The organism is Eikenella corrodens (assembly GCF_900187105.1).
Taxonomy (GTDB): domain Bacteria; phylum Pseudomonadota; class Gammaproteobacteria; order Burkholderiales; family Neisseriaceae; genus Eikenella; species Eikenella corrodens.
Genome location: NZ_LT906482.1, coordinates 167,505 through 221,158, shown reverse-complemented (window position 1 = coordinate 221,158; position 53,654 = coordinate 167,505). Strand labels below are relative to the sequence as shown.

Below are 53,654 nucleotides of genomic sequence, written 5' to 3'. Positions count from 1 at the left end.
CCGTGCTCAACCGCCACGCCGGCATCGCCTGCTTCGACCAAGACGTGTTCATCAACGCCGTGGGCGGCGTGAAAATCAGCGAACCGGCAGCGGATTTGGCGGTGATTCTGGCGATGGTATCCAGCTTTCGCAACAAACCGCTGCCCGAAAAAATGGTCGCCTTCGGCGAAGTTGGCCTGAGCGGCGAAGTGCGCCCCGTGGCACGCGGGCAGGAACGGCTGAAAGAGGCGGAAAAACTCGGCTTCAAACGCGCCATCGTGCCCAAAGCCAACCTGCCGCGCAGCAGGAAAGAATTTCCCAGCCTGGAAATCTTCGGCGTGGAACGGCTGGATGAGGCGGTGAGATTGTGCAGGGATTTGGTAGATTAGGTTTCAGGTAGCCTGTGAGTGGATAAAGGCTACCTGAAAGCGCAGCTTCCATGCAGTGAAAACGAATACAGTAAACTTCTGCGCAACTAAAAACAGCCAGGCGAATTTGCCATGAACCAATCATCCGTCATTGAAAAGCTGCATCGCGTGTACACCGATTTCCTGGCCTGGAAAAGCGCCGAGTTTGGCAAACAACCCGAGCAGGAAATCGGCGGTGAATGGGAATGTAATTATGCCGCCATGCCTGAAGTGTGGGCGGCGTGTTTTGATTTTGCGCAGCAAATCCCTGCGCACGAATGGCAGCCCGAACAGGCCTGGCAGCTGCTTTATCTTACCGCGCGCGACAACGAAAGCGAATACATCGCCGGAATGCTGCCCGAGCCAGCCTTACTGCGGCTGTGCGAAACCTATCGGCAGCAGCCTGAGTATGATGCGGGCTGGCAGCTGGCCGTGCAGCTCCCGCGCCTCTCCAACCAAGCCGTTGCATGGCAATGGGCGGAATTTTTCTGCAACGACCCCGACGAATACACTTGCCGCCGCGCCCTGATGGTATCTGGCAGCATGCATGCGCCGCACACCGAACGCTATGCCGAACACTTTTGGCAGCGCGGCATCTACCGTGACGTTGCCGGCTGGGATGCGGATGAATACCAGAAAATTGCCGTGTTGCAGGCCTTGGCTGCTATGGGCTCGCCTTTGCTGCCGCAATATTTAAGCCTGGCTAGGCAAGATGGGCGGCGGTATTTGGTGCAGCAGGCGCAGGCTTTGGGCGGCTAGGCCGTTTTCAGTTTCATAGAAATACACAGTATTTTCCAGCAAGCGTAAGCTGAGTTGCCAAACCCAGCAAAACCATTGAATTTCTGATGCTGCCTGAACCGACCATTAGAAAAGGCTACCTGAAACTTTTCAGGTAGCCTTTTATTCAATCACTACTTACAGCGGTTTAGTCTTCGCCGGCAAATGCCAACAGCAGGCGCAGGAGGCCGGTGAAGATGTTGTAAATGGCAACAAACAGCGTCAACGCGGCGCTGATGTGGCTGTCTTCACCGCCTTCGATGATCACGCGTACCTGCCACATAATCAGCACGGAGCTCACGATCACAAACAGGGCGGATACGGTGAGTGAGAGCGCGGGAATGCTCAGGAAGAGGTTGGCTATCATAGCGATAAAGGCCACCACAAAGCCCACGGTAACGAAGCGGGCAATGCTGTTGGTTTGGAAGGTAGGCGATTTGGCCATAGCTGCCATGCTCAGGAACACGGCGGCAGTCATCACGGCGGCGATGCCAATGAGCTCGATGCCGTTGGAAAGCGCCAGGCTGTAGTTCAAAATCGGGCCGAGCGTGAAGCCCAGGCCGAAAGTGAGCACCATCAGCAGGGCCGCGCCCACATTGCTGTAACGGTTTTTCTCGATCAGGAAGCTCATGCCGTAGAAGAAGGCGAAGAAAATGCCCAGGGCAACCCAATAGTTGCCGGTGAAGCTGAACAGGCTCAGGCCGGTGGCCATGGCGACGAACGCGCCGGCAGCCGCCGGAAGGAACGAGAGCCCGAGCAGGCCGTAGGTTTTACGCAAAATGGTGCTTTGCGCGGAAACGCTGCTGCCCACGTCGGTGTAATCGTAAACATTGCGCGGTTGCATGTGGAAAAACTCCTCTTGATATCAAATAAAAAAGAAACGAATGCGGATTGTAGCAGCAAATACCCCGTTTGCAAAAAATTCAGCCGGCCGCTGCTGCTGCCTGTTTGGGCAGTTAAACAGCAAGATGGGGCAGCAGGGCAGGTTTGCAAGCGTTGCGGCATATATTTGGCTATAATTCAGCACTTTCTATTCTCTGCCGCACACCATGCCTGCTCCCCGCTATGCCGTTCTCGGCAACCCCGTGGCCCACAGCCGCTCGCCTGCCATCCACCAAATGTTTGCCGCCCAAGAAGGTACGGCGATCGAATATGAACGATTACTGGCCGAGCCGGGCTGCTTCGCCCAAGCTGCCGCCGCCTTTTTCGCTGCGGGCGGCATGGGCGCAAACGTAACCGTGCCGTTCAAAACCGATGCCTGTGCCTGGGCAGGCAGCCTGTCCGAACGCGCCCGTGCCGCCGGTGCGGCTAACACATTAATCAAACAAGCTAACGGCCGAATCCATGCCGATAATACCGACGGCCTCGGCTTAGTGGCCGATATTAGCCGCAACTTTCAGGTAGCTCTAGCGGGCAAACGCATCCTCATCATCGGCGCGGGTGGCGCAGCGCGCGGCGTGATTCTGCCCCTGCTCGAATGCCGCCCCGCCAGCCTCACTATTGCCAACCGCACCGCGGCCAAAGCGCAAGAGCTGGCTGCCATTTTCGGCATCCGCGCCGCCGAGTTGGGCGAGCTGCCTGCCGCCGGTTTCGATATCATCATCAACGCCACCTCCGGCAGCCTGAGCGGCCAAGTGCCCGCCATTGCCCCTGCTGTATTCGCCCAATGCGAACTCGCCTACGACATGGCCTACGGCCACGAGCCCACCGCCTTTATGCGCTTCGCCGCCGAATCCGGCGCAGGGCGCAGCGCCGACGGCTTGGGCATGCTGGTGGAACAAGCTGCCGAATCCTACCGCCTCTGGCGCGGTTTTTCCCCAAAAACCGCCCCCGTACTAGCCGCCCTGCGCGCCGGAGCGATTTAGCATAAATCTGCCAAAGGCTACCTGAAATTTTGGCCTCTCAGAAACTCAGCTTCCGGCAGAAACTCCATTTTAACTTCGTTGAAGCCGCTCTTTCAGGTAGCCTAAAAATCCTTTATAATCCGCTCCTTTTTTCCAAACCGCGGTTCGCAACCCTCCCGCGTTACCAAAACTAAGGACTCCCATGCGCAATAAAGAAGAGCTCAGCGGCCTCTCACTGCTGGGCAACACCGGCACGCAATATCCCTCAACCTACGCCCCCAAAATCCTCGAAGCGTTCGACAACAAACACCCCGGCAACGACTATTTCGTCAAATTCGTTTGCCCGGAATTCACCAGCCTGTGCCCACTCACCGGCCAGCCCGATTTTGCCACCATCCTCATCCGCTATATCCCCGACATCAAAATGGTGGAGAGCAAATCGCTCAAACTCTACCTCTTCAGCTTCCGCAACCACGGCGACTTTCACGAAGATTGCATCAACATCATCATGAAAGACCTCATCAAACTGATGAACCCGAAATATATTGAAGTGTTCGGCGAATTCACTCCGCGCGGCGGCATCGCCATCCATCCGTTCGCCAACTATGGCCGCCCCGGTACACCGTTCGAGCAAATGGCGCGCGAGCGGCTGTTTACACACGATATGCAGTAAGCCTGCGGGCTACCGGAAACCCATGCCGATTGCTGAAATTAAAAATCGTGCTACCTCTCTTCCCCCGCTGGATAACGCAGCACTGGCTGCCGAAATTCAGATGCTAAAACAGCACGGCGCGGCATGGCTGGCTTGTATTGCCTTTGTGCAAGCCAACCGCCGCATCAGCCTGAACGAAGCCAAACGGCTCACCCTTTCCCTGCTGGTTTTCAGCAATGAAGACAAAGCCGTTTTTGAACAGGCCTGCCAAATCATGCAGGCAGAGTTTGAGCAGGAAACATAGCAGCCATATTTTTCAGGTAGCCTCTACGCCTATCTCCTAAAATTTATAGAAAACATCATGTCTCATACCCTTCCTACCCACTACGCCGGCCAGCCGCTGCCAGCCGAATACCTCGCCATGATTGCCCAAGTACATGCCATCCAAGTGTATGAAACGCCTGAAGGTAAAAATGTGGATTTCGAACCGCCCAAGCTATTGTGCAAAACAGACCGCAACGGCCTGCCCTACTATGCAGACCTTTCCGACCCCGAGTTCTACTTCAAAGACATCGAAACCCGCAGCGATTGGCCGCAATTATCGCTGGAAGAAATACAGCAGGGCTTTACCATCGGCAGCCACAATGAAGGCCGCTTGTTCCTCCTGCCCAACCAATCCGTTTGGCTGATTTACAGCGATTTGTTCTACCAAAAAATTCCCGACCACTTCAGCCAATGGTTTGCCGGCCTCAGCTTCTCCTTTGAAGCAGGCGGCGAAGATTAGGTTTCTCCAACTAAGGCTACCTGAAACCCTATTTCCAACCCCGCGCGGTTCGCAACCCTCCCGCGCAGATTTTTATCTAAACCAAAACTAAGGACCATTCATGCAAAACTACCGCTTCACCCCCGCCCAACAGCAGCAAGCCCTCCGCTGGCTCGTTTTCTTCCACATCCTGGTGATTGCTGCCAGCAACTATCTCGTGCAGTTCCCCTTCAGCATAACCCTGCCCAACGGCTTCGAAGTACATTCCACCTGGGGCGCGCTCAGTTTCCCCTTCATCTTCCTCGCCACCGATTTAACCGTGCGCATCTTCGGCCAAAGCCTCGCCCGACGCATTATCTTCTTCGTTATGTTCCCCGCCTTGCTCGTTTCCTATGCCTTTTCCGTGCTGTTTCAAGAAGGCGCGTGGACAGGCTGGAGCGCGCTTGCTGTGTTCGTGATGCCCGTGTTCCGCATCGCCCTGGCCAGCTTTGCCGCCTATGCCGTGGGCCAAATCCTCGATATTGTCGTGTTCAACCGCCTGCGCCAGCTGAAATCCTGGTGGATTGCCCCCACCGCCTCCACCTTCGCCGGCAACGCCGTGGATACCGTGCTTTTCTTCTCCATCGCCTTCGCCGGCAGCAGCGATGCCTTTATGGCCGCCAACTGGCCGCACATCGCCTTTGTTGATTACTTGTTCAAACTCGTGATCGGCACACTCTTCTTCCTGCCCGCCTACGGCCTCATCCTCAACATCCTCACCCGCAAGCTCACCACTTTGCACCAGCCCGTTGCCACCGAAGCCGTATCCGCCCAGCCGGAAGCCGCCGGCCAATCCAATTAAACTTTCAGGTAGCCTTTTTTGCTCAAAGGCTACCTGAAACATCAAACCGCAGGCCGGGCATTCATGCCAAACAACTGTCAGGCGAAAATATCGGGCATAAGCCTGCCAGCCGTCGGCTGATGTGTTTGCACCAGCATAAATATTTTCAGGTAGCCTAAGGCTACCTGAAACCATATTCTCTTACACCAATCCTAAAACCCGCCATGCCCCTCCTCACCCACACCCTTGCCAACGGCCACACCATCCAACTCCACCTCAGCCGCCGTGCTAAGAAAAACATCATCCTGCGGGCGCACAGCGAACACAGCCTGCGCCTCAGTATCCCTCCTCAGCTAAGCCTGTCCGAGTTGCGCCGCTGGCTGCAATATAATGAAACTGCCCTGCAGCAAATGCTCCAGCGAAGCCATGCCCCGCCTACTGCCCCCGGCCATCTCTGGCTCTACGGCCAGCCGCACCAACTGCAATCCCACGCCCAAGCCGCCATCCAAATCCAGACTGGCCGCATCCTCCTGCCCGCAGCCGAATGGCCGCAACAGCAAGCCCTCCTGCGCCAACACCTCCAGCCGCTGGCCGAAGCCTACCTCCTCCCCCGCCTCGCCACACACGCCCAGCGCCTGCAACTTATTCCCGAGCACACCGCCCTCAGCCGCGCCAAAACCTTCTGGGGCGTATGCCGCCGCCGCAATATCCGCCTCAACTGGCGGCTCGTCGGCGCGCCCGAATACGTGGCCGACTACGTCTGCGTGCACGAACTCTGCCACCTGTGCCACCCCAACCACAGCCCCGCCTTTTGGGCAGCAGTCGAACAACACACCCCGCATCGAACCGCTGCCACTGCTTGGCTCAAACAGCACGGCCGCGAGTTGTTTCTGCTGGGCTGAACCAGTTTTCAGGTAGCCTGAAGCCCGCAGCCTGCCAGGAACCTGTTACAATCTGCCTCACTAGCAAACACCTACCAAGGACAAACCATGCGAATCCTCCATACCATGCTGCGCGTCGGCAACCTCGACACTTCTCTCGCCTTCTACCAAGAGGTGCTCGGCATGAAACTTCTGCGCCGCAAAGATTACCCCGAAGGCCGTTTCACCCTTGCCTTTGTCGGCTACGGCAGCGAAGACGAAACCGCCGTGCTCGAGCTCACCCACAACTGGGATACCGCAAGCTACGACCTCGGCAACGCCTACGGCCACATCGCCATCGAAGTGGAAGACGCCTATGCTACTTGCGATGCGGTGCGTGCCAAAGGCGGCAAAGTGGTGCGCGAAGCCGGCCCGATGAAACACGGCAACACCGTTATCGCCTTCGTGGAAGACCCGGACGGCTACAAAATCGAATTCATCCAAAAACACGGCCGCGAAGATTAACACCATCGGCAAAAAGGCTACCTGAAAAATTTCAGGTAGCCTTTATTTATGGCAAAACGATAGGGGGGCTTATGCCCGGCCTTCATCCAAGGGCTTGAGCATGATGCAGCGGCGTACGCTGTAATAGGTTTCTCTGCGCGGCCAGGGGAGCTGGGCAAATTGATTTTCTTCTTCAGCGGTGCCATCTTGGTTGTCGATCATAAATTCCACGGTCATCGTTTCGTTGTCCGATTGGGCGTAGAAGAAGCGGATTAAATGATATTGCGCTGTGAGGTTTTGATGGCAGATGACGGCTTGCAGCGTGCTTTCCAGCGCTTCGGGGATGATGTTACCGATGGTTTCCGCATCGCCGCCGTCGGTGTTTTCGCCCAGTTTTTTCGTTGTCCAGTCGCCCAAAATGGCTTGGAAACGGTTGCCGTTGTGGGTGGTCCAGATTTCGTGCGGGCAATGGTTTTCGCTAGGGTTGAACGCATCCAGCAAAACGTGCAGGCTGTTGGTGCAGAAGCTTTGCAGGTTGCGCGAGAGGGCTTCTTCCAGACTCTCGCCGATGTCGCCGCAGCATTCGTAGAGTTCGCGCCCGTCGGGCAGGGTGATACCGACATCGAAACGGCTCACCACCGCGCCGTTGGCGTGTTCGCGCGGAAACGCCCAGGTTTCGAGCTGCACGGGCACAGCGAAATCGGGCAGGATTTTTTCGCCCCGCGTTTGGCAGGTATAGCCGTGGGCTTGCAGGATTTCTGCGAGGGCTTCGTTGAGGTTTAGGGTATCGAGTTCTTGAGGTTCCATGAGTTTGCTCTTGAGGCTACCTGAAAAATATGGTGGTTGATAGGGGCTATGTTGTTATCGATTCTAACAAAGTTTGGTGTAGCCTTAGTGCTGGTTGGTCATTTCGCTAATACAGCGCCGTACGCTGCGTTTGAATGAAACCAAGCGGTGTCCTGGCGTGGCGGAGTAGATGTCATCAACCAAACAGCGGCCGTTTGGGCTGCATTGCAGCACGAATTGCACTTGGGTGGCCGAGAAATCGCCGGGAAACTGCTGGAATACGGCTTCGATTCGGCCGTTGGCCAGTGGCCGGATGTTTAGCGTCCGATTTAGGCTGGCTTGATCCCAATCCTGCCCGGCAATAATCGGGTCGTAATCGATGCAGCCGACTTCGTTCGGTGGTGTATGCTGTTTGTCTTCTTGGTATACAGCCTGTAGATCGGCGGAAAAATGGCGTTCCGGATGTGCATGAATAGTATTGCCGTTTTGATAGGGTACATATAGGCCTTGGATCAAGGCCAGTTTTTGTGGGCGGAAATTGTCTGCTCCGGCTGTTGTGGCGCAGGCAAGCAATAGGGCGGTCAAAATATATTTTTGCATATTGCTTCTCCTAATAATTGTGTTCTGAAACAATGTTTCTTCATTATATCAGTTATATAAAAGGCTACCTGAAACTTTCAGGTAGCCTTTTGCCATACGGAAAAGCTTAATGCCTGAAATGCCGCATGCCCGTTACCACCATGGCGATGCCGTGTTCGTCGGCCGCATCAAAAACTTCCTGATCGCGCATCGAGCCTGCGGGGTGGATGATGGCTTTGATGCCCTGTTCGGCAATCACGTCCACGCCGTCGCGGAACGGGAAGAAGGCATCGGAGGCAGCGCATGCGCCATTTAAGTCCAAACCTGCGTCCTGCGCTTTGCGGGCGGCGATGCGGGTGCTGTCCACGCGGCTCATTTGGCCTGCGCCGATGCCATATGTTTGTCCGCCTTTGCCGAACACGATGGCATTGGATTTGACGTATTTGGCGACGTTCCAAACAAACAGCAAATCGTTCCATTCCTGCTCGGTCGGTTGGCGTTTGGAGACGACTTTCAAATCGGCGCGGCTGATGCGGTGGATGTCGGGCGTTTGTACCAACAGTCCGCCGCCGACGCGTTTGAGTTCAAAGCGGTTCGCACCTGCTTCTAGAGGCACTTCCAATACGCGCACGTTTTTCTTGGCGGCGGCGATTTCGAGGGCTTCGGCGGTGAACTTTGGCGCCATCAGGACTTCCATAAACTGGTTGTCGGTAATCTGTTTGACGGTTTCGCCGTCTACTTCGCGATTGAAGGCGATGATGCCGCCGAACGCGCTGGTGGTGTCGGTGGCGTAGGCGAGTTTGTAGGCGGTCAATGTATCGGCTGCAACGGCGACGCCGCACGGATTGGCGTGTTTCACAATCACGCAGGCGGGTGCGTCGAAGGATTTGACGGCTTCCCAAGCGGCATCGGCATCGGCGATGTTGTTGTAGGACAATTCCTTACCTTGCAGTTGTTTGTAGGCGGCGAGGCTGCCTGCGGCGGGGTACACATCGCGGTAGAACGCGGCGCGTTGGTGCGGATTTTCGCCGTAGCGCATGTCTTGCACTTTAATCCAGCTTTGGTTGAACTGGCTGGGGAATTCGCCGATTTCGGGCGTGCCGCTCAATACGTCGTCTGAAAGTGAAGTCAGGTAGTTGGAAATCATACCGTCGTATTGGGCGGTGTGGCTGAACGCCTTACGCGACAGGTTGAAGCGGGTTTTGTCGCTCAACGCGCCGCCGTTGGCTTCCATTTCGGCGGCGATGGCGGGGAAGTCGGCGGTGTCGGTAACGATGGCGACGTGTTTCCAGTTTTTCGCGGCGGAGCGCACCATGGTCGGGCCGCCGATGTCGATGTTTTCAATCGCGTCTTCCAGCGTGCAGTTTGGCTTGGCGATGGTGGCGGCGAAGGGGTAGAGGTTCACGCACACTAGGTCGATGTTGCCGATGTCGTGCTCTTCCATAGTGGCAACGTGATCAAGCAAATCGCGCCGGCCGAGAATGCCGCCGTGGATTTTTGGATGCAGCGTTTTCACGCGGCCGTCGAGCATTTCGGGGAAGCCGGTGTAGTCGGACACTTCGATGACGGGAACGCCCGCATCGGCAAGCAGCTTGGCCGTGCCGCCGGTGGAGAGGATGGCCACGCCGAGCTTGTCGAGCGTGCGGGCAAATTCGACCGCGCCGGTTTTATCGGAAAGGCTGATGAGGGCGCGTTTGATTTTAGGGAGCATGGGGATTCCTTTGTAGGGTAGATAATGGGAAGGGAAGGGGCTACCTGAAATTTCAGGTAGCCTTATTCATCAACGGTTGTTCTGTATGCGCTGCCCGGCGCGGCGGGCAGCGGGGCTGTTGGGGTAGGTTTGTATCAGCTTGCGCCAGGTAACGCGGGCGATGTCGCGTTGCTGCATGCCCCATTGGCAGCTGCCGACGCTGTAGAGGGCTTCGGCGGCTTTGGGGTTGGCGGCGAAGCGGGTGGCGAAGCGTTGGCCGGTGAGGATGACGGATTCGCAGTTGCGCAGTTTTTCGTGGCTCTGCATCAGCAGGAAGAGGGCGTTTTGCTCGGTGCGGCTCCCGCTGCCGCTGCGTTCGGCGAAGCGCAGCTGCTGCAGGGCTTGGCTGTAGAGGCCGCTGCGATAGAGTTGCAGGGCTTGCTGGTAGGCTTGCTCTTGCGGGTTTTCAGCCGGAGCGGCGGCGGGTTCGGCGCTGCTGTGGCTGGTGCTGCGGCGGGAGGCAGCGCGGGTGTCGAGGAGCTGGGCGAGCTGTTGCTGGCGTTGTTGCAGCTCGCCGATTTGGCTGCGCAGTTCGGCGACTTGCTGTTGCAGTTGGCCGATTTGCTGGTTGTGGGCGTTGAGCTCGGTTTCGATGCGCTGCGGGGGCAGGGGGCTGCCGGCAGGGGTTGGCGATGCTTGGGGCAGGGCGGTGCAGGCAGCGAGGCCGCAGAGGGCGGCGGGGATGATTAGGCGCATGGGGTTTCCTCGGGATGACGTTTGCGCAGCAGGGTGAGGCCGTCGCCCAGGGGTAGGGTGAGGGCGGCTACGCGGGAGTCGGTTTGCAGGGATTGGTTGAAGGCGCGGATGCGCTCGATGGATTCGGGCGCGGGTTCGGCATTTTCTTGATACACGCGGCCGCCGAGCAGGAGATTATCGATGGCGATGAGGCCGCCCGGGCGCAGCAGGGTGAGGCAGCGTTCGTAGTAGTGGGCGGTGGGCGGTTTGTCGGCATCGATCAGGGCGAAATCGTAGCTGCCGCTGCGGCCTTGCCGGATGAGTTGGTCGAGTGTGATGAGGGCGGGCTGGAGGTGGAGCCCGATTTTGTGTTCCACGCCGGCTTCGCGCCAGAAGCGACGCGCGGTGTTGGTGTAGGTGATGTTGATGTCGCAGGCGGTGAGGCGGCCGTGTTCGGGCAGGGCGAGGGCGACGGCGGTGCTGCTGTAGCCGGTGAACACGCCGATTTCGAGGCAGCGTTCGGCGCGGATGAGCTGCACGAGAAAGGCGAGGAGCTGGGCTTGCTCGGCGGCCAGGTGCATTTTGCCCATACGGTGCTGCGCGGTGGTTTGGCGCAGGCGTTGCAACACTTCTGCTTCGCGCGGGTTGATGCTTTTCAGGTAGCCTGCAAGGCCGGGGGGCAGATGGTCGGTGGCTGCGGTCATGGCGCGGCGCGGGATTTAGTAGGAATAGTAGGTGTAGGGTTTTTTGGCGACTTTGCCGGCGGCGAAATCGGCCTGCTCTTCGGGGTTGAGCTCGACATCCCACAACAGGCCGCGGTTTTGGAGGCGGCGTTCTTGCTCTTCTGGGTGTTCTTCGATGTATTTTTGCAGGAACTGGGTGGCGTCGGATTGGTAGTTATACATGGTGTGTTTTCCTGTGGTGCGGGGTAGCGGCGATTATAACGGAAAGCGCTTGGTTTGGCAGCCGTTGCGGCGAAAGGTTATACTGCGCACTTTATCTGAAACACGCGCCTGCGCGCACACCGCAGGCTACCTGAAAAACAAGAAGAGAATACCCCCCTATGCTGACTAGATGGCTGCGCAAAATCCTGCCGGGCAAACCTGAAGCCGCCGCAACATATTCACACAAACAGGTGCTGCCGCAAAACGAACACGGCATCACGCCGGACGGGATCAGCTATGCGGCGGAAAAGGTGGTGTCGCGGTTGCAGCAGGCCGGGTTTGAGGCTTATGTGGTGGGCGGCGCGGTGCGCGATTTGCTCTTGGGCATCGAGCCGAAAGATTTCGATGTGGCCACTAACGCCCGCCCCGAAGAAGTGCGCAAAGTATTCCGCCGCAGCCGCATCATCGGCCGCCGCTTTCAGATTGTGCACGTGATGGTGGGGCCGGAAACGATTGAAGTTACCACCTTCCGCGGCGGCGGCAGCCCCGCGCGGCAAAACGAACACGGCCGCATCATGCAAGACAACAGCTACGGCAGCATGGAGCAAGACGCTGCCCGCCGAGATTTCACCTGCAACGCCCTGTATTACAACCCTGCCCGCGGGGAAATCACCGATTTCCATCACGGCGTGGCCGATATCCGCGCCAAACGCCTGGTGATGATTGGCGACGCCCGCGCACGCTATCAGGAAGACCCGGTGCGCATGCTGCGCGCCGCCCGGCTTTCCGGCAAACTCGGTTTTCAGGTAGCCCCCGATACCGCTGCGCCGATTGCCGAATGCCTGCACCTGTTGCCCAAAGAGCCGCTGGCGCGCCTGTTCGATGAAGTGATGAAACTCTTGTTTTCCGGCGCAGCCATCGACTGCCTCAAACAGATGCAGGCCTTGGGCATGGATGGCCAAAGCGTGCACCCCCTGCTTGCCTGCGCTTTAGAAAGGCTACCTGAAAACCAAGGGCGCGGCATCGTGGTGCTTGCCCTCAACAGCACCGACAGCCGCCTGCGCGCCGACCAAGGCGTATCTGTGGGCTTTGTGCTGGCCGCCGTATTGTGGCCGCAGGTGCGCGAGGCTTGGCAGCGCGCTCAGAGTAGCGGGCTCAGAACCATGCCCGCGCTCAGCGCCGCCGTGGCCGAAACCCGCGCTAATATGGAAAAAGGTTGGGGCGTGCCGCACCGCTTCACCGCCTCGATGCGCGAAATCTGGCAGCTCCAGCCCCAATTTGAGCACCGGCGTGGCGCCCGCCCCTTCCGCCTGCTCGCCCAGCCCCGTTTCCGCGCCGCCTACGATTTCCTGCTGCTGCGCGCCCGCGCCGGCGAAGTGGAGCAGGGTATTGCCGACTGGTGGACAGCGTTCCAAGAAGCCGATGAAGAACAGCGCAAGCAGATGATTCAAGCCGCCGAACAACGCCCCGACAGCGGCGACGCCCCTGCCAAAAAACGCCGCCGCCGGCGCAAGAAGAAAACAGGCGCGGCAGATAAGGGCGCGGCCGAATAGGCGGTATTGGATTGAAGCAGCCGTAGGCCGGATTCCCGAATCCGATACCTTATTCAAAGGCTACCTGAAAATTCCGCCGACTCCGTTTTCAGATAGCCCCAATTCCAATCACTCAATGATTAAAAACGCCAAATGAAGCAAGCCATTATTGCCTTGGGCAGCAACCTCGAACAGCCCGTTTCCCAGCTGCAAAACGCTCTGGCCGCGCTGGCCGCGCATCCGCAAGTGCAGGTGTTGGCTGCTTCCTCGTTTTACCGCACCGCGCCGGTGGGTTATGCCGACCAGCCCGACTTTATCAACGCCGTGGCGCTGCTGGCTACCGATTTGCCCGCTGCCGAACTGCTCGCGCTGCTGCACCAAACCGAAGCCGCCGCCGGCCGCGTGCGCAGCTTCCGCAATGCCCCGCGCACGCTGGATTTGGATTTAATCGACTACGCCGGTCAAACGCTCGACAGCCCCGCCTTGCAGCTGCCGCACCCGCGCGCCCACCAGCGCGGCTTCGTGATGATTCCCCTGGCTGAAATCGCCCCGCAGCACATCCTGCCCGGCCAAACCGCCACCGCTGCCGAGCTGGCCGCTACTCTAGGCAATGAAGGTGTGCAACGTTTAGATGAAACAGAGAGTTAAGTTTTCAGGTAGCCTTTAATAGGCTGCCTGAACCCCCGAAGGCTACCTGAAACATTCCAAGGAGAAATCATGCAGTCAGACTACCGCTACATCGTTGTGGAAGGCCCCATCGGCAGCGGCAAATCCCCGCTCAGCCGCAAGCTGGCCGAGCATTTCGGCTGCACCCTCATCAGCGAGCAGCCCGAGAAAAACCCGTTTTTGGAACAGTTCTACCTCAATGCCGCCAACCACGGCTTAGCCGCCGAACTCTACTTCCTGCTGCGCCGCACCGAAACGCTCAACCTCATCGCCGCCGCCGACGAAATCGGCAACGCCAACCACAGCATGCAGCGCGTGGTGAGCGATTTCCTGCTGGAAAAAGACCAGATTTTTGTGCCCACCATCCTGCGCGAAGACGAGCAGGCGCTGTATTGGCAGCTCAAGCAAAAAATCATGCCCGAAATTCCCGTGCCCGATTTGGTGATTTACCTGCAAACCAGCGCTGGAGCCGCTGAAGCGCAGCTGCGCAGCCGTGGCGACAACCACATCAACCTGTTCCCACCCGGCTACCTGCAGCAGGTGCACGAGGAATACCACCGCTATTTCTACCTCTACGACCGCGCCCCGCTGCTGATTGCCAACACCGAAGAGTTGGATTTTGTGAATAATCCCGACCATTTCCAACTGCTGCTGCACGCCATCGCCAATATGCGCGGCAGCCGGCATTATTTGAACTTGAGCGAACGCTAGGGCAGAGGAGAAAGGCTACCTGAAAAATTTCAGGTAGCCTTTCTTCATCCCATGTATCGGCGGTAGGCCGGGCTACCATTTATATATCTCCCATTTACTTGTTCTAACAAAATTGCGCTGATGTTACCTGCGGGTTTCGTCTATACTTCGCCCTGCATTATCAAAGCTGGTCTTGACTTCGATCCTTGCCGCTTTCACGGTGGCAAACTGTGTTTAACCTAACTGAGGGAACTTTGATGAATCTACATGAATATCAAGCAAAAGAGCTGCTTGCGAGCTATGGTTTGCCGGTTCAGGGCGGGATTTTGGCCGCCAACGGCGAAGAAGCTGCTGCCGCCTACGATAAATTGGGCGGCAAATTTGCTGTGATTAAAGCCCAAGTGCACGCTGGTGGGCGCGGTAAGGCAGGCGGCGTGAAAGTGGTGAAAAGCCGCGATGAGGCCAAACAGGTGGCCGAAAGCCTGATTGGCAAAAATCTGGTGACTTATCAAACCGATGCCAACGGCCAGCCGGTAAACAGCGTGTTGGTGTGTGAAGATATGTATCCGGTGCAAACCGAGCTCTATTTGGGCGCGGTGGTAGACCGTGCCGCGCGCCGCGTGGTGTTTATGGCTTCCACCGAAGGCGGTGTGGAAATTGAAAAAGTGGCCGAGGAAACCCCGGAAAAAATCTTCAAAGTGGTTGTCGACCCGCTGGTGGGCCTGCAGCCCTGCCAAGCCCGCGAAGTGGCCTTCAAGCTGGGCTTGAAAGACAAACAAGTCGGCCAGTTTGTGAAACTGATGACCGGCGCCTACCAAGCCTTCATCGAAAACGATTTCGCCCTGTTTGAAATCAACCCGCTGAGCGTGCGCGAAGACGGCAGCCTGGCCTGCGTGGACGCGAAAGTGGGCATCGACGGCAATGCTTTGTACCGCCTGCCGAAAATCGCCGAGCTGCGCGACAAATCGCAAGAAAACGAGCGCGAGCTGAAAGCTTCCGAATTTGAGCTGAACTATGTGGCGCTGGAAGGCAATATCGGCTGTATGGTGAACGGCGCCGGCCTGGCGATGGCCACCATGGACATCATCAAGCTCAAAGGCGGCCAACCGGCCAACTTCCTCGACGTGGGCGGCGGCGCCACCAAAGAACGCGTGGTGGAAGCTTTCAAGCTGATTTTGGAAGACAAATCCGTGAAAGGCGTGCTGATCAACATTTTCGGCGGTATCGTGCGCTGCGATATGATTGCCGAAGCCATTGTGGCCGCCGTGAAAGAAGTGAACGTAACCGTGCCCGTGGTGGTGCGCCTCGAAGGCAACAACGCTGAATTGGGCGCGAAGATTCTGAACGAATCCGGCCTGAAACTCACTTCCGCCGACGGCCTGAACGACGCCGCCGAGAAAATTGTTGCCGCCGTAAACGCCTAAGGAGAACAGAATGAGCGTATTGATTAATAAAGACACCAAAGTATTGGTACAGGGTTTTACCGGTAAGAACGGTACTTTCCACTCCGAACAAGCGATTGCCTACGGCACCAAAGTGGTGGGCGGCGTTACCCCCGGCAAAGGCGGCCAAACCCATCTGGGCCTGCCCGTGTTCAACACCATGAACGAAGCCGTGCGCGAAACCGGCGCCGATGCCTCCGTGATTTATGTGCCCGCGCCTTTCGTGCTCGATTCCATTGTGGAAGCCGTGGATTCCGGCGTGAAACTGGTGGTGGTGATTACCGAAGGCGTGCCCACGCTGGACATGCTCAAAGCCAAACGTTATCTCGAAACCAACGGCAACGGCACCCGCCTGGTGGGTCCGAACTGCCCCGGCGTGATTACCCCCGGCGAATGCAAAATCGGCATTATGCCCGGCCACATCCACCAGCCCGGCAAAATCGGCATCATCTCCCGTTCCGGCACGCTCACTTATGAAGCCGTGGCGCAAACCACCAAGCTCGGCCTCGGCCAATCCACCTGTATCGGCATCGGCGGCGACCCGATTCCGGGCATGAACCAAATCGACGCGCTGAAATTGTTTGAAGCCGACCCGCAAACCGAAGCCATCATCCTGATTGGCGAAATCGGCGGCACGGCCGAAGAAGAAGCGGCCGAGTTCATCCAGTCGAACGTGTCCAAACCGGTGGTGGGCTACATTGCCGGCGTTACCGCGCCCAAAGGCAAACGCATGGGTCATGCCGGCGCCATCATCTCCGGCGGCAAAGGCACGGCGGAAGAGAAATTCCGCGCCTTCGAAAAAGCCGGCGTGGCCTACACCCGCAGCCCGGCCGAATTGGGCAGCACCATGTTGGAAGTGCTGAAAGCCAAAGGCTTGGCATAATCCGGTTTGATTAGCTGATGAGGCTACCTGAAGATTTTCAGGTAGCCTTTTTTGCCGCAACAGAGGCTACCTGAAAATCTTGTGCAGGCTTAATGTGTGGAAAGCAGCTTGGACGCGAACGCCTGATCTATAGTGAATTAAATTTAAATCAGGACAAGGCGACGAGCCGCAGACAGTACAGATAGTACGGCAAGGCGAGGCAACGCTGTACTGGTTTAAATTTAATTCACTATACTGCTGTGGAGTGGCCGGGCACTATATGCGTTTCATATATCCTATATGCCAAGAAAGGCTACCTGAAAAACGGTTTATCCTGCTTTCAGGTAGCCTTTTAGTCTGCCGCACGGGCAGACTGTTTATTGCCCGCGCAGGAACAGGGAGTCGAGGTCGGCGAGGGTGAGTTTTACCCAGGTGGGGCGGCCGTGGTTGCATTGGTTGCTGCGGGGGGTGTTTTCCATATCGCGCAGCAGGGCGTTCATTTCGGGCAGGGTGAGGCGGCGGCCGGCGCGCACGGAGCCGTGGCAGGCCATGGTGCTGAGGATGCGGTTTTCGCGCTCTTCCACGGTGCGGATGCTGCCGGTGTGGGCGGCTTCTTGCAACATGCTGCGGGCGAGCTCGGGAATATCGGCTTTGCTCAGCATCTGCGGCACGGCGCGTACGGCGATGGTGTGGCTGCCCACGGCGGAGCAGTCGAGGCCGTATTGGCGCAGCAAATCGGCGTATTCGGCCAGGGCGGCCATTTCTTCGTGGCCGGCTTCGAAACTCACGGGAATGAGCAGCTGCTGGCTGTGCAGGCTGCCGTGGCTTTGGCGTTGGGCTTTCATTTTTTCGTAGTTCACGCGCTCGGCGGCAGCGTGCATATCGATTAAGAGTAGGCTGTTTTCGGCTTGAGCGAGGATATAAATGCCGAGCAGCTGGGCGATGGCGAAGCCGAGCGGATGTTCTTCGGCATGGGTTTCAGGTAGCCGGGCGGCTTCTGCGCCGGGGGCGAAGCGGCTTTGCTCGAGGGCGGCAAGCTCGGGGTCTTCGCTGCCGCTGTGTTTGTAGAGCTCGGCATAGGTTTGCCAGGCGGCGCGGCTTTCTTGCAGGGTGAGGCGTTGCTGCTGCGGGGCGCGGGCGGGGCTATAAGCAACGGGGGGGCGGGCGCTGGGGCTACCTGAAAACTCGCCTTGCCCGCTTTCAGGTAGCCTTTGGCTGTGGATGTGTTGCAGCAGACTGCCGGCGTTGCTCACGCTGTCGGTTTGGTCGGCGCGGGTATCGGCCAGCGTTTTGTTCAGGGTGTGGAACACGAGCCGGTGTACGGCTTGGCTGTCGCGGAAGCGGATTTCGGTTTTGGTGGGGTGCACGTTTACGTCCACCATTTCGGGCGGCAGTTCGAGAAACAGCACGAAGGCGGGGGTGATTTGCTGGTGCAGCACGTCGCGGTAGGCCTGTTTGGCGGCGTGCAGCATCACTTTGTCGCGCACGAAGCGGTTGTTTACAAAACAGTATTGCTGGCTGCTGCGGCCTTGGGCGAAGGTGGGTTTGGCAATGAGGCCGTGCAAACGGAGGATGCCGTTGCCGCTGTCGATGGGTAGAGAGGCGGCCTGAAAATCCGCGCCCAGCACGGCGGTGATGCGCTCATTTTGGCTTTGGGCGGGGTATTTGGCGGTGGTTTTGCCGTTGTGAACAAGCTCGAAGGCAATGTGCGGGTTGGCTAGGGCGAGGCGGTCGAACATGGTGGCGCAGTGGGCGTATTCGGTGTTTTCGGATTTGAGGAATTTGCGCCGGGCGGGGGTGTTGAAGAAGAGGTCGGCCACTTCCACGCTGGTGCCTACGGGATGGGCGGCCGCGGCGGTAGGCTCGATTTGCCCGTCGCGGGCGCGCACTTGGCGGGCGGCAGTGCTGCCTTCCTGGCGGCTGGTGAGGGTGAGGCGGGACACGGAGGCGATGCTGGCCAGCCCTTCGCCGCGAAAACCCATGCTGCGCACGTGTTCCAAATCTTGCAGCGAGGCGATTTTGCTGGTGGCGTGGCGGGAGAGGGCGAGCGGGAGGTCGTCGGCGTGGATGCCGCTGCCGTTATCGGCCACGCGGATGAGGCGGATGCCGCCGCCGGCCAGCTCAACCTGGATGCGGGTGGCGCCGGCATCAATACTGTTTTCGATGATTTCTTTGAGCGCGGCAGCGGGGCGTTCCACCACTTCGCCGGCGGCGATTTGGTTCACGAGGTGGTCGGGCAGGGCATGGATACGGGGCATGATGGGTCTCGGGGTTGGGCTACCTGAAAAGGCTGGGTTTATTTTTCAGGTAGCCTTCAACCGTTTTGCAGTTTGGCGATATCGGGCGTGATCACGCGCACATCGGCATTTTGGGCGCGGTGGCGCAGGGAGTGGTCGGCGAGCACGAGGGCGAGCATGGCTTCGGCGATGGGGGCGGCACGCAGGCCGACGCAGGGGTCGTGGCGGCCGTGGGTTTCGAGCATAACGGGCTGGCCGTGGATGTCGATGCTGCGGCGCGGCGTGGCGATGGAACTGGTGGGCTTCACGGCGAAGTCGGCGCGGATGGTTTGGCCGGTGGAAATGCCGCCGAGGATGCCGCCGGCATGGTTGCTGGCGAAGCCTTGCGGCGTGAGCTCGTCGCCGTGTTGGCTGCCACGTTGGCGCACCACGTCGAAGCCGTCTCCGACGGATACGGCTTTCACGGCGTTGATGCCCATCAGGGCGTGGGCGATGTCGGCGTCCAGCCGGTCAAACACGGGTTCGCCGAGGCCGACGGGGACGTGTCGCGCTTCAATATGCAGCTTTGCGCCCACGGAGTCGAGCGATTTGCGCACGGAATCCATATAGGCTTCCAAGTCGGCGATTTGGCTTTGGTTGGCGGCAAAGAAGGGGTTTTGGCCGATAAATTCTTCGCCTTCAAATGCGATTTCGAGTTCGCCCACCTGGCTCACCCAGCAGACGATTTCGGTGCCGAACTGCTCGCGCAGCCATTTTTTGGCCACGGCACCGGCGGCCACGCGGGCGGCGGTTTCGCGGGCGGAGCTTCTGCCGCCGCCGCGATAGTCGCGGATGCCGTATTTGTGCCAATAGGTGTAGTCGGCATGGCCGGGGCGGAATTGTTGGGCAATGTTGCCATAGTCGCGGCTGCGTTGGTCGGTGTTGCGGATGAAGAGGGCGATGGGCGTGCCGGTGGTGCGCCCTTCAAACACGCCGGAGAGGATTTCCACTTGGTCGGCTTCGCGCCGCTGGGTAACGTGGCGGCTGGTGCCGGGGCGGCGGCGGTCGAGGTCGGGCTGGATGTCGGCTTCGGCCAGCGGCAGGCCGGGCGGGCAGCCGTCGATGACGCAGCCGATGCCTGCGCCGTGGCTTTCGCCGAAGGTGGTGATGCGGAAGAGTTGTCCGAAGGAATTGCCGGGCATGATGGTTGAAACAAGAAGATTGGGAAGATGCGGGCGAGTTTAGCACAAAGGCTACCTGAAAATGATTTTTCAGGTAGCCTTCGGCTATTCGGCAGCCTAAGCCTTTTTCACAAATTCAGATTTGAGGTTGAGCGCGGTGCCGTTTACTTTGCAGGCGATGTCGTGGTCACCTTCCTGCAGGCGGATGTTTTTCACTTTGGTGCCTTGTTTGAGCACCAGCGAGCTGCCTTTCACTTTCAGGTCTTTGAGCAGCACCACGCTGTCACCGTTGGCCAGCGGTGTGCCGTAGGCATCAACTACGCTGAGGGCATCGTCTGCTTCGGCGGCGGCATCGGCCTGGGCCGACCATTCGTGGGCGCATTCCGGGCAAACGAGGTTGGCGTCGTCTTCATAGGTGTATTCGGATTGGCATTGCGGGCAGGGCGGGAGGGTAGTCATTCGTTTTCCTTGTGGTTTTGAAAGTTGGGAGGCTACCTGAAAGCTGGCAACGGCTTTCAGGTAGCCTGATGAGGCGGGGGGATTATAACGCGGCCAGCACGGCATCGCCCATGCCGCTGCAAGATACGAGCTGGGTGCCTTGTTCGTAAATATCGCCGGTGCGCAGCCCCTGTTCCAGCACTTTCTGCACGGCGTTTTCCACCTGCGCGGCACGGGCTTCGTCGTTTAGGCTGTAACGCAGCAGCATGGCCAGCGAGAGGATGGTGGCCAGCGGGTTGGCTTTGTTTTGCCCGGCGATGTCGGGCGCGGAGCCGTGCGACGGTTCGTACAGGCCTTTGCCGTTTTCGTCCAGCGAGGCGGAGGGCAGCATGCCGATGGAGCCGGTGAGCATGGAGGCTTCGTCGGAGAGGATGTCGCCGAAGATATTGCCGGTGGCAATCACGTCGAATTGCTTGGGCGCGCGCACGAGCTGCATGGCGGCATTGTCCACATACATGTGGGAGAGTTCGACGTCGGGGTATTGTTTGCCGATTTCTTCAAAGATTTCGCGCCACAGCTCGGTGGTTTCCAGCACGTTGGCTTTGCCCACAGAGCACACTTTTTTGCTGCGTTTTTGCGCGGCGCGGAAGGCAACGTGGGCGATGCGGCGGATTTCGCTTTCACTGTAGCGCATGGTGTTGAAACCTTCGCGCTCGCCGTTTTCCAGTGTGCAGATGCCGCGCGGCTCGCCGAAATAGATGTCGCCGGTCAGTTCGCGCACAATCAGAATGTCCAGCCCGGCCACGATTTCGGGCTTGAGCGTGGAGGCGTTAGCCAGCTCTTTATACAAAATGGCGGGGCGCAGGTTGGCAAACAGGTTCAAATCTTTGCGGATGGCCAAGAGGCCGCGTTCGGGGCGTAGCGGGCGTTCCAGATTGTCGTATTGCGGGCTGCCCACCGCGCCGAGTAGCACGGCATCGGCGGCGCGGCACAGGTTTTGCGTGAACTCGGGATAGGGGCTGCCGAATTGGTCGTAGGCTTCGCCGCCCAATGGGGCGTATTCGTAGGATACGTCCAGGCCTTGTTCGATCAATTTGTCGAGCACGCGCACGGCTTCGCGCACGATTTCGGGGCCGATGCCGTCGCCTTTGAGGATGGCTAGTTTTTTAGTCATGAGGGTAATTCCTTTATAGAAGGTGGATAACTATTTTCAGGTAGCCTTACTTCGGATTGGAGGCTACCTGAAAACCTTAATGGGGCTGAAACAGGCTGATTTCGCCGTTATGGTATTGGTAGAGCAGGGTGGAAATGGTGTAGGGGCCTTCTTCGGCAATCTGTGCGGCGGCAACTTTCAGGGTGGCGATGGCGCGCTCGTCGGAAGGGTTGCACAAAATCAGCACGTTGCGTGCAGGGATAGCTAGCACGGGGTTGGCGGGCAGCACGGGGTCGCTCGGCAGGATTTCGTTTAAGATCAGGATGAGGGAAGCGTCGTAGTCGCTGTCGAGCAGGACTTGGGTGAGGCTGCTTTCTTCTACGTGCTCAATCTGTATTTTGCCCTGCATATATTGGCGCAGGTTGGCGAGGGCGGTGTGGTGTAGGGCGGCATCGTCGGCCAGGCCGGCGGCGACGGCGTCTTCGCGGCTGAGGGAGCGCATGGCTTCGCCGGTGTCGAGCATGTAGAGCAGCACCAAATCGCCGGCAATCGGGCGGTAGATAACGGACTCTTCGGGTTCGGTGCCGGCTACTTGGGTAGCCTGCCGCAGGTGTTCGAGCCAGAGGCCGTTTTTAATCACAGGGAATACCTGCTCGGCACGGGCTTGCGGCCGCTCGGCCATCATTTGCCGCACCACGGCGGTGTTGGCGGCGAGGATGGCATCTAAATCGGCCGGGGCTTGCAGATAGCGGGCGTAGTGGTTGCCCAGATAGAGCCTGCCTTCGCCCACCTGCAACACAGTGTCTTCAAGGCTCTTGCCCCATTCGATTTGCGCATCCACGGCACAATCGCGGCGGATGTGCTCGGCAAAGTGTTGGATAAACTGCCGCCAATCCATTGTTTTCGGCTCGCGGCCGAAGAGTCTGCTGAAGAAAGACATTTTCCGATTCCTTTGTTGTTATGAAATGCTTATCCGAGCGGCCTGAAGGCTACCTGAAAATGGGATGCGCGTTATTTGATTTTATTATAGTGAATTAAATTTAAACCAGTACAGCGTTGTCTCGCCTTGCCGTACTATCTGTACTGTCTGCGGCTCGCCACCTTGTCCTGATTTAAATTTGGGGCTTAGGAAGCAAAATCACTCAATATAGTGATAAGCTTCTGAAATGAATTTAAAAAACAAGTACCAAAAGTTCAGTAAAATTACCGAGCCCAAATTTCGCCAGCTCCTGCGGCTGTTTGCTTTGGATTTGACTGCCTCCGATACCGAAAAACTGACGGGTGTCAGCATCAGAAGTGTCAATAACCTGTACCTGAAATTGCGCCGGCGTTTGGCTGACGAATGCGGGAGGCAGGCACCTTTATACGGCATTGTAGAATTGGACGAATCCTATTTTGGTGCCAAACGCATCAGAGGCAAACGCGGGCGCGGTGCGGGTGGGAAAACCATCGTTTTCGGCATTTTGAAACGCGGGGACAAGGTTTATACCGAGATTGTTCCCGATGCCTCTAAGGCAACGCTGCAAAAGGTCATTAGAGGTCGTGTCGGTATCGAGAGTGTCATCAATACCGACGGTTGGCGCGGTTATCAGGGATTGGTTGACATGGGTTTTGCCAAACATTTCAGGGTACATCATGGTGACAATGAGTTTGTCCGTGGTACGCGGCATATTAACGGTATTGAATCTTTTTGGAGTTACGCCAAGCATCGCTTGGTGCAATTTAACGGGGTGCCGAAACATACGTTTTACCTGCATAAAAGAAACCGAGTTCCGCTTCAATCACAGGCATGATGATTTATATAAAATACTGCTGAGAATGTTGCGGGAAAATCCTTTAAAATAAATTTTGCTTCCTAAGTCCCTAAATTTAATTCACTATATTGTGTCTGATGGCGGAAGCAATAAAGGCTACCTGAAAAACTTACTCAATGCGGCAATCTGCGCTTCGGATTTTAAACACAGCCTTGCGGATGGTTTGCCCGGGCTTGCCCACAAGCGGGGCGTGGCCGTCGTTGGGGAAGAAGAGAGCAAATTCACCTATTTCCAAATCAAACCATGTTTCCGGTGTGCTGCGGAAAAATTCGATGTCGCGCTCTTCGTTATAGCCTTGGCCGTGTTGCAGGCGGCTGCGGTCTATCCAGCCGTAGGTTTCCCTGCCGTTTAACGGCACTTGGATATCGATGTGGTTTAAATGCGCTTCGGGCAGGGCGGCTTCGCGTGTGCGCAGGGTTTCGGTTTGAATAAAGAGGCGGATATTCGGGTTGCCGCACGGCACTTGGCCGTCGGGCAGGGCGGCCAAATCCAGGCTTTGCAGCAGGCGGAAGGCTTCGGCAAAGTCGGGGTGCAACGCGGCGTAGCGGGATACATGGGCGATGGTGTCGGTAATCATGGTTTAGGGCTACCTGAAAAGTGCAACAGCATCCTATTGGGCAAGTTGCCGCAAAATATCCAGTGTGGCGTCGTAGTGTTCGGTAATGGGGACAACGCGGCGGCTGGTTTGTTCGATATCTGCACTTTCCTCCGTCCACAGCGGCGGGAAGAAGTGGTAAACGCTGTCGCCGCCCAATGCGGCTGCTTCTTCCTGCCAGCCTGCCCAGCGCACGTTTTCGTAGAACAGCGCCAAATCGCCGCTAAATGCCCAGTTGAGGAAATCGGTGTAGCCCAGTTCGCAGTCTTCCCATTCGAGGGTGTCGGGCGGGAGGTAGAACACATTGCCGGGGGTGCCGTCCAATCCGCCGCCGTTGAGGGCGAAGTAGCCGCCTGCGGCGTCATCGGCAATCAGGTAATAGGGCGCGGGGGCGGCAGGTTCGGATTGTGTGCGGCCGAGATTCCAGCTGCCGAGGCCGCGCGGCAGGCGGGGGCTGCCCGAGCCCAGGATGCGCAGCCAGCCGTGGTCGATGAGAATGCCGCCGGTTTCATACACCACCGCGCCCATCACGGAGCGGGTGCTTACTTGGGTTTTCACCAGTTCGGCTTCTGCAGCGGCCGGATCGCGCGGCAGGATTTCCACCGGATTGGCGGCTTCGGCAAGCCACTCTTGAATCAGCGGCCATGCGGGGTCGGCAGTATTGATGAGGTCGGCTAGTGTTTTCATATAAGGCTACCTGAAAATGAGCGAAGCGAATTTCTGCGAAGCTAAAATGAGCAAGAGCAAAGTTTTGCGAAGCTAAAATGAGAGAGAGGTGTCTGCGAAGCTAAAAATGGGTGGGTTAAGCAGCGGTTCAGATGGCTATACCTTTACTGTGCAGATTCGCTAAGCATTCGGCAAGGTAATCATCGTCGTGTTCGGCATAAATCGGGTTGCCGACAGGCTCTTCCGCCAAATCGGGATAGGGCGGGCAGGTGTTGCCGCGATGGTTTTTATCGCGCCACGCGGGATCTGGCCGGTAGCCGCGCTGCTGCATTTCGTCCATGATGAGGACGTGGTAGGCATAGAGCAGATAGGGGCTGTGGGCGAAGACGTAGTTTACGGTAGCGTGCGGCCGGCCCCAGCCGTTGCCGCGCAGGGCGGCGCATTCGCGGTGTTGGCCGAGCAGCTGGGCGCGGGGGAGTTGGGGGATAAGGGCTTGGTGCCACAGGCGCATGGTGATTCCCTAAATAAAGGCTACCTGAAAAAGGGAGAGTGGATTTCAGGTAGCCTGCAATGGTTTAGTTAATGGGGCGGGTTTCGCCGCTCACGGGGTCATCAATTTGCATACGGCCGCTGGCTTTGTCCACTTCGTAGCCGAACAGGCGGGGGGCGGTGTGTGGATCGCCACCGCAGCGGGCGTCGTGTTTTTCGTGCACGTCCACGGTGTAGTTGTTGGCAGTTTCGGTGGTGATGAACAGCAGGCATTCCGGTTTCAGGCTGGTTAGCCGGTGGCGGGCAACGGAGGCAGACACGCGAGCCACGGCTTGGTCTTTGTTGCTGATGGGCTCGGCTTGGGCGCTGAGGGAGAGGAGGGGCAGCAGGGCTGTGAGGAGGAGTGCGGGTTTCATAATGTTTTCTATTGGAGCTGGGAAAGATAGCAGGCTACCTGAAAAAAGGTTTGAGCTTCGCTGAAACTTGCTTTCAGGTAGCCTTGGGTTTAGCTGTTAAACAGCCAGGGTTGGCTTTGGCGGCGCTGTGCTTCAAAGGCGCGGATTTGGTCGGCGTGTTGCAGGGTGAGGCCGATTTCGTCGAGGCCGTTGAGCAGGCAGTGTTTGCGGTGTTCGGTGATGTCGAATTTAAACACGGTGCCGCCGGGGGTGGTAACGGTTTGCTGTTCTAAATTGATGCTGAGCCGATAGCCTTCGGTGGCATAGGTTTCCTGGAAGAGTTGTTCCACCTGCTCTTCAGTCAGCACGATGGGCAGCAGGCCGTTTTTGTAGCAGTTATTAAAGAAAATATCGGCAAAGCTGGGGGCGATGACGGCACGGAAGCCGTAGTCGTCGAGCGCCCACGGGGCGTGCTCGCGCGAGGAGCCGCAGCCGAAGTTTTTGCGCGTGAGCAGAATTTGCGCGCCTTGGTAGCGCGGCTGATTCAGCGAAAAATCGGGATTGAGCGGACGCTTGCTGTTGTCCATGCCCGGCTCGCCGTGGTCGAGATAACGCCATTCGTCGAAGCAGTTTACGCCGAAGCCGCTGCGTTTGATGGATTTGAGGAATTGTTTGGGGATGATGGCGTCGGTGTCCACATTATTGCGGTCGAGCGGGGCAACAAGGGCAGTGAGCTGGGTAAAGGCTTTCATGGCGGGTCTTTGTGGTTTGCTTAAAGGCTACCTAAAAAATGTAGCCTTTGATTTATATTGGATATTTTCAATGCCGGCAGGCGCTCAGGCCTGCCGGACGATAGGCTTATTCAGTGGCGTTTTCGATTTTCTCGCCCACGTGGGAAATACCGCGGCCAACGGCATTGCTGCCCTTGCGCACTGCTTCGCGGGTGTTGTCGATGTTGTTGGCAGTGTCTTCTTTTACGCCGTGCCAAGTGCTGGAACAGGCAGAAAGGCCGATGGCGGTAATGGCGAGGATGAGAAGGTGTTTCATGTTTTCAGCTCCTTATGTGAAGAAATGAAAGATGCACGATTAGCTCGTGTGGCTTTATTATCGGCCAAAACAGCAAGGCCGACGGCTGATTTAGCCTGAATTTATCGGATTTTACTTTTCAGGTAGCCTTTGCAGCCGGGCAACTGCCGGATTAAAAATCGGCTTCATAACCGTGGCCTCGGCTACCGTAAAAAATCAACCAGCGCGCTAGAGAATAGACAATGTGTAATTGGCTTTCCAAACTTTCTGGCTCGGCTTCTGGCGGTTCGTATTGGTCTTTTAGATATTCCAAGCCGTGTTGCTGCGCAGCGGGGGTAACTGCGGCAATCAGTCGGTGGGCATAATCTACAGCTTCTTCGGCCAAATGGTTCGACCATGCTTCGTTGAGCAAATCTTCGCCGATCAGCTCCTGGCAGTCGGCTAGGAATTGGCCGCGGAATACGTTTTCGTCTTGACCAAAGGCGCGATATACCGGCACGCTGTCTTGTTCCGGAGCCAATTCGATTACATAGTAGCCTTGGTAATCTTGGTAAACTTCATCAAACGGCGGTTTATCCGGATTATCGTCGGCATCATATTGTTCGCGCAGCCAAGCGTCTGCCTGAGCATCTCTACCCACTTGCGGTGCCTTGATGGTTTCATAGCTGGGTATGCCGAGCGCGAACCATTCTTCCAGCAGTTGTTCCCGCTGGTCGGGAGAAAGATTTTCCGACGGTATCAGACTATATAGCTCGTAAAAGCGTTGCTCCTTGCCCGCTTTGGGTTTGCTTAAAGGGCGCATATCCAATCCCATATGGTTTTCCTTTCGTAGTCGGATTTTCAGGTAGCCTCTGCAGGGGGCTGTTTAACGGTTGCGGCCGGGGTTGTATTTGAGCACGATGCGGGTGAGGTCGCCGCGGTGGCGGCGGCAGAAAGCATCTGCTTCGGCCCTGCTGGGGCGGCGTTTGCCGTCTTGGCCGAGCAGGCGGATGGCGGGGTGTTCGCGCAGCATGGAAGCGATCGGTTCGCTTTCAATTTGTTTGCCGCATTCGCCGTAGCGGGCGAAGCCTTCGTAAACGTTGTTGAGGCGGGTGCGCGTGTCGATTTCGGCGCGGGCAATACGCGGACAGGCGGCGATGAAGGCTTCAAACATGGCAAATTCGCTCAGCACGGTGCGGCACTGCTCCGGTGTGGGTGAGGCGATAGGTTCGGCAGCAGCTAGGGCGGGGCAGAGGGCGGCGAGCAGGAGGGTGGTTTTGAGGAGGGTTTTCATGGCTCAATCTATTGTTTGGGGTTCCTGAGACGGGGGTATTTTAACTTTTTCAGGTAGCCTGTGGGCAGATAGAGGCTACTTGAAAGCGCAGCTTCAACGAAGTTTCGGCGGAGCGGAGCGAAGTTAAAGCCATCAAGCCAGTTGGCGTACATCCACAAAATGCCCGGCCACTGCCGCCGCTGCCGCCATTGCTGGGCTGACGAGGTGTGTGCGGCCGCCGTTGCCCTGCCGTCCTTCAAAATTGCGGTTGGAGGTGGAGGCACAGCGTTCTTGCGGCGCGAGGCGGTCGGCGTTCATGGCCAGGCACATGGAGCAGCCGGGTTCGCGCCATTCGAAGCCCGCGTCGGTGAAGATTTTGTCCAAGCCTTCTTTTTCTGCCTGCTCTTTCACCAAGCCAGAGCCGGGCACGACCAGCACGCGGTTCACGTTGTCGGCCTTTTTGCGGCCTTTGGCCACGGCGGCGGCTTCACGCAAATCTTCGATGCGGCTGTTGGTGCACGAGCCGATGAACACCACGTCCACGGGGATTTCGTTCAACGGCGTACCGGCGGCTAAGCCCATGTATTCCAAGGCGCGCTCCATGCCCGCGCGTTTCACTGCATCGGCTTCGTCGGCGGGGTTCGGCACTTTGCCATCCACGCCCAGCACCATTTCGGGCGACGTGCCCCACGTTACCTGCGGCTCGATGTCTTCGGCGCGGAATTTGTACGTTTTGTCGAATTTCGCGCCTTCATCGGACACCAGCGTGCGCCAGTAGGCCACGGCTTTGTCCCAATCCGCGCCTTTGGGGGCGAATTTGCGGCCTTGGATGTAATTGATTGTGGTGTCGTCCACGGCCACCAGGCCGCTGCGTGCGCCGGCTTCAATCGCCATGTTGCACAGGGTCATGCGGCCTTCCATGGAGAGGCTGCGGATGGCTTCGCCGCCGAATTCGATGGCATAGCCCGTGCCGCCCGCCGTGCCGATTTGGCCGATGATATACAGCGCGATGTCTTTGGCGGTTACGCCCGGTTTCAGGCTACCTGAAACTTCAATCAGCATGGATTTGGACTTTTTGGCGGTGATGCACTGGGTGGCCATGGTGTGTTCCACTTCGGAAGTGCCGATGCCGTGCGCTAGCGCGCCGAACGCGCCGTGGGTGCTGGTGTGCGAATCGCCACACACCACGGTCATGCCGGGCAGCGTCGCGCCCTGTTCGGGGCCCATCACATGCACGATGCCTTGGCCTTTGTCTTTAAATGGGAAATAGGCCAGCGCGCCGAATTCTTTGATGTTTTTATCCAAAGTGTCCACTTGCAGCTTGGAAATCGGGTCTTTGATGCCTTCGTCCCAATGGTCGGTGGGGGTGTTGTGGTCGGCGGTGGAGACCACGCTGTCGATGCGCCACAGCTTGCGGCCGGCCATTTTCAGGCCTTCAAACGCCTGCGGGCTGGTCACTTCGTGCACCAGATGGCGGTCGATATAAAGGAGGACGGTACCGTCTTCTGATTCGTGGACAATATGGCTGTTCCAGAGTTTGTCGTAGAGGGTTTGTGCGCTCATTGGATTTATTCCTTGATATGATTTTGAGGTGGATTATGCACAGAATGTCTAAAAAATGCAAGAATAGAAAAGTAAAGATTATCCTTGGTATAGAATATTTGGATTTGTTTGTACATTTTGTCTAATTGGATTGGTGGGAGGCTACCTGAAACGTGGCTTTAGCCAAATTGCCTTGAATAAAATGGAAATATCTGTACGCCAGATAGCGGATAAAAATAATGGGATAAGGTCGAGGCTGCAGGTGGTGCAGGTAGTACTCCAGACCAGCCAACACGGCAGCTTTCTTATTTTGATTCGCTCTACCGGCCATTCCGAGTTTGGAGTGGATGTGCCCAACGCTTATAATTCATGTAATTCATGCTTGGTTTTACCGCCCATTTGCCGCCTGTGCCACCAGTAGGCTACCTGAAAGAATCCGCTATGATCGAATACCGTTACCCCGCCGCCCAAGCTGCTGCCGAAGTGTTGCAGCGTTTGGCACCGCAGACCGCCGAGCCGGTGCTGCCGCTGTTGGACGAACTGTTTGCCGCGCAAGAGGGCGGCCACAGCTACATCACGCTCGCGCCGCAAGAGGCGGAGGCGTTGCGGCAGGCCGCGCCGGTGGTGGGCGATGGCGGCGCGTTCACGCCTTTGGTGTTGCGCGGGCGGCGGCTGTTTAGTGGCAGGCTGTTTGCACTAGAGCGCAGCGTGGCCGCCGAATTACAACGGATTGCCCATAATCGGGTGAGGCTACCTGAAAACGCCGGGCTGCGGCAACGGTTGCGCGATTGGTTTCCCGATGCCGGGCATAACGGGCAGCGGCTGGCTGCCGCGCTGGCGGTGTTGCAGCCGCTGATGCTGGTAACTGGCGGGCCGGGCACGGGCAAAACCACCACGGTGGCTAAGCTGCTGGCGCTGCTGTGTGCCGATGCGGTCGAGATGCCGCGCATCGCGCTCACCGCCCCCACCGGCAAGGCTGCCGCCCACATGACCCGTTCGCTGCACCGTGCGTTGAGTAGCTTTAAGGTGGGTAGCGAACAGGTGTTGCAGCATTTGACAGTATTGGAAGGACAAACTGTCCACCGGTTGCTGAAGCTGAACCCAGTAGTCGGCTATTCGAAATTTAACCGTGAGCAGCCGCTGCCTTTTGATATTGTGGTGGCCGACGAGGCTTCCATGCTGGATTTGCCGCTGCTGCACCAATTATTGTGCGCCATTCCCGAGCATGGCCGCCTGATTTTGTTGGGCGATGAAAACCAGCTGCCACCAGTGGGCATCGGTGCTGTATTGCCCGTGCTGGCGCAGCCCACCGTGCTCACGGCTAAAGAAGCTGCCCAGTTGGCCGAGTGGCTGCCCGAAGGCGTGCCGTTTGAAGTGCGGGATAACCCGCCGCCCTTGGCCGGCAACGTGGCGCGGTTGGAATACAGCCACCGTTTCGATCCGCAGCGCGGCGTGGGCGCATTGGCACAGGCCGTGGTGAACGGGGAGGCTGCCGCCGCCGAAGCCGCGTTTGCCCGCTTTACCGACGACTTGTTCAGGCTACCTGAAACCCCCGCCGCCTTGGCGCGGCACTTTACCAAACAGTACGAGGCCTACTGGCAGGCGGTAAACAGCGGCGACCCGGCGGCCTGCTTTTCCGCCCAGCAGCAGTTGGTGGTGCTGGCCGCACGGCGCAGCCAGGCGGCAGAGTTCAACCGCGAATACCGCAAGCTCCTGGCCGCGCAGGGTAGGGCGGCGGAACAGGGCTGGTTTGCCGGGCAGGTGCTGATGGTGGCGGAAAACGATTATGCCGTGAACGTGTTTAACGGCGACATTGGCATCGTGCTGCCGCACGGCGACGGGCTGGCTGCGTTTTTCCCCGATGCCGGCGGCTTCCGCGCCGTATCGCTCAGCCGGCTGCCCGCGCACGATACCGCCTTCGCCATGACCGTACACAAAAGCCAAGGCTCGGAATACCAGGAAGTGTGGCTCTTGGGCGACGAGGCCGACTCCGCCCTGTTCGACCGCACCCTGCTCTACACCGCCATCACCCGCGCCCGCCGTCGCTTCGGCTACGCCGGCCAGATGAGTGCCCTTATTGCCGCCGTGCAACGCAAAAACCACCGCCGTACCGGTTTGGGCGAGGCATTGCAATCGCTAAAGTAAATGAGAGTTAGCAAGAAAAAGGCTACCTGAAAGTTTCAGGTAGCCTTTTGTGTACATTAGAGAATTTAGAAAAGGCGTTGGCGACGGCTGCTGATTTCAAAGCCGTGGTTTTGGCTGTTGGTGCAAGTCATGCCGCTGGTGCGGCTGGTACATTGCCAGCCATTGCCACGCAGGGTCTGACCGTAGGGCAGCACGCGGCTGTCGGGGCTGGCGAGACTGTCTCCCACGCAGCCCATTTGGGTGTGGCCGGTGCGGGCGATGGAGAAGTTGCTGCCCCAATCGAGCTCGCAATCGCGCGGTTTGGGGCGGACTGGACGATCGGGCTGGGGAATCTGGCATTCCACTACGCCGGGGGAATGGTCGTACATGCAGTTGATGTTGCCGCTGGGGCTGCGGAACATTTTGATATCGGCATGTGCGGTGCCGGCAGCGAACAGGATGGCTGTGGCGACAAGGGGTAGGATACGCATGGTGTGACTCCATTAGAGTGGTTAGGAAAGAAAGATTTTAGCGCAAAGTTGGATGTTTTTTAGCTCGGTAGAAACTTGTGTTTGCTTTGCAAAAGTTTGTTTCAGGTAGCCTCTTGCTGCATAGAGGCTACCTGAAAATTTACAGCACGGCCTGCGGATAGGCGCCGATGATTTTGACGAAGGCGGCGCGTTCGGCGAGGGCTTCGAGGGCGGGCTGGATTTGGGGGCTGTCAGCGTGGCCTTCGATGTCGATAAAGAAGATGTAGTCCCACAGACCGGCGCGGCTGGGGCGGCTTTCGAGCTTGGTCATGGAGATGCCGTGCTCGGAGAAGGGTTGGAGCAGGTGGTGAACGGTGCCGGGGCGGTTGGGGGCGGAGACGATGAGGGAGGTTTTGTCGCGGCCGGAGGGCTGGGTGCGGTTGTGGCCGAAGATGAGGAAACGGGTGGTGTTGTTGGGCTCGTCTTCGATGTTGGCAGCGAGTTTGGCCAGGTGGTAGTGCTCGGAGGCGGCCTGGCCGGCAATGGCGGCGGCTTGCGGCTCGGCAGCGGCGAGGCGGGCAGCTTCGGCGTTGCTGGCCACGGAAATGCGGGTGGCATGGGGCAGGTGGCGGTTGAGCCACTCGTGACATTGAGCCAACGCTTGGGCGTGGGCATACACTTTTTCCGGCTGCTCACTACCGCTGGGCTGCTGCAATAAATGATGCTGGATGCGCAGGAGCACTTCGCCGCAGGCACGCAGGGGGGTGGAAACCATGAGGTCGAGGGTACGGCCGACCGGGCCTTCGGTGGAATTTTCCACTGGGGCGACGGCATAATCGGCCTGGCGGGTTTCCACCAGGCGGAAGCATTCGTCGATGGAGGGGCAGGGTTGGGTGCGGGCGGCGTGGCCGAAGTGCTTCACGGCGGCTTGTTGGGTGAAGGTGGCTTCGGGACCGAGGTAGGCGATGGTGAGCGGGCGTTCTACGGCGAGGCATTCGCTCATGATTTCGCGGAACAGGCGGGCGACGGCTTCGTCTGGCAGGAGGCCGGCGGCGGTTTGGTTCAGGCTTTGAATGCGCTGCAACACTTGGGCTTCGCGCTCGGGGCGATAAACGATGCCGGTGCCTTTGAGCTCGCCGATGGCGCGGGCGTGGGCGGCGCGTTGGTTGAGCAGATGGAGGATTTCGGCATCGATGGTGTCGATGGCCTGACGGTGGGGGGCGAGGGATTGGTCGGGCATGGCGCGGTCTTTGTGCAGGATGGGGATGGGTTGATTGTATAGCAGATTGGCATCCTTGTTGATACCAGTTGGGCTAAGGGCGCAGCGGAAGTGAAGTGAGCTTGTTATAGCGCAGAAAAACGGGGCGTTGGTGTGGGCTGAATATTTTCAGGTAGCCTTAGATCGGGCGGGAGGCTACCTGAAAAGCATTGCGGGAAAAGTTGGGCAAAGGCTGCCTAAGGCTAGGGTAAAACGTTTATAATCTCGCGTTTTCAGGTAGCCTTTGTTGCCAAGGGCTGCCGCTTCAACCTAAAGATTAAAGAAATTCAACAGAAACATGGACAAATTGAAAATTACCGGCAATGGCCCGTTGCACGGTGAAATCGTGATTTCCGGCGCGAAAAACGCCGCCCTGCCACTGATGTGCGCCGGGCTTTTAACCGAAGATATTTTGCATCTGACCAATGTGCCGATGCTGGCTGATGTGAAAACCACGCACAAACTCCTGCAAGGTATGGGCGCGGAAGTGGAAAGCGATGGCGTGAGCGAATTCAAAATCAACGGCGGCACGGTAAACAATACTTGCGCACCGTATGAATTGGTAAAAACCATGCGTGCTTCCATTTTGGTGCTCGGCCCTACGCTGGCGCGTTTCGGCGAGGCAGAAGTGAGCCTGCCCGGCGGCTGCGCCATCGGCTCGCGGCCGGTGGACCAGCACTTGAAAGGGCTGGAAACCCTGGGCGCGGAAATCGTGATCGAGCACGGTTATGTGAAGGCGCGCGGCAAGCTCAAAGGCGCGCGCGTGGTGATGGACATGGTGACCGTGGGCGGCACGGAAAACCTGCTGATGGCAGCCACACTGGCCGAAGGCACCACCGTGCTGGAAAACTGCGCAGTGGAGCCGGAAGTGGTGGACTTGGCCGAATGCCTGGTGAAAATGGGCGCGAAAATCAGCGGTATCGGTACGCCTTCTATGACGATTGAAGGTGTGGAGAAGCTGCATGGCTGTACCCACAGCGTGGTGCCCGACCGCATCGAAGCCGGCACTTTCCTCTGCGCCGTGGCCATGACCGGCGGGCAGGTACGCCTGCAAAATGCCGCGCCCAAAACCATGGAAGCGGTGTTGGACAAGCTGGTGGAAGCCGGCGCGGAAATCCAAACCGGCGAAAACTGGATCGACATTAAAATGACGCAGCGTCCGAAAGCTGTAGACGTGCGCACCGTGCCGCATCCGGGTTTTCCCACCGATATGCAGGCGCAGTTTATGGCGATGAACGCGGTGGCCGAGGGCAGCAGCCGGATGGTGGAAACCATTTTTGAAAACCGCTTCATGCATGTGCCCGAGCTCAACCGTATGGGCGCGCATATCAGCGCCGAGGGCAACACCGCGCTGGTAAAAGGCGTGGAGCAACTTTCCGGCGCCACCGTGATGGCCACTGACTTGCGCGCTTCGGCCAGCCTGGTGATTGCCGGCCTGGTAGCCGACGGCGATACCATTGTGGAGCGCATCTACCACTTGGATCGTGGCTACGAGCATATCGAAGAGAAGCTAGGTAAAGTGGGCGCGAAAATCGAACGTTTGAAACAGTAGGCAGTTCGAAAGCAAAGGCTACCTGAAAAACCAACCGTAGGGTTTTCAGGTAGCCCCTCAAGCATCAGGAAGCAAAAACAGCCCGATATTCGGGCTGTTTTCCAATATTTGTTGGTTCTGATTAACGGCAGGACAAGCCCAAGATGGTGGGCGGGTTGCCGTTGGACAGTTTGATGCGGCAAGTGGTGCCGGAAGTGCCGGATACCACGGCATAGCGTGCACCGCCTTCGTTGCGGGTGCTGATATTCATCGGCTCTTTCACGCCCATGGATTTGGACGTTTGCGCCAAGTTTTGCACCAATTCAGGCGGCAGGCCGGAAGAGTCGTTGCCGATTTTTACACCGTCGGCCCATGCGGACGCAATCGGCAGCAAAGCCAGCATCAGAATAGTTAATTTGCGTTGCATAGTTAGGTTCTCCTGTGAAAAATGGCTACCGTTGCCGGTAGCTGTGGAAACACTCTACTATATCGGAGTAAGGTTTGACAACGATTATGCCGCTTTTTACCTACGGCAGTGTCGGTAAGTGTCGCATTTTGTGGGCAAGAAATCTAATAGATTTAAATAAATTTCTTTATAAATTAGCTTGTTAGTTGGATAATTTGCTGCCCGATGTGAAGCGGTCGATAGCCAAGCGCGTACTGCCGATTAAATATTTTCAATGGATTGCCACACATGAACCGAAACAATTCCCCCCAATTACCTGCCTACCGGCCGCCGTTTTGGCTGCGCGGCGGGCATTTGCAGAGCATTTGGCCGAAGCTGGTGCGCATTGGCAGCCCGGCCTATCGGCGCGAGCTTTTGCCCGACAGCCTGGGCGCCACTGAGGTGGCCTACGATTTTGTAGATGGTAAACGCCCCGATGCCCCGCTATTGATGCTGTTTCACGGGCTGGAAGGCAGCAGTGCCAGTCATTATGCCCGCGCCCTGATGTTTGCCGCGCAACGGCACGGCTGGCACGGCGTGGTGGCGCATTTCCGTAGCTGCGGCGAAGTGGAAAACCGCGCACCCGTGTTTTACCACTCCGGTGACAGCGCCGAAGTTGCACATATGCTGCAATTAATGCACTCGCGCTACCCGCGTATCTGCGCCGTCGGTATTTCCTTGGGCGGTAACGCATTGGCCAAATATCTGGCCGAACAAGGCAGCCGTGCCATTCCGCAGGCTGCTGCCGTGGTGAGCGCGCCGTTGGATTTAACCGCCGCCTCTCATCGGCTGGAGCAGGGCTTGAGCAAAATGCTGTATGCACCTTATTTCCTGCGTTCGCTGTTGCCTAAAGCCGCTGCTTGCGCCGCCAGTTTTCCGCAGATTGACGCCGCTGCCGTGCAAGCTGCCGCCAACCTCACCGATTTCGACAACAGCTTCACCGCCCCCGTGCACGGCTTTGCCGATGCCGCCGACTACTACCGCCGCTCCAGCGCCAAACCCCTGCTGCACCGAATCGCCGTGCCTACCCTGATTTTGAACGCACTCAACGACCCCTTCATTCCCGCCGAATCGCTGCCGCAGGCGAGCGACGTATCGCCAAGTGTTACTCTGTTGCAGCCCGAATACGGCGGCCACGCCGGCTTTCCCGGCACGGCTGATTTGGATTGGCTGCCGGATACCGTGTTGCGCTATTTCGACGGCGTGGCAGCACAGGCTACCTGAAAAGGTAGGAAGATTTTCAGGTAGCCTTGATATTAATAAACTGCCAAAATCAGCCAACCGACGCAGCCGAAAGAGCGTATAATGCCTGCCGTTTGAATTTTCCAACCATGAAGAGAGGCTGCCATGACTATCCGCTATAAGCGTGTTTTATTGAAACTTTCAGGTGAGGCATTGATGGGTAACGATGCCTTCGGCATCAACCGCACCACGATTATGGGCATTGTCGGGCAGATTGTGGAAATCGCCAAAATGGGCGTGGAAGTGGGCGTGGTGGTTGGCGGCGGCAACCTGTTTCGCGGTGTGGCCGCGCAGGCCAGTGATATGGACCGCGCCACTGCCGACTACATGGGCATGCTCGCCACGGTGATGAACGCCCTGGCCTTGAAAGATGCGTTTGAAAGCCTCGGCCAGCCCGCGCGCGTGCAATCCGCACTTTCCATGCAGCAGATTGCCGAGACCTATGCCCGCCCCAAAGCCATTCAATATTTGGAAGAAGGCAAAGTGGTGATTTTTGCCGCCGGCACGGGCAACCCATTCTTCACCACCGACACCGCCGCCGCACTGCGTGGTGCGGAAATGAACTGCGACATCATGCTCAAGGCCACCAATGTGGACGGCGTGTACACCGCCGACCCGAAAAAAGACGCTTCGGCCACGCGCTATCAAGACATCACGTTTGACGAAGCCATCGTGAAAAACCTGAAAGTGATGGATGCCACCGCCCTGGCGCTGTGCCGCGAGCGCAAGTTGAACATCGTGGTGTTCGGCATTGCCAAAGAAGGCGCGCTCAAACGGGTGGTTCTTGGCGAAGACGAAGGCACTTTGGTGCATATTTGATTGAATTGGCAAGATTGCAGGCCGCTTCCCAATAGGAGGCGGCCTGATTTTTGGGCTTCAGGTAGCCTGTTGCAGGGGGGAGAGGCTACCTGAAAAACACCCATATAAAATCCGCGCAAGCCAAAGTTGGCTTCCGCAGAAGCTCGGCCTCCTTTGGCAATCTTGTTCCAACCAGCCTTTCGCACCGCAGAAAAAACGCCCGTGGCAATGACGGGCGTTGGTATGTTGGTCAAATCTGCTTATTTTTGCAGCAACACGCGCAGCATCCAAGCAGTTTTTTCGTGGGTTTGCATACGGGTGGTGAGCAGGTCGGCGGTGGGTTCGTCGTTGGCTTCGTCCACAGCGGGGAACAGCTCGCGGCAGGTGCGGATCACGGTTTCCTGGCCTTCCACTAGCTCGCGAATCATAGTAGGAGCATCGTTGCTGCTTTGGCCGTCGGGGATAGAAGTGAGTTTGGCGAATTCGCTGTAGGAACCCGGTGCTTTGAAGCCCAGCGCGCGGATGCGTTCGGCAATTTCGTCCACGGCCAGCGCCAGCTCGTTGTATTGCTCTTCAAACATGGTGTGCAGGCTGTGGAACATTGGGCCTTCCACGTTCCAGTGGTAGTTGTGGGTTTTCAGATAGAGGGTGTAGGTGTCGGCCAGCACTTTAGATAAGCCTTGGGCGATGGTTTGGCGTTGGGTTTCGTTGATACCGATGTTGATGCTCATGATGGCTCCTTATTAAACAGAGTTGGGAAAAAGGATTACTGTTTGATTGGCAGCCATTGTAGTGTTGGTTGTTTTATTTTTCCAATTAAAAATTGCTTTTCGATTGATTTTTTATTTTAATACTATAGTAGATTAAATTTAAATTAGGACAAGGCGGCGAGCCGCAGACAGTACACACGTTACGGCAAGGCGAGCCAACGCTGTACTGGTTTAAATTTAATTCGGGGCTTAGGAAGCAAAATCACTCAATATAGTGATAAGCTTCTGAAATGAATTTAAAAAACAAGTACCAAAAGTTCAGTAAAATTACCGAGCCCAAATTTCGCCAGCTCCTGCGGCTGTTTGCTTTGGATTTGACTGCCTCCGATACCGCAAAACTGACGGGTGTCAGCATCAGAAGTGTCAATAACCTGTACCTGAAATTGCGCCGGCGTTTGGCTGACGAATGCGGGAGGCAGGCACCTTTATACGGCATTGTAGAATTGGACGAATCCTATTTTGGTGCCAAACGCATCAGAGGCAAACGCGGGCGCGGTGCGGGTGGGAAAACTATCGTTTTCGGCATTTTGAAACGTGGGGACAAGGTTTATACCGAGATTGTTCCCGATGCCTCCAAGGCAACGCTGCAAAAGGTCATTAGAGGTCGTGTCGGTATCGAGAGTGTCATCAATACCGACGGTTGGCGCGGTTATCAGGGATTGGTTGACATGGGTTTTGCCAAACATTTCAGGGTACATCATGGTGACAATGAGTTTGTCCGTGGTACGCGGCATATTAACGGTATTGAATCTTTTTGGAGTTACGCCAAGCATCGCTTGGTGCAATTTAACGGGGTGCCGAAACATACGTTTTACCTGCATAAAAGAAACCGAGTTCCGCTTCAATCACAGGCATGATGATTTATATAAAATACTGCTGAGAATGTTGCGGGAAAATCCTTTAAAATAAATTTTGCTTCCTAAGCCCCTTAATTCACTATAAAAAGAAGGCTACCTGAAAGGTTTCAGGTAGCCTCTATTATGTTCTGATATGTTTGAAAGATTGGCTATAAAAGGAGAGCGTGGGCATTCGCTGCTACTCTAGCGCAGCACTTCCTGTTCGGGCGAGTCGTTGCGGGTTTGCAGGCGCACGCTGTGCTGGCTGACGCTCCAGCATTGGGCATTGGCGCTGCGGCTGCACAGGCGCTTGCCGTCGCTATACCATTCTTGATTGCGCTTGCCGGTGCAGGATTCGAGGGTGATGTTGCTGCCGGTTTGGGTAAGGCATTGGCCATTTTGGCGGATGGTGCCGTTGCGGACTATACGTTCGAAATATTGGTTGGGCATGTTACGGCAGGGGTGAAGGGTGAGGGTACGGTTGTGGACGGTGATGCATTCGCTGCCGATACGCATGGTGTCGCCATCGGGGAGCTTGGATTCGGATTGTTTTTCGCGGGCAAAAGCAGTGCTGCTCGGGGCTTTGGTGTGGAGTTTGGGTGCATTGGGCGGGATGGGGCGCACGGGGCAATAGGGCAGAGGGCAGGCGGTGAGGAGGAGGGCGGAGAGCAGGATGAGGCGGTGCATGGGGTTATCCTCGTGGGTTCAGGTAGCCTTTTATATAGTGAGGCTGGGAATATGGCATAATTTACTGTTGTGGAATTTAGCAAATGCTGGCTTGATAGGAAAGTAGTTTGCGCAGATTCAAGGCTACCTGAAAATTTAGCGGGCTGAAGATAGGATATGGGAAATCGGCATCATCATGATGTGGTTTATCAGGCTGGAGAGACGGCGGATGCGCGGTTTATGGTGGCGGCGTGCCCGGCGGCCGGAAAACCTTGCCGCAGCGGGCAAAGCAAGGTAGTATCCCGCTCGTTATGCACTATTGCCGTGGCAGCCGGAAGGCTACCTGAAAACATCTCAATTAAGGAAACCCTATGATCAAAGAAATCCAAACCTCAGCCGAAACCAAGATGCAGCGTTCGGTGGAAGTGCTGCGCGAAAACTTAGCCAAAGTGCGCACCGGCCGCGCCCACACCGGTCTGCTCGACCAGGTGGAAGTGGAATACTACGGCAGCATGGTGCCGGTGAGCCAGGTGGCCAACGTAACCCTGCTCGACGCGCGCACCATCAGCGTGAAGCCCTATGAGGGCAATATGGCCGCCGCCGTGGAAAAAGCCATCCGCGATTCCAACCTCGGCCTGAACCCCGCTTCTATGGGCGACCTTATCCGCGTGCCGATGCCGATGCTCACTGAAGAGCGCCGCAAAGACCTGATTAAAGTAGTGCGCGGCGAAGCCGAAGACGGCCGCGTGTCTATCCGCAACGTGCGCCGCGATGCCAACGATCACATCAAAAAATTGCTGAAAGACAAAGAAGTGTCGGAAGACGATGCCCGCCGCGGCGAAGAGCAGATCCAGAAGCTCACCGACAAATACATCGCCGAAGTGGATAAACTGCTGGAGCATAAAGAAGAAGATTTGATGGTGGTGTAAACCATCCGAGCGATACGGCGGCACGGGCTGATATATTTGCCCGTGCCGCCTAAGGCTACCTGAAACCTGCTTAGCCCGAGGAAAGCATATGAGCAGCAGCACCCAAAGCATCCCCGAACGCACCAACATCCCGCGCCATGTTTGTGTGATTATGGACGGCAACGGCCGCTGGGCGAAAAAACGCCTGCTGCCGCGCGTGATGGGGCACAAACGCGGCCTCACCGCCCTGGAAAACCTAGCCGCCCGCTGCGCCGAGCTCGGCGTGGAATACCTCACCGTATTCGCCTTTTCCACCGAAAACTGGCGCCGCCCCGAAGACGAAGTTTCCTTTTTAATGAAACTGTTTTTGCAGGCGCTAGACGGGAAGGTGGCCAAAATGCACCAAAACAACCTGCGGCTCAAAGTAATCGGCAACCGCAGCCGCTTCCCCGCCACGATTGTGAAAGGCATCGAAGCCGCCGAACGGCTCACCGCCGACAACACCGGCCTCACGCTCACCGTGGCTGCCGACTACGGCGGCCGCTGGGATATCCTGCAAGCTGCCAACCGGCTGATTGCCGAAGGCAAAAGCGAAATCACTGAAGAAGACCTCTCCCAGCGCCTTTCCTTGGCCGAAGCTCCCGAGCCCGACCTGTTTATCCGCACCGGCGGCGAAACCCGTATCAGCAACTTCATGCTCTGGCAAATGGCCTATGCCGAGTTTTATTTCACCGACGCGCTGTGGCCGGATTTCGACGCTGCCGAGTTCGATCGTGCCATTTCTTCCTTCCGCGTGCGCGAACGCCGTTTCGGCCGCACCAGCGAACAGTTGCCGCCGGAACAGCAGCGCGGTTGAGTTGTTGGTTTTCAATCGGGCAGGGCGGCGATGGGCAGATGCCTGTTGCCGCTTTGTTTTAGCACTATAGTGAATTAACAAAAACCAGTACAGCGTTGGCTCGCCTTGCCGTAACGTGTGTACTGTCTGCGGCTCGCCGCCTTGTCCTGATTTTTGTTAATCCACTATACAACCCATGCCCATTTTATGAATCACAGCGAACTTTCCATTCATATCGAAAACTTCCGCCAATCATTCGCCAACCGCGATCTCGAAGACTATCTCCTGGCGCTCTATGCCCTGTTGCAAAGCCAACCGGATGCAGCTTTCACTCCCGCCCTCTGCCTTAGTCTGCTGCAAGAAGCCTTCACCGCTCCGCCCGCTTCGTTTAACGAACAATGGCTGCTCATCCGCCAGATGCCCGATGAACAGCTGAAAACTAGCGATCCGTGGCAATACGCCTGTGCCGTGATTATTTTTCAGGTAGCCGAGCTGCGCCGTATGCGTGGCCAAGAGCTGCAAAACGAATTGCGCCACTACGGCATCACCTCCGAAACCGGCTATAGCTGGTACAACCTCGACCCGCTCACCCTTTTGGAATGCGGCGCGCAGGGGATGGAAGATCGTTTGGGGGAAGAAGCGGTTGTGGCAGAGGATTGGTCGCTGTTGGGCGATTTGTTGGACTTGGGGCGTTATTACGAATAAGCGGCGCAAGGCTACCTGAAAATTTCAGGTAGCCTTTACTTTGGACAGCCAAAACCGTTTGCGCTAAAATGCCGCGTTTTCCGTTTTTCCCTGATTAGACTGAAAGAGATATAAATTATGAAAACCGCACAAGAATTGCGCGCCGGCAACGTATTCATGGTGGGCAGCGAGCCGATGGTGGTACAGAAAACCGAATACATCAAAGGCGGCCGCTCCTCTGCCAAAGTGAGTATGAAGCTGAAAAACCTGCTCACCGGCGCAAACAGCGAAACCATCGTGAAAGCCGATGACAAGTTCGACGTTATCCAGCTCGACCGCAAACAATGTACCTACAGCTATTTCGCCGACCCAATGTATGTATTCATGGACGAAGAGTTCAACCAATACGAAGTTGAAGGCGAAAACATCGGCGACAACCTGAAATTCATCGTAGACGGCATGGAAGATGTGTGCGAAGTAACCTTCTACGAAGGCAACCCGATTTCCGTGGAGCTGCCCACCATCATCGTGCGCGAAGTGGAATACACCGAGCCCGCCGTTAAAGGCGACACTTCCGGCAAAGTGATGAAACCCGCACGCCTCGTGGGCGGTACCGAAATCCAAGTGATGGCTTACATTGAAAACGGCGACAAAGTGGAAATCGACTCCCGCACCGGCGAATTCCGCAAACGCGCCTAATTGCCGCATTCGGCCGGTATAGCTCAGTTGGTAGAGCAGCGCATTCGTAATGCGAAGGTCGGGGGTTCAACTCCCTTTACCGGCACCAATCCAAGCCCCGCTTTTCGCGGGGCTTTTTGCTGGGCGGGTTTCAGGTAGCCTATGAGCTTTACTTCTTCAAGCGCAATATTTCGCGCAGGGTGCCGTCGTGCAGCCAAATCATGGCACATAGGGCATACAGGCAGGCAGATGCGGGGGCATTGCCGCTGCGCATCATTTCGAGTGCTACCGGATCGCGCCACGACCAATACAGCCAGTAGATGCCATCGACGGAAAACCACATGCCAAACAAGGCCAGCGGCAAGTATTTCCACTGCCGACGCGCCAGCGTGCGTGAAGTGATGGGGGTGAACAAGTAGGTGCTGAAGGCCATCAGGAAACTGATGGGAATATCCCAGTCGGGTGCGGGCTGGAGGTAGGAGCCGACAATGAGGATGGCAATGCCGCAGGCAAGCGAAAACAGCTTCCAGGGGCGGAGGTAGTCGTGAAGGGAAACGAGCGGCACTTTCAGGTAGCCTTTCTTGAATGGGCAGGTGGTGGATGACGGACAGCTTTTCACGCAGCCAAGGCTACCTAAAAAATAGTTGATTAAGCCAGCCTAGTGCTTGCACTAAGAAGAAATAATGTGGCGGCTGGGTATTGCACGAACAGTACGGGCAGGCAAACCGTATGTGCTTAGGTGGAAAGGTTGCGCAAACAAAGAGCAAGCGCTGAATTTATATCGGCAAGAAGGCTACCTGAAATTTTCAGGTAGCCTTCTTGCCTACCAAATAGGTTGCAACAAAGTGGAGCTAGCCTTCATCACCGTGCTGGAATGGTGCCCATGCGGCGGGTGAGTGAGGTGTGCGGCTCATTAAATAAGCTGGCGTAGTAGGTGGCGTTGGTCATCACGCGTTTAACGTAGTCGCGGGTTTCATCAAACGGGATGGTTTCGGCATACACCGCGCCTTCAAGCGCGGTGGAGGCCTGCCAGTTGCGGGCGCGGCCGGGGCCGGCGTTGTAGCCGGCAGTGGCGAGTACTTCGTTACCCAAGCGATTGCGGGCATCACCTAGATACCAAGTGCCCATGCGAATATTGCCTTCGATGGTGTGCAATTCGGCAGGGTCCATGCCGATTTTGCCGGCGATTTCGCGGGCGGTGGCGGGCATCACCTGCATCAGGCCGGTGGCGCCCACGCGGGAGCGTACGCCGATCATGAAGCGGCTTTCTTGGCGGATGATGCCGTAGGCCCAGGCGGGATCGATATTGGCTTGGGCGGCGTAGCGGCTCACGCTGTCGCGGAAGGGGGAGATATAGCGCAGGTTGTAGTTGATTTGGCTGTTGGTTTTATCGGCGGCATAAATGCCCATCTCGTAGAAGCCGGCATCATGGGCAAGCTTGGAGGCGGCGAGTAGGGCGGGTTCGTTAAAGCCGTCCACGGCATAGCGCCACTCGGCCTGGGCTTGTTTACGCATATCCCAATCGCCGCTGCGCTGGGAGGCGCGGAATAAATTGAGAGCACGGGAAACCGCGCCGTCGGCGGCCACTTGTCCGGTTTGGCTGCTGCCGGGCTCGGCGGCGGTGTTGCGGGTGTCCACTTTACCGCCGAGGGCTTCGGTGGCAAGCAGGGCATAGAAATTGCGGCCGGAGGCAGCGGCTTGGCGATAGTACTGCTGGGCTCGGGCGGAATCGCCGCTGGCGGCCAGGCTGCGGGCAAGCCAATACTGCCAGGTGGGGTCGGCACGCAGGGTGTCGGGCATAGCTTCGATGATGTTTTGCAGCTCGCTCCAGCGGCTGAGGCGCAGAGCACTGCGGGCATACCATTCCCAGTGTTCTTTGCCCAGCTGGCTGCGGTCGGCACGGTTGAAGGCGTCGAGTGCGGCGGGGAAGCGCTGGTTCAGCGCGTAGTGGTGGCCGAGCACGGCCCAGGCGAAGCCGGTTTGGGCCGGGCTGAGGCTGGCGGAGAGGCTTTGCAGGCGTTGGGCGGCATCGGCCTGTTTGCGGGCATTTTGGCCGATTACGCTGTGCAACAGGGCTTCACGGCCGCCTTGGCTGTCGGGCGTGGCGCTGGTGAGCGGCTCGGGCAGGGGCGAGCCTAAGGCAGCGGCCAAGCGGCGGGCATCGCTGATTTGGTTGTTGGCCAGTAAGCCGCGCACGCGCCGCCAAGCGGCATCGGCGGGCAGTTTGCCTTGGGTGGCGAGCTGCTCGAGCAGGCGGTTGCAGCCTTCGGGCTGGCGGCCGAGTTCGACCAGCACTTCTTGAGCGGCATTTTGATTTTCCTGCCCGGCCAGCGCGGCATAGCAGCGGGTTTCTTTATCGCGGTCGGCGGGTTTCAGGTAGCCGTATTGCCGAACAAACTCTTGCCATTGGCCGTTGCGGCCAAGCTGTTTGAGCCACTGGTTGCGCAGGCTGCTGGCCATGGCGCTGGGCTGGGCTTGGGCGAGGAATTGGGCGGCCTGGCCGGCATCGCCCTGTTTGAGCGCGGCTTGGGCGGATTGGAAGAGCTGATAATCGGCCAGTACTTTGTCTTCGGAATCGCTGCGGCGACCGCCGGGCAGCTGGACGGCGGCGCTGCTGTCGGCGTTGATGGGCTCGATCGGAGTTTCGGTTTGGCTGGAGCAGGCGGCGAGCAGGCCGGCGGCGAGGAGGGGGAGGCTGTGCTGATATATGATTTTTTTCATGCTTGATGTCGGTTTGGATAATTCGGAATGGCTTAAGGCTACCTGAAAGTGGCGGGGCAATGAAGCAGCAGGCGCGAACAGGCAGCGGGTTTTACTGCTTTTTACTTGCGGGCTGGGTTTCAGCCAGTCGGTTGTTCGGTAAGGCTACCTGAAAGTATGGTTTCAATAAAGTTGAAATGTTTAGCCTTGCAGGTTGCTGCAAGGCTAAACATTTCAGGTAGCCCTTTGCTCCGTGTTCAGCCAATACGTTTGAATGGGGGCAGGCAGGAGAGGAGTTGTTTGCCGTAGCGGGCGGTGAGGATTCGGTTGTCGAGAATGGTAATGCGGCCGTAGTCGTGTTCGGTGCGGATGAGGCGGCCTACGGCCTGGGTGAGCTTGATGCCGGCTTCGGGCACAGTGATTTCCATGAAGGGGTTGCCGCCGCGCTGCTCGATCCAGCGGCTGCGGGTTTTTTCGATGGGATGGTCGGGCATGGTGAAGGGTAGTTTGGCGATGATGACGTGGGCGCAGTCGCTGCCGGGCAGGTCGAGGCCTTCGGCGAAGCTGTCGAGCCCGAACAGGATGCTGGCGCGGCCTTCGGCGATGGCTTGGCGGTGGCGTTCGAGCAGGATGGCTTTGGGCAGGTCGCCTTGGATGAGCAATAGGGGCAGGTGGCTTTCAGGTAGCCTTAAGGCCACGTCTTGCATCTGTTTGCGCGAGGAGAACAAAACGAGGGTACCGACGGCTTCTTCGGGGCTGATGAGCTTGGGCAGCCATTCGGCGATTTCGGCGGTATGGGCGTCGGCCTGCTTGGGACTGGCGGCCACGGGCGGGATGTAGAGCTCGCCTTGGGCGGGGAAGTTGAAGGGGCTTTCCAGCGCGAGGGTGGTGGTTTCGGGCAGCCATTGCAGGCCGGTTTGCTGCAATAGGTGTTGGAAGCTGCCGAGCGATTGCAGGGTGGCGGAGGTGAGGATGGCACCGGCGGCGCGGCGCCACAGGCCGGCGGCGAGCATGGCGGCGGCGCTCACGGGGGAGGCGTGGAAGGAGTAGTCGGTTTTGTCGCTGTTGTGACTGCATTCGATCCATTTGGCCAGCGGCGGGGCATCGCCAACGGGCTCGGTGGCGAGCAAGTCCCACACGGCGCTGATTTGCTCGATACGGGCGCGGAATATGCCGAATTCGCTGCTGAGGCGGTCGATTTGGGCGCTGTCGCTGTCTTTTTCGCGTCGGGCGGCGGAGAGGGCGTCGTTGAGGCCGTTGGCGTGTTTGTAGAGGCTTTGCGCGGCGGCGGCGGTGTTGGATACGAGCAGGGCGAGCTCTTCGGGGATTTGGCCGTCTTGCCACAGCCATTGCGGATCGCGGCCGCTGTCGTTGTAGGCGAGCTCGGGGGTGTCACCGAGGTGGAACTGCCATTCGTAGAGGCTGTCGAGCAGGGCGGCGGCGGCTTCGTCGGCCAGGTTGGCCAGCTCGGCTTTGTCGGCCACGGCCGCGATTTTGTCGGTGATTTGCGGCAGTTTTTCCAGCGCCCACACGGCTTGGTTCAGCGAATGCTCGGCGGCAAACTGGTTGAGTGCTTTTTTGGGCAGGTGGTGCGCTTCGTCGATGCAGTAGAAGCTGTGTTCGGGCGCGGGCAGGATCACGCCGCCGCCCATGCCGATGTCCACCATGAGCAAATCGTGGTTGCTCACCACCACATCCACGGTTTCGAGCGTGTCGCGGGCAAGGTAGAAGGGGCATTCGGGGCGGTTGGGGCAGGCGGCTTTGAGGCAGCCGTAGTTGTCGTTGTTTACTTTGAGCCAGAGGGTATCGTCGATTTTCTCCGGCCAGGTGTCGCGATCGCCGTTGAAGCGGCGTTCGGCGAAGGCGTCGGCCAGCTCGCGCAGGGTTTGGATTTCTTCGGGCTTGGGTTTGCTGTCCCATAGGATTTGCGGGGTGTCGAAGCCGGCCAGGCTTTGCTGCGCCTGGCTTTGGGTGAGCTGGTAGAGCTTGTAGGGGCAGAGGTAGCGGCCGCGTCCTTTGGCCAAGGCAAAGGTGAGCTCGAGCCCGCTCTTTTCCACCAAAAATGGCAAATCGCGCCCCACCAGCTGCTCTTGCAGCGCCACGGTGGCGCTGGATACCACCAGCCGCTTGCCGCGCGTTTGTGCCATGATGCCGCCGGCTAAAAGATAGGCCAGGCTTTTGCCCACGCCGGTGGGGCCTTCGATCACGGCAATGCTCTCGCCCTCGCGCTTGGGCGGCTCTTCGCCATCGGCCTTTTCCAGCGTACGCGACAGGGTGTTGGCTACGGCGGCCAGCATTTCGCGCTGCGCTTTGCGCGGGCGGAAATGGGGCAGGTTTTTGCTGATGGCTTGGTAGTGGCGGCGGATGGCGCCTTTTTCTAAATCGGTGAGCATGGCGGTGGCGGCTGGAAAGAAGCGGGTATTATAGAAGATTATGGGAGGGCTTGGGCGGGAGTGGAGGCTACCTGAAAAATATGGAATAGGGCAGAGAAGGCATAGGTGTTCCAAAATCAAAATAAGACAACGCCATATTCTTCATGGAGACGGCTATAAACTTTCAGGTAGCCTGTTGAGCGACAAAGGCTAGCTGAAACCCGATGGCGTGTAGGATGAAAGGCAAGTACAATCCGCCGCATCAATCATCAAACAGCTGGAGAGTGAAATGTCTGAACTCTTGGAATTTTTCCGCACCGAAACCGTGGGTGCGGCGGCGGAAACGCTGGATTTTTGGCTCAACGAATGCAGTTTGGACGAAGCGCCTTCGGTTGAGGAAGTGGCGCAGTGGCAGGCGGTGCTGGATGAGCGCGGCGGTCGGTTTGTGCGGCTGGCGATGATGTGTGCCGATTGGCTTGAGGAGCATGGGGCGTGAACCGCTGGCTGTGGCTGAGCGTTTTGTGGTTTGCGGGCATGATGTATGCCTTGCTGCTGCATCAGGGCAGTAGCGCGCCGCTACCGTTTGCATATTTCGATAAAGTGGTGCACGCGGCTTTGTTTTTCGGCCAGTTTTGGCTGCTGGCTAAAGTGTTTTTGCTACGGCGGCGGCCTGTGCCGTGGCAAGCTTTGCTGCTGGCGGCGCTGGTATTGGCTGCGGGCAGCGAGTGGGCGCAAGGTGCGCTTACGGTATCGCGGCAGGCCGATTGGCGTGATGCGGCAGCAGATATGGCCGGTGCGGCGGCAGCGCTGTATTTTGCCGCGCAGGTGCAGGCGGCGCGCGCCGGGAAGCGGGCGGGTTTGGGCGAAAAGTGTTGAGATGATGCTTGCTAAACGCCGTTTCCGGGCTTATAATGCGCCTTCTTTCGGAATGTAGCGCAGTCTGGTAGCGCACTTCGTTCGGGACGAAGGGGTCGGAGGTTCGAATCCTCTCATTCCGACCAGCTTTTAAAAAAGACTTGGTGCTGCCAAGTCTTTTTGTTTTGGTGCGGCGGAAACGCTGCGCCACTCTCGGTTTTAAAGGCTACCTGAAACTTAGGTTTCGGTTGGGCTGAATATTTCCCATTTCATCCAGTTATTTGCAAAGAAATCTGTTATGACTGCCTCCCTTATCCAAGATCTGCAAGCGCGCGGCCTGATCGCGCAAACCACCGACATCGAAGCTTTGAGCACGTTGTTGAACGAACAGAAAATCACCCTCTACTGCGGTTTCGACCCGACTGCCGACAGCCTGCATATCGGCCACTTGCTGCCCGTATTGGCCTTGCGCCGTTTCCAACAGGCGGGGCATACGCCGATTGCTTTGGTGGGCGGTGCGACCGGCATGATCGGCGATCCCAGCTTCAAAGCGGTGGAGCGCAGCTTGAATTCCGCCGAAACCGTTGCCGGCTGGGTAGAAAGCATCCGCAACCAACTGAAACCGTTTTTGAGCTTTGAAGGTGAAAATGCCGCCATTATGGCGAACAACGCCGACTGGTTCGGCAGCATGAACTGCCTCGATTTCCTGCGCGACATCGGTAAGCATTTTTCTGTAAATGCCATGCTGAACAAGGAGTCCGTCAAACAGCGTATCGACCGCGACGACGTGGGCATTTCCTTCACCGAATTCGCCTACACGCTGCTGCAAAGCTACGACTTTGCCGAGCTGAACAAACGCCACGGTGCAATGCTGCAAATCGGCGGTTCCGACCAATGGGGCAACATCACCAACGGCATCGACCTGACCCGCCGTTTGAACCAAAAACAAGTATTCGGCCTGACCCTACCGCTGGTCACCAAATCCGACGGCACCAAATTCGGCAAAACCGAAGGCGGCGCGGTATGGTTGAACGCGAAGAAAACTTCGCCGTATCAGTTCTACCAGTTCTGGCTGAAGGTGGCCGACGCTGATGTGTATAAATTCCTGAAATACTTCACCTTCCTGCCTATTGAAGAAATCGGCGCCATCGAAGCTAAAGACCAAGCCAGCGGTACCAAGCCCGAAGCGCAACGTATCCTCGCCGAAGAAATGACCCGCCTGATTCACGGCGAAACTGCTCTGCAAGCCGCGCAGCGCATTACTGAAAGCCTGTTTGCCGAAGACCAAAGCAGCCTGACAGAAAGCGACTTCGAACAGCTCGCCCTCGACGGCCTGCCCGCGTTTGAAGTTTCAGGTAGCCTCAATGTAGTGGAAGCATTGGTGAAAACCGGTTTGGCTTCGTCCAACAAAGAAGCGCGCGGTTTTGTGAACAGCAAAGCGGTATTGCTCAACGGCCAAGCCGCCGAATTGAACAATCCGAACCATGCCGCCGAACGCCCCGACGATGCCTATCTGCTGACTGACGCACACAAACGCTTCGGTAAATACACCATCGTGCGACGCGGCAAACGCAACCATGCGCTTTTGGTGTGGCAATGAGTTGAATGAAAACCAAAGGCTACCTGAAAACCCAGCCGCCCAGGCCAGATTTTCAGGTAGCCTTATTTTTAGGTTTACGCTTTGAAAAAACAGCTTATTTTCCTAGGATAAAGGCTACCTGAAACCGATTTTCCGGCTGTTGTTCAGGTTGTCGGCAAGGTTGTTTTCATCGTATGATTCTGCCTCTGGCCAGCCGGCAGACAGTAGATTTTGCAGAACAGGCAGGCCATCAGCCTGTTCTGCAAAATCTAATTGAAATCAGAAAGCTGAACATGCTACAGGCAATCAACCCAATCCGGCTGGCCGATAATTCAGGCCGCCCGCCGGAAACCATTTTGGTGAACGTAACGCCGCAGGAAACACGCGTGGCGCTGTTGGAAGAAAACAAAGTGTGCGAGCTGCACATCGACCGCAACAGCGGCCACGGGCTGGTGGGCAATATTTATTTGGGCGTGGTCAAACGCGTGCTGCCCGGCATGCAGAGCGCCTTTATCGACATCGGCTTGGAGCGTGCCGCCTTTTTGCACATTGTGGACGTGCTCGAACAGCGGCAGAAGCCGGAGGAAACCCAGCGCATCGAGCATATGCTGTTTGAAGGGCAAACCATCTTGGTGCAGGTGATTAAAGACCCGATTAACAGCAAAGGCGCGCGCCTTTCCACCCAAATCTCCCTGGCCGGCCGCTTTCTCGTGTATCTGCCGCAAGACAACCACATCGGCATTTCCCAGCGCATTGAAGACGAAGAAGAACGCAACGAATTGCGCACTCGCCTCAAAGCCCTGCTGCCCGAAAACGCCGGCGGCTACATTATCCGCACCAGCGCCGAAAACGCCCGCGATGAAGAATTGCAGGCCGACATCGGCTACCTGGCCAAGCTGTGGCAAGACATTCTCGCCCGCTCCAAAACCAGCCCGGCCGAAACCATGCTGTATGAGGATTTGCCCCTGAGCCTGCGCGTGCTGCGCGATATGTTCAACAGCAACACCCAGAAAATCTTCGTCGATTCCGCCAATAATTACCGCCTGATGCAGGAATTTGCCCAGCAATACGTGCAGGGGGCGGTGGAACGCATCCAACACTATCAGGGTGAAAAACCCTTGTTTGAGCTCTATCATGTGGAGCAGGAAATCAACCAGTCGCTCAAACCGCGTGTGGATTTAAACTTTGGCGGCTACCTGATTATCGAGAGCACCGAAGCCATGACCACCATCGACGTGAACACCGGCGGCTTCGTGGGCGCGCGCAATTTCGACGAAACCATCTTCAAAACCAACCTCGATGCCTGCCACGCCATCGCCCGTGAGCTGCGCCTGCGCAACCTCGGCGGCATGATTATTGTAGATTTCATCGATATGGTCAGCGAAGAACACCGCCAGGCCGTATTGGGCGAAATGGCCAAAGCCCTGCGCTTCGACCGCACCCGCGTTACCCTCAACGGCTTCACCAGCCTGGGGCTGGTGGAGCTCACCCGCAAACGTTCGCGCGAAAACCTCAACCACATCCTGTGCGAATCCTGCCCCACCTGCCAGGGCAGGGGCTACCTGAAAACCGCGCAAACCGTGTGCTACGAAATCCAACGCGAAATCGTGCGCGAATCCCGCCGCTTCGATGCCCGCGAATTCCGCATCCTCGCCGCGCCGGCTGTTATCGATTTGTTTTTAGACGAAGAATCGCAATCGCTCGCGCTGTTGATTGATTTTATCGGCAAGCCCGTTTCCCTGATGGTGGAAAGCAGTTATACGCAGGAGCAGTTTGATATTGTGCTGCTGTGATGGGGTTGGGTGGCATAAAGGCCGGCTGAGAACGCAACGCAGCAAGTTGCTGCGAAGCCAAGATGGTTAGCCGGCTTTTTGTTTGCTAGGAAGGATTTGAACAGATTGGCGATTACAGTAAGAGAAAAGGCTACCTGAAACTATTTTCAGGTAGCCTTTTGCGTTGTGCGGAGATTATTTCTTCAGCGAATCACGAATTTCGCGCAACAGCAGGATTTCTTCGGAGGGCTCGGCAGGAGCCTCTTCCGGAGCGGCTTTTTGCAGTTTGCTGATGCCTTTGATCACGGCAAAAATAGCGGTGGCGATAATCAGGAAGCTGATCACGGTGTTGATAAACAGGCCGATATTCAGGGTAACCGCGCCGGCAGCTTGGGCGGCGGCCAGGGTGGCGTAACCGTTGGCAGGCGCATCGGCACCTGCTTTCAGGGTGATGAACAGGTTGGAGAAGTCCACGCCGCCCAGAATCAGGCCGATAGGCGGCATGATCACGTCGTCTACCAATGATTTGACGATGCCGGAGAAGGCGGTGCCGACTACCATACCGACGGCGAGGTCGATTACGTTGCCGCGCATGATGAAAGCTTTGAATTCGTCGCGTAATGCCATGTGTGTTTCCTTGGAATGGTTAAAAATGGCGGCATGATAAAGGTTTTAGCCGCCGACGTCTTGTAAGTTGCGGATAAATTTTGTTAATTGTGGCTGAATGGCGGGGAAGGCAACAGATTATTCGATTTCGCTGCTGTTGGCTGGCAGGATATGGCGGCAGAAACGCCAATCAGCAACGGCTTGGTCGTCGATATAGGCTTGCGGTTTGGGCAGGAAGGCTTGGAAACAGTGGGCGATTCCCAGCTCTTCGGCGCTGGCGCGGGCGTAGTCGGCACCGCCGCTGCTCCACAAGTAGAGCAGATGGCCGGCGTCGTGCAGGCGGCGGATGTGGGCGATTACGGCGGCCATGGGGATACGAGTTTGGCCAACGCTGCGGACGAGGGTGTCGTCAACATCGACGAATATGGTTTTGGGGCGGGGCGTATTCATGTGAGGCTACCTGAAAAAAAGACCGGGCTGAAGCGCTGCATTTCATACGGCTATATTGCTGTCGGGTATGGAAGGAGGGCTTCAGCCTGATTTGTCAAAGCTGGTGCAGGTAAGGCACAAACCCAGGCTGTTGCCTGTGCTGCTTTATTCCGGGTGCATCAGTGCCTGGATTTCAGCCAGTGAAATATCGGGCACGGCGCCGTGGCGGGTAACGTTGAGCGCACCGATGGCGCAGGCGAAGGCCAGTGTGTCTTCGGGGCTGGCGCCGGAGAGCATTTGGAACAGGAAACCGGCAAGGAAGCTGTCGCCCGCGCCCACGGAATCGGCCATGCTCACGCGGAAGCCGTGGTGGGCGAGGATTTTGCCGTGGCGGAAATACACCGCGCCATGCTGACCGAGGGTGATGCAGATGTGGGCGGTGTCGGTGTGGCCGGCGAGGTAGCGCAGGTTTTGTTCGAGGCTGTGGTAGGGCGAGCCGAAGGCGGCGGAGAGCTCGTAGAGTTCCTCGTCGTTGAGCTTGATGAGGTCGGCATGGCGCATGAGGCTGAGCACGCGTTCGGGCTCGTAATGCGGCTTGCGCAGATTGACATCGAGCACGCGGAAGCGGGCGGCAGGCAGGATTTGCTCCAATGCAGCACGGGATACGGGATCGCGCCCGGAGAGGCTGCCATACACGAGCACGTCGGATTCGGCCACGCGCGCAAGCGCTGCTTCGGTTGCGCAGATTTTATCCCAGGCGCAGGGGTAAATGATGTTGTAGCTGGCGCTGCCGTCGGGCTTGAGCAGCACTTTCACCAGGCTGGTGGCGTGTTCTTCATCGGTTTGCACCAAATCGG

At 57.5% G+C, this 53,654-nt stretch carries 59 protein-coding genes, 2 tRNA genes and 3 pseudogenes (2 of these 64 cut by a window edge); 32 read left to right on the top strand and 32 right to left on the bottom strand.

Translation table 11 applies throughout. From position 1 onward, the window contains the following. Together radA and CKV94_RS01170 are read left to right on the top strand one after the other, a co-directional pair. Nucleotides 1–368: the final stretch of a DNA repair protein RadA gene (radA, locus tag CKV94_RS01175; protein ID WP_003823208.1), read on the top strand. Its footprint begins 1,012 nt before the window's first position; 368 of the gene's 1,380 nt are visible here — the last part of the coding sequence; its start codon lies off the left edge, out of view; it ends in the stop codon at nt 366–368. Nucleotides 369–479: 111 nt separating this feature from the next. After that, nucleotides 480–1,145, top strand: a complete 666-nt coding sequence (locus CKV94_RS01170; RefSeq protein WP_003823206.1) for a hypothetical protein — start codon at nt 480–482, stop codon at nt 1,143–1,145. Between the two features lie 166 nt (nt 1,146–1,311). Here CKV94_RS01170 and CKV94_RS01165 read toward each other — a convergent pair whose 3' ends face one another. Beyond that, complete coding sequence (locus tag CKV94_RS01165) at nt 1,312–2,007, bottom strand: Bax inhibitor-1 family protein (protein ID WP_003823203.1); 696 nt, start codon at nt 2,005–2,007, stop codon at nt 1,312–1,314. Between the two features lie 205 nt (nt 2,008–2,212). Here CKV94_RS01165 and aroE point away from each other — a divergent pair, with 205 nt between their 5' ends. The 7 genes from aroE (at nt 2,213) to gloA (ending at nt 6,627) form a co-directional block, all read left to right on the top strand. Then, nucleotides 2,213–3,028: a shikimate dehydrogenase gene (aroE, locus tag CKV94_RS01160; RefSeq protein ID WP_003823202.1), complete on the top strand. Its 816-nt coding sequence runs from the start codon at nt 2,213–2,215 to the stop codon at nt 3,026–3,028. Between the two features lie 181 nt (nt 3,029–3,209). Next, nucleotides 3,210–3,680: a preQ(1) synthase gene (queF, locus tag CKV94_RS01155; RefSeq protein ID WP_003823200.1), complete on the top strand. Its 471-nt coding sequence runs from the start codon at nt 3,210–3,212 to the stop codon at nt 3,678–3,680. A gap of 22 nt (nt 3,681–3,702) precedes the next feature. Continuing rightward, nucleotides 3,703–3,963 carry a hypothetical protein gene (locus CKV94_RS01150; RefSeq protein ID WP_003823199.1) on the top strand — a complete coding sequence of 87 codons (261 nt, stop codon included), beginning with the start codon at nt 3,703–3,705 and terminating at the stop codon, nt 3,961–3,963. Nucleotides 3,964–4,020: 57 nt separating this feature from the next. Further along, nucleotides 4,021–4,443 carry a hypothetical protein gene (locus CKV94_RS01145; protein WP_003823197.1) on the top strand — a complete coding sequence of 141 codons (423 nt, stop codon included), beginning with the start codon at nt 4,021–4,023 and terminating at the stop codon, nt 4,441–4,443. A gap of 100 nt (nt 4,444–4,543) precedes the next feature. Continuing rightward, nucleotides 4,544–5,263 (top strand): 7-cyano-7-deazaguanine/7-aminomethyl-7-deazaguanine transporter, encoded by a 720-nt coding sequence (locus tag CKV94_RS01140; RefSeq protein ID WP_003823195.1) that lies wholly within the window; start codon nt 4,544–4,546, stop codon nt 5,261–5,263. Nucleotides 5,264–5,466: 203 nt separating this feature from the next. Beyond that, nucleotides 5,467–6,144 (top strand): M48 family metallopeptidase, encoded by a 678-nt coding sequence (locus tag CKV94_RS01135; RefSeq protein WP_003823194.1) that lies wholly within the window; start codon nt 5,467–5,469, stop codon nt 6,142–6,144. A gap of 87 nt (nt 6,145–6,231) precedes the next feature. After that, nucleotides 6,232–6,627 carry a lactoylglutathione lyase gene (gene gloA, locus CKV94_RS01130; RefSeq protein ID WP_003823193.1) on the top strand — a complete coding sequence of 132 codons (396 nt, stop codon included), beginning with the start codon at nt 6,232–6,234 and terminating at the stop codon, nt 6,625–6,627. A 69-nt stretch (nt 6,628–6,696) separates the two neighbouring features. Here gloA and CKV94_RS01125 read toward each other — a convergent pair whose 3' ends face one another. The 6 genes from CKV94_RS01125 to CKV94_RS01100 form a co-directional block, all read right to left on the bottom strand. Next, complete coding sequence (locus tag CKV94_RS01125) at nt 6,697–7,413, bottom strand: DUF6348 family protein (protein ID WP_003823192.1); 717 nt, start codon at nt 7,411–7,413, stop codon at nt 6,697–6,699. An 84-nt stretch (nt 7,414–7,497) separates the two neighbouring features. Continuing rightward, nucleotides 7,498–7,992 (bottom strand): hypothetical protein, encoded by a 495-nt coding sequence (locus CKV94_RS01120; RefSeq protein ID WP_003823191.1) that lies wholly within the window; start codon nt 7,990–7,992, stop codon nt 7,498–7,500. Nucleotides 7,993–8,098: 106 nt separating this feature from the next. Further along, the gene (gene purH, locus CKV94_RS01115) at nt 8,099–9,682 is read right to left on the bottom strand and encodes a bifunctional phosphoribosylaminoimidazolecarboxamide formyltransferase/IMP cyclohydrolase (RefSeq protein ID WP_003823190.1); all 1,584 of its coding nucleotides are present in this window, start codon (nt 9,680–9,682) and stop codon (nt 8,099–8,101) included. A gap of 69 nt (nt 9,683–9,751) precedes the next feature. Continuing rightward, nucleotides 9,752–10,417: a tetratricopeptide repeat protein gene (locus CKV94_RS01110; protein ID WP_003823189.1), complete on the bottom strand. Its 666-nt coding sequence runs from the start codon at nt 10,415–10,417 to the stop codon at nt 9,752–9,754. Continuing rightward, nucleotides 10,408–11,100, bottom strand: coding sequence for a class I SAM-dependent methyltransferase (locus CKV94_RS01105; protein ID WP_003823188.1), 693 nt, complete (start codon nt 11,098–11,100; stop codon nt 10,408–10,410). Before CKV94_RS01105 ends, CKV94_RS01110 begins: the two co-directional genes overlap by 10 nt. Before the next feature lie 15 nt (nt 11,101–11,115). Beyond that, nucleotides 11,116–11,301, bottom strand: a complete 186-nt coding sequence (locus CKV94_RS01100; protein ID WP_003823186.1) for a DUF3460 family protein — start codon at nt 11,299–11,301, stop codon at nt 11,116–11,118. 158 nt (nt 11,302–11,459) lie between these two features. Between CKV94_RS01100 and pcnB the strand changes: the two genes are divergently transcribed. The 6 genes and pseudogenes from pcnB to CKV94_RS11325 form a co-directional block, all read left to right on the top strand. Beyond that, the gene (gene pcnB, locus CKV94_RS01095) at nt 11,460–12,833 is read left to right on the top strand and encodes a polynucleotide adenylyltransferase PcnB (RefSeq protein WP_003823184.1); all 1,374 of its coding nucleotides are present in this window, start codon (nt 11,460–11,462) and stop codon (nt 12,831–12,833) included. A 132-nt stretch (nt 12,834–12,965) separates the two neighbouring features. Next, nucleotides 12,966–13,460 carry a 2-amino-4-hydroxy-6-hydroxymethyldihydropteridine diphosphokinase gene (gene folK, locus CKV94_RS01090; RefSeq protein WP_003823183.1) on the top strand — a complete coding sequence of 165 codons (495 nt, stop codon included), beginning with the start codon at nt 12,966–12,968 and terminating at the stop codon, nt 13,458–13,460. 69 nt (nt 13,461–13,529) lie between these two features. Next, nucleotides 13,530–14,189 (top strand): deoxynucleoside kinase, encoded by a 660-nt coding sequence (locus CKV94_RS01085; RefSeq protein WP_003823182.1) that lies wholly within the window; start codon nt 13,530–13,532, stop codon nt 14,187–14,189. Nucleotides 14,190–14,425: 236 nt separating this feature from the next. Beyond that, nucleotides 14,426–15,592, top strand: coding sequence for an ADP-forming succinate--CoA ligase subunit beta (gene sucC / locus CKV94_RS01080; protein WP_003823181.1), 1,167 nt, complete (start codon nt 14,426–14,428; stop codon nt 15,590–15,592). Nucleotides 15,593–15,602: 10 nt separating this feature from the next. After that, entirely contained in the window at nt 15,603–16,493 is an 891-nt protein-coding gene (gene sucD, locus CKV94_RS01075; protein WP_003823180.1) for a succinate--CoA ligase subunit alpha, read from the top strand. 128 nt (nt 16,494–16,621) lie between these two features. Further along, nucleotides 16,622–16,728 (top strand): annotated as a pseudogene (locus CKV94_RS11325) (IS5/IS1182 family transposase); the annotation flags it as partial. A 121-nt stretch (nt 16,729–16,849) separates the two neighbouring features. Here the strand turns inward: CKV94_RS11325 and mutL are convergent. The 5 genes from mutL to CKV94_RS01050 all read right to left on the bottom strand — a co-directional run bounded on the left by mutL (nt 16,850) and on the right by CKV94_RS01050 (nt 22,400). Beyond that, a complete protein-coding gene (gene mutL, locus CKV94_RS01070) occupies nt 16,850–18,730 on the bottom strand; it encodes a DNA mismatch repair endonuclease MutL (RefSeq protein WP_035580147.1) in 1,881 nt (626 codons plus the stop codon). Nucleotides 18,731–18,786: 56 nt separating this feature from the next. Continuing rightward, nucleotides 18,787–19,890 (bottom strand): chorismate synthase, encoded by a 1,104-nt coding sequence (gene aroC, locus CKV94_RS01065; protein ID WP_003823176.1) that lies wholly within the window; start codon nt 19,888–19,890, stop codon nt 18,787–18,789. A gap of 96 nt (nt 19,891–19,986) precedes the next feature. After that, on the bottom strand, nt 19,987–20,328 hold the full coding sequence (locus tag CKV94_RS01060) for a zinc ribbon domain-containing protein YjdM (protein ID WP_003823175.1): 342 nt from the start codon (nt 20,326–20,328) through the stop codon (nt 19,987–19,989). Between the two features lie 82 nt (nt 20,329–20,410). Beyond that, nucleotides 20,411–21,481 (bottom strand): 3-isopropylmalate dehydrogenase, encoded by a 1,071-nt coding sequence (gene leuB / locus CKV94_RS01055; RefSeq protein ID WP_003823174.1) that lies wholly within the window; start codon nt 21,479–21,481, stop codon nt 20,411–20,413. Nucleotides 21,482–21,557: 76 nt separating this feature from the next. After that, the gene (locus tag CKV94_RS01050; RefSeq protein ID WP_003823173.1) at nt 21,558–22,400 is read right to left on the bottom strand and encodes a DUF1444 family protein; all 843 of its coding nucleotides are present in this window, start codon (nt 22,398–22,400) and stop codon (nt 21,558–21,560) included. A 226-nt stretch (nt 22,401–22,626) separates the two neighbouring features. On the opposite strand from CKV94_RS01050, the pseudogene CKV94_RS01045 reads away from it, so the two are divergent. Beyond that, a pseudogene (locus CKV94_RS01045) lies at nt 22,627–23,305 on the top strand (IS1595 family transposase). Nucleotides 23,306–23,383: 78 nt separating this feature from the next. Here CKV94_RS01045 and CKV94_RS01040 read toward each other — a convergent pair. The 9 genes from CKV94_RS01040 to leuC all read right to left on the bottom strand — a co-directional run bounded on the left by CKV94_RS01040 (nt 23,384) and on the right by leuC (nt 29,260). Next, on the bottom strand, nt 23,384–23,851 hold the full coding sequence (locus CKV94_RS01040; RefSeq protein ID WP_003823172.1) for a YhcH/YjgK/YiaL family protein: 468 nt from the start codon (nt 23,849–23,851) through the stop codon (nt 23,384–23,386). Between the two features lie 33 nt (nt 23,852–23,884). Next, nucleotides 23,885–24,556, bottom strand: a complete 672-nt coding sequence (locus tag CKV94_RS01035) for a DUF2625 domain-containing protein (protein WP_003823170.1) — start codon at nt 24,554–24,556, stop codon at nt 23,885–23,887. Between the two features lie 127 nt (nt 24,557–24,683). Next, a complete protein-coding gene (locus CKV94_RS01030) occupies nt 24,684–25,046 on the bottom strand; it encodes a TIGR02328 family protein (RefSeq protein ID WP_003823168.1) in 363 nt (120 codons plus the stop codon). Between the two features lie 64 nt (nt 25,047–25,110). Beyond that, nucleotides 25,111–25,440, bottom strand: coding sequence for a hypothetical protein (locus CKV94_RS01025; RefSeq protein ID WP_003823167.1), 330 nt, complete (start codon nt 25,438–25,440; stop codon nt 25,111–25,113). A gap of 89 nt (nt 25,441–25,529) precedes the next feature. Further along, nucleotides 25,530–26,171, bottom strand: coding sequence for a 3-isopropylmalate dehydratase small subunit (gene leuD, locus CKV94_RS01020; protein ID WP_003823166.1), 642 nt, complete (start codon nt 26,169–26,171; stop codon nt 25,530–25,532). Nucleotides 26,172–26,277: 106 nt separating this feature from the next. Beyond that, entirely contained in the window at nt 26,278–26,466 is a 189-nt protein-coding gene (locus CKV94_RS01015; RefSeq protein ID WP_023886792.1) for a hypothetical protein, read from the bottom strand. Between the two features lie 151 nt (nt 26,467–26,617). Next, nucleotides 26,618–27,247, bottom strand: coding sequence for a hypothetical protein (locus CKV94_RS01010; RefSeq protein ID WP_223417331.1), 630 nt, complete (start codon nt 27,245–27,247; stop codon nt 26,618–26,620). Between the two features lie 63 nt (nt 27,248–27,310). Then, the gene (locus tag CKV94_RS01005; protein ID WP_003823163.1) at nt 27,311–27,718 is read right to left on the bottom strand and encodes a hypothetical protein; all 408 of its coding nucleotides are present in this window, start codon (nt 27,716–27,718) and stop codon (nt 27,311–27,313) included. A 132-nt stretch (nt 27,719–27,850) separates the two neighbouring features. Continuing rightward, nucleotides 27,851–29,260, bottom strand: coding sequence for a 3-isopropylmalate dehydratase large subunit (gene leuC / locus CKV94_RS01000; protein WP_003823159.1), 1,410 nt, complete (start codon nt 29,258–29,260; stop codon nt 27,851–27,853). A 420-nt stretch (nt 29,261–29,680) separates the two neighbouring features. Between leuC and recD the strand changes: the two genes are divergently transcribed. Further along, complete coding sequence (recD, locus tag CKV94_RS00990; protein ID WP_035580417.1) at nt 29,681–31,384, top strand: exodeoxyribonuclease V subunit alpha; 1,704 nt, start codon at nt 29,681–29,683, stop codon at nt 31,382–31,384. Nucleotides 31,385–31,449: 65 nt separating this feature from the next. On the opposite strand, the gene CKV94_RS00985 is transcribed toward recD, so the two are convergent. Then, nucleotides 31,450–31,854, bottom strand: a complete 405-nt coding sequence (locus tag CKV94_RS00985) for a DUF6636 domain-containing protein (protein ID WP_035580144.1) — start codon at nt 31,852–31,854, stop codon at nt 31,450–31,452. Nucleotides 31,855–31,993: 139 nt separating this feature from the next. Then, a complete protein-coding gene (pheA, locus tag CKV94_RS00980) occupies nt 31,994–33,073 on the bottom strand; it encodes a prephenate dehydratase (protein ID WP_035580142.1) in 1,080 nt (359 codons plus the stop codon). A 316-nt stretch (nt 33,074–33,389) separates the two neighbouring features. Here pheA and murA point away from each other — a divergent pair, with 316 nt between their 5' ends. Beyond that, nucleotides 33,390–34,643, top strand: coding sequence for a UDP-N-acetylglucosamine 1-carboxyvinyltransferase (gene murA, locus CKV94_RS00975; protein ID WP_003823149.1), 1,254 nt, complete (start codon nt 33,390–33,392; stop codon nt 34,641–34,643). A 121-nt stretch (nt 34,644–34,764) separates the two neighbouring features. Here the strand turns inward: murA and CKV94_RS00970 are convergent, their stop codons facing one another. Then, nucleotides 34,765–35,049, bottom strand: coding sequence for a hypothetical protein (locus CKV94_RS00970; RefSeq protein ID WP_003823148.1), 285 nt, complete (start codon nt 35,047–35,049; stop codon nt 34,765–34,767). 267 nt (nt 35,050–35,316) lie between these two features. Here CKV94_RS00970 and CKV94_RS00965 point away from each other — a divergent pair, with 267 nt between their 5' ends. Both CKV94_RS00965 and pyrH read left to right on the top strand, forming a co-directional pair. Further along, the gene (locus tag CKV94_RS00965) at nt 35,317–36,291 is read left to right on the top strand and encodes a YheT family hydrolase (RefSeq protein WP_003823147.1); all 975 of its coding nucleotides are present in this window, start codon (nt 35,317–35,319) and stop codon (nt 36,289–36,291) included. A gap of 123 nt (nt 36,292–36,414) precedes the next feature. Continuing rightward, nucleotides 36,415–37,128, top strand: coding sequence for a UMP kinase (pyrH, locus tag CKV94_RS00960; RefSeq protein WP_003823146.1), 714 nt, complete (start codon nt 36,415–36,417; stop codon nt 37,126–37,128). Nucleotides 37,129–37,367: 239 nt separating this feature from the next. Here pyrH and CKV94_RS00955 read toward each other — a convergent pair whose 3' ends face one another. Continuing rightward, on the bottom strand, nt 37,368–37,838 hold the full coding sequence (locus CKV94_RS00955) for a Dps family protein (protein ID WP_003823145.1): 471 nt from the start codon (nt 37,836–37,838) through the stop codon (nt 37,368–37,370). 269 nt (nt 37,839–38,107) lie between these two features. Between CKV94_RS00955 and CKV94_RS00950 the strand changes: the two are divergent. After that, nucleotides 38,108–38,786 (top strand): annotated as a pseudogene (locus CKV94_RS00950) (IS1595 family transposase). A gap of 131 nt (nt 38,787–38,917) precedes the next feature. Here the strand turns inward: CKV94_RS00950 and CKV94_RS00945 are convergent. Beyond that, nucleotides 38,918–39,400 (bottom strand): RICIN domain-containing protein, encoded by a 483-nt coding sequence (locus tag CKV94_RS00945; protein ID WP_003823144.1) that lies wholly within the window; start codon nt 39,398–39,400, stop codon nt 38,918–38,920. A gap of 156 nt (nt 39,401–39,556) precedes the next feature. Here CKV94_RS00945 and CKV94_RS11025 point away from each other — a divergent pair, with 156 nt between their 5' ends. The 6 genes from CKV94_RS11025 (at nt 39,557) to CKV94_RS00920 (ending at nt 42,593) form a co-directional block, all read left to right on the top strand. Further along, nucleotides 39,557–39,754, top strand: coding sequence for a hypothetical protein (locus CKV94_RS11025; RefSeq protein WP_003823143.1), 198 nt, complete (start codon nt 39,557–39,559; stop codon nt 39,752–39,754). Then, nucleotides 39,751–40,308, top strand: coding sequence for a ribosome recycling factor (gene frr / locus CKV94_RS00940; RefSeq protein ID WP_003823140.1), 558 nt, complete (start codon nt 39,751–39,753; stop codon nt 40,306–40,308). Before CKV94_RS11025 ends, frr begins: the two co-directional genes overlap by 4 nt. 88 nt (nt 40,309–40,396) lie before the next feature. Next, nucleotides 40,397–41,143, top strand: a complete 747-nt coding sequence (locus CKV94_RS00935) for an isoprenyl transferase (RefSeq protein ID WP_003823138.1) — start codon at nt 40,397–40,399, stop codon at nt 41,141–41,143. A gap of 186 nt (nt 41,144–41,329) precedes the next feature. Continuing rightward, nucleotides 41,330–41,827: a hypothetical protein gene (locus tag CKV94_RS00930; protein WP_003823136.1), complete on the top strand. Its 498-nt coding sequence runs from the start codon at nt 41,330–41,332 to the stop codon at nt 41,825–41,827. Nucleotides 41,828–41,944: 117 nt separating this feature from the next. Next, entirely contained in the window at nt 41,945–42,505 is a 561-nt protein-coding gene (efp, locus tag CKV94_RS00925; protein ID WP_003823135.1) for an elongation factor P, read from the top strand. 12 nt (nt 42,506–42,517) lie between these two features. After that, nucleotides 42,518–42,593, top strand: a tRNA-Thr gene (locus tag CKV94_RS00920). Nucleotides 42,594–42,653: 60 nt separating this feature from the next. On the opposite strand, the gene CKV94_RS00915 is transcribed toward CKV94_RS00920, so the two are convergent. The 3 genes from CKV94_RS00915 to dinG form a co-directional block, all read right to left on the bottom strand. Then, entirely contained in the window at nt 42,654–43,049 is a 396-nt protein-coding gene (locus tag CKV94_RS00915; protein WP_003823134.1) for a hypothetical protein, read from the bottom strand. A 296-nt stretch (nt 43,050–43,345) separates the two neighbouring features. After that, a complete protein-coding gene (locus tag CKV94_RS00910; RefSeq protein ID WP_035580139.1) occupies nt 43,346–45,205 on the bottom strand; it encodes a lytic transglycosylase domain-containing protein in 1,860 nt (619 codons plus the stop codon). 236 nt (nt 45,206–45,441) lie between these two features. Then, complete coding sequence (gene dinG, locus CKV94_RS00905) at nt 45,442–47,577, bottom strand: ATP-dependent DNA helicase DinG (protein WP_003823127.1); 2,136 nt, start codon at nt 47,575–47,577, stop codon at nt 45,442–45,444. 268 nt (nt 47,578–47,845) lie between these two features. Between dinG and CKV94_RS00900 the strand changes: the two genes are divergently transcribed. The 5 genes from CKV94_RS00900 (at nt 47,846) to rng (ending at nt 51,783) form a co-directional block, all read left to right on the top strand. Then, on the top strand, nt 47,846–48,052 hold the full coding sequence (locus tag CKV94_RS00900; RefSeq protein ID WP_003823125.1) for a hypothetical protein: 207 nt from the start codon (nt 47,846–47,848) through the stop codon (nt 48,050–48,052). After that, complete coding sequence (locus tag CKV94_RS00895; RefSeq protein ID WP_003823124.1) at nt 48,049–48,432, top strand: hypothetical protein; 384 nt, start codon at nt 48,049–48,051, stop codon at nt 48,430–48,432. The genes CKV94_RS00900 and CKV94_RS00895 overlap by 4 nt, the downstream gene beginning before the upstream one ends. A gap of 48 nt (nt 48,433–48,480) precedes the next feature. Continuing rightward, nucleotides 48,481–48,557 (top strand) — tRNA-Pro (locus CKV94_RS00890). Nucleotides 48,558–48,709: 152 nt separating this feature from the next. Continuing rightward, the gene (tyrS, locus tag CKV94_RS00885) at nt 48,710–50,011 is read left to right on the top strand and encodes a tyrosine--tRNA ligase (protein WP_003823123.1); all 1,302 of its coding nucleotides are present in this window, start codon (nt 48,710–48,712) and stop codon (nt 50,009–50,011) included. Nucleotides 50,012–50,283: 272 nt separating this feature from the next. Further along, a complete protein-coding gene (rng, locus tag CKV94_RS00880; RefSeq protein ID WP_023886773.1) occupies nt 50,284–51,783 on the top strand; it encodes a ribonuclease G in 1,500 nt (499 codons plus the stop codon). 174 nt (nt 51,784–51,957) lie between these two features. Here the strand turns inward: rng and mscL are convergent, their stop codons facing one another. The 3 genes from mscL to CKV94_RS00865 all read right to left on the bottom strand — a co-directional run. Beyond that, the gene (gene mscL, locus CKV94_RS00875; RefSeq protein WP_003823120.1) at nt 51,958–52,389 is read right to left on the bottom strand and encodes a large conductance mechanosensitive channel protein MscL; all 432 of its coding nucleotides are present in this window, start codon (nt 52,387–52,389) and stop codon (nt 51,958–51,960) included. A 117-nt stretch (nt 52,390–52,506) separates the two neighbouring features. Beyond that, a complete protein-coding gene (locus tag CKV94_RS00870; protein WP_035580136.1) occupies nt 52,507–52,818 on the bottom strand; it encodes an HAD family hydrolase in 312 nt (103 codons plus the stop codon). A 144-nt stretch (nt 52,819–52,962) separates the two neighbouring features. After that, on the bottom strand, nt 52,963–53,654 hold the 3' portion of the coding sequence (locus tag CKV94_RS00865) for a carbohydrate kinase family protein (RefSeq protein WP_035580134.1). The gene runs 190 nt beyond the window's last position; only the last 692 of its 882 coding nucleotides appear in the window; its start codon lies off the right edge, out of view; the stop codon is at nt 52,963–52,965.

What these genes read in the sequence shown, in the direction of transcription:
- CKV94_RS01170 (WP_003823206.1), top strand. Translation starts at nt 480, where the DNA reads ATGAACCAATCATCCGTCATTGAAAAGCTGCATCGCGTGTACACCGAT.
- CKV94_RS01165 (WP_003823203.1), bottom strand. Translation starts at nt 2,007, where the DNA reads ATGCAACCGCGCAATGTTTACGATTACACCGACGTGGGCAGCAGCGTT.
- aroE (WP_003823202.1), top strand. Translation starts at nt 2,213, where the DNA reads ATGCCTGCTCCCCGCTATGCCGTTCTCGGCAACCCCGTGGCCCACAGC.
- queF (WP_003823200.1), top strand. Translation starts at nt 3,210, where the DNA reads ATGCGCAATAAAGAAGAGCTCAGCGGCCTCTCACTGCTGGGCAACACC.
- CKV94_RS01150 (WP_003823199.1), top strand. Translation starts at nt 3,703, where the DNA reads ATGCCGATTGCTGAAATTAAAAATCGTGCTACCTCTCTTCCCCCGCTG.
- CKV94_RS01145 (WP_003823197.1), top strand. Translation starts at nt 4,021, where the DNA reads ATGTCTCATACCCTTCCTACCCACTACGCCGGCCAGCCGCTGCCAGCC.
- CKV94_RS01140 (WP_003823195.1), top strand. Translation starts at nt 4,544, where the DNA reads ATGCAAAACTACCGCTTCACCCCCGCCCAACAGCAGCAAGCCCTCCGC.
- CKV94_RS01135 (WP_003823194.1), top strand. Translation starts at nt 5,467, where the DNA reads ATGCCCCTCCTCACCCACACCCTTGCCAACGGCCACACCATCCAACTC.
- gloA (WP_003823193.1), top strand. Translation starts at nt 6,232, where the DNA reads ATGCGAATCCTCCATACCATGCTGCGCGTCGGCAACCTCGACACTTCT.
- CKV94_RS01125 (WP_003823192.1), bottom strand. Translation starts at nt 7,413, where the DNA reads ATGGAACCTCAAGAACTCGATACCCTAAACCTCAACGAAGCCCTCGCA.
- CKV94_RS01120 (WP_003823191.1), bottom strand. Translation starts at nt 7,992, where the DNA reads ATGCAAAAATATATTTTGACCGCCCTATTGCTTGCCTGCGCCACAACA.
- purH (WP_003823190.1), bottom strand. Translation starts at nt 9,682, where the DNA reads ATGCTCCCTAAAATCAAACGCGCCCTCATCAGCCTTTCCGATAAAACC.
- CKV94_RS01110 (WP_003823189.1), bottom strand. Translation starts at nt 10,417, where the DNA reads ATGCGCCTAATCATCCCCGCCGCCCTCTGCGGCCTCGCTGCCTGCACC.
- CKV94_RS01105 (WP_003823188.1), bottom strand. Translation starts at nt 11,100, where the DNA reads ATGACCGCAGCCACCGACCATCTGCCCCCCGGCCTTGCAGGCTACCTG.
- CKV94_RS01100 (WP_003823186.1), bottom strand. Translation starts at nt 11,301, where the DNA reads ATGTATAACTACCAATCCGACGCCACCCAGTTCCTGCAAAAATACATC.
- pcnB (WP_003823184.1), top strand. Translation starts at nt 11,460, where the DNA reads ATGCTGACTAGATGGCTGCGCAAAATCCTGCCGGGCAAACCTGAAGCC.
- folK (WP_003823183.1), top strand. Translation starts at nt 12,966, where the DNA reads ATGAAGCAAGCCATTATTGCCTTGGGCAGCAACCTCGAACAGCCCGTT.
- CKV94_RS01085 (WP_003823182.1), top strand. Translation starts at nt 13,530, where the DNA reads ATGCAGTCAGACTACCGCTACATCGTTGTGGAAGGCCCCATCGGCAGC.
- sucC (WP_003823181.1), top strand. Translation starts at nt 14,426, where the DNA reads ATGAATCTACATGAATATCAAGCAAAAGAGCTGCTTGCGAGCTATGGT.
- sucD (WP_003823180.1), top strand. Translation starts at nt 15,603, where the DNA reads ATGAGCGTATTGATTAATAAAGACACCAAAGTATTGGTACAGGGTTTT.
- mutL (WP_035580147.1), bottom strand. Translation starts at nt 18,730, where the DNA reads ATGCCCCGTATCCATGCCCTGCCCGACCACCTCGTGAACCAAATCGCC.
- aroC (WP_003823176.1), bottom strand. Translation starts at nt 19,890, where the DNA reads ATGCCCGGCAATTCCTTCGGACAACTCTTCCGCATCACCACCTTCGGC.
- CKV94_RS01060 (WP_003823175.1), bottom strand. Translation starts at nt 20,328, where the DNA reads ATGACTACCCTCCCGCCCTGCCCGCAATGCCAATCCGAATACACCTAT.
- leuB (WP_003823174.1), bottom strand. Translation starts at nt 21,481, where the DNA reads ATGACTAAAAAACTAGCCATCCTCAAAGGCGACGGCATCGGCCCCGAA.
- CKV94_RS01050 (WP_003823173.1), bottom strand. Translation starts at nt 22,400, where the DNA reads ATGTCTTTCTTCAGCAGACTCTTCGGCCGCGAGCCGAAAACAATGGAT.
- CKV94_RS01040 (WP_003823172.1), bottom strand. Translation starts at nt 23,851, where the DNA reads ATGATTACCGACACCATCGCCCATGTATCCCGCTACGCCGCGTTGCAC.
- CKV94_RS01035 (WP_003823170.1), bottom strand. Translation starts at nt 24,556, where the DNA reads ATGAAAACACTAGCCGACCTCATCAATACTGCCGACCCCGCATGGCCG.
- CKV94_RS01030 (WP_003823168.1), bottom strand. Translation starts at nt 25,046, where the DNA reads ATGCGCCTGTGGCACCAAGCCCTTATCCCCCAACTCCCCCGCGCCCAG.
- CKV94_RS01025 (WP_003823167.1), bottom strand. Translation starts at nt 25,440, where the DNA reads ATGAAACCCGCACTCCTCCTCACAGCCCTGCTGCCCCTCCTCTCCCTC.
- leuD (WP_003823166.1), bottom strand. Translation starts at nt 26,171, where the DNA reads ATGAAAGCCTTTACCCAGCTCACTGCCCTTGTTGCCCCGCTCGACCGC.
- CKV94_RS01015 (WP_023886792.1), bottom strand. Translation starts at nt 26,466, where the DNA reads ATGAAACACCTTCTCATCCTCGCCATTACCGCCATCGGCCTTTCTGCC.
- CKV94_RS01010 (WP_223417331.1), bottom strand. Translation starts at nt 27,247, where the DNA reads ATGCGCCCTTTAAGCAAACCCAAAGCGGGCAAGGAGCAACGCTTTTAC.
- CKV94_RS01005 (WP_003823163.1), bottom strand. Translation starts at nt 27,718, where the DNA reads ATGAAAACCCTCCTCAAAACCACCCTCCTGCTCGCCGCCCTCTGCCCC.
- leuC (WP_003823159.1), bottom strand. Translation starts at nt 29,260, where the DNA reads ATGAGCGCACAAACCCTCTACGACAAACTCTGGAACAGCCATATTGTC.
- recD (WP_035580417.1), top strand. Translation starts at nt 29,681, where the DNA reads ATGATCGAATACCGTTACCCCGCCGCCCAAGCTGCTGCCGAAGTGTTG.
- CKV94_RS00985 (WP_035580144.1), bottom strand. Translation starts at nt 31,854, where the DNA reads ATGCGTATCCTACCCCTTGTCGCCACAGCCATCCTGTTCGCTGCCGGC.
- pheA (WP_035580142.1), bottom strand. Translation starts at nt 33,073, where the DNA reads ATGCCCGACCAATCCCTCGCCCCCCACCGTCAGGCCATCGACACCATC.
- murA (WP_003823149.1), top strand. Translation starts at nt 33,390, where the DNA reads ATGGACAAATTGAAAATTACCGGCAATGGCCCGTTGCACGGTGAAATC.
- CKV94_RS00970 (WP_003823148.1), bottom strand. Translation starts at nt 35,049, where the DNA reads ATGCAACGCAAATTAACTATTCTGATGCTGGCTTTGCTGCCGATTGCG.
- CKV94_RS00965 (WP_003823147.1), top strand. Translation starts at nt 35,317, where the DNA reads ATGAACCGAAACAATTCCCCCCAATTACCTGCCTACCGGCCGCCGTTT.
- pyrH (WP_003823146.1), top strand. Translation starts at nt 36,415, where the DNA reads ATGACTATCCGCTATAAGCGTGTTTTATTGAAACTTTCAGGTGAGGCA.
- CKV94_RS00955 (WP_003823145.1), bottom strand. Translation starts at nt 37,838, where the DNA reads ATGAGCATCAACATCGGTATCAACGAAACCCAACGCCAAACCATCGCC.
- CKV94_RS00945 (WP_003823144.1), bottom strand. Translation starts at nt 39,400, where the DNA reads ATGCACCGCCTCATCCTGCTCTCCGCCCTCCTCCTCACCGCCTGCCCT.
- CKV94_RS11025 (WP_003823143.1), top strand. Translation starts at nt 39,557, where the DNA reads ATGGGAAATCGGCATCATCATGATGTGGTTTATCAGGCTGGAGAGACG.
- frr (WP_003823140.1), top strand. Translation starts at nt 39,751, where the DNA reads ATGATCAAAGAAATCCAAACCTCAGCCGAAACCAAGATGCAGCGTTCG.
- CKV94_RS00935 (WP_003823138.1), top strand. Translation starts at nt 40,397, where the DNA reads ATGAGCAGCAGCACCCAAAGCATCCCCGAACGCACCAACATCCCGCGC.
- CKV94_RS00930 (WP_003823136.1), top strand. Translation starts at nt 41,330, where the DNA reads ATGAATCACAGCGAACTTTCCATTCATATCGAAAACTTCCGCCAATCA.
- efp (WP_003823135.1), top strand. Translation starts at nt 41,945, where the DNA reads ATGAAAACCGCACAAGAATTGCGCGCCGGCAACGTATTCATGGTGGGC.
- CKV94_RS00910 (WP_035580139.1), bottom strand. Translation starts at nt 45,205, where the DNA reads ATGAAAAAAATCATATATCAGCACAGCCTCCCCCTCCTCGCCGCCGGC.
- dinG (WP_003823127.1), bottom strand. Translation starts at nt 47,577, where the DNA reads ATGCTCACCGATTTAGAAAAAGGCGCCATCCGCCGCCACTACCAAGCC.
- CKV94_RS00900 (WP_003823125.1), top strand. Translation starts at nt 47,846, where the DNA reads ATGTCTGAACTCTTGGAATTTTTCCGCACCGAAACCGTGGGTGCGGCG.
- tyrS (WP_003823123.1), top strand. Translation starts at nt 48,710, where the DNA reads ATGACTGCCTCCCTTATCCAAGATCTGCAAGCGCGCGGCCTGATCGCG.
- rng (WP_023886773.1), top strand. Translation starts at nt 50,284, where the DNA reads ATGCTACAGGCAATCAACCCAATCCGGCTGGCCGATAATTCAGGCCGC.
- mscL (WP_003823120.1), bottom strand. Translation starts at nt 52,389, where the DNA reads ATGGCATTACGCGACGAATTCAAAGCTTTCATCATGCGCGGCAACGTA.
- CKV94_RS00870 (WP_035580136.1), bottom strand. Translation starts at nt 52,818, where the DNA reads ATGAATACGCCCCGCCCCAAAACCATATTCGTCGATGTTGACGACACC.